Raw genomic sequence first — 42,196 nt, 5'->3', positions numbered from 1 at the left:
CCAGTCCCCAGTCACCAGTCACCAGTCACCAGTCACCAGTCCCCAGTCCCCAGTCCCCTATCCTCACGAAAAGACTTTTTCCGTAAGCCCTATGTTGTATATTCGGCGTTAATTTTCACGTAGTCATAACTCAGATCACAACCCCAAGCTGTACCTGTTCCGTGGCCATGTCCAACACTAACGGAAATTAATACTGTGTCTTCTTGGAGATAAGCACCTGCGGACGTTTGTTTCAAATAAGCATTAACAGCAGCTTTATCAAAAGGTAAAGGTTGCCCATTTTCCATGAGTACAAAATCGCCGATTTTAATTTTCAGGTTGTCTTGTTCAAAGGGTACTCCTGCACGGCCAGCAGCACCGGCGATCCTTCCCCAGTTGGGATCTCGTCCAAAGATTGCAGATTTAACTAAGGACGATCCAGCAATGGTTTTCGCTATTTGTCGCGCTGCGGTTTCGTCGTTTGCACCAGTGACTTGCACTTCTACCAAACAAGTTGCACCTTCTCCATCACGGGCGATCGCCTTGGCTAAATGTTGACAGACTGCGGTTAACATTGCTTCTAATTTTTCCGCTTCTGGTCCGGTTTCGGTAATAGCAGGGGTACGAGATGCACCGTTAGCTAAGGCTATTAAACTATCATTGGTGCTAGTATCACCATCAACTGTAATCGAATTAAAACTTCTATCAGCAGCCCGTGTTAACATTTGTTGCCATAATGTAGATGATACTGCCGCATCACAGGTAACAAAAGCCAACATGGTGGCCATATTAGGATGTATCATTCCTGAACCTTTAGCAATACCACCAATTCGCACCGGGCGATCGCCTATAGTGGTTTCTAAAGCAATGGATTTTGTTACCAAATCTGTGGTTATAATAGCTCCTGCGGCAGCATCCGATCCAGTTTCGGAAAGTTCTGCAACTAACTTGGGTATCCCATTTCGCAAAGCATCCATTTTTATTCTTTGACCTATTACCCCAGTGGAAGCGAGTAAAATTGATTCTGGGGAAATGTTCAACTCTTTCGCTAACAAGTCTGCACTTTCTAACGCATCCTTCACCCCTTGACTACCTGTAGCGGCGTTAGCTTGACCAGCATTACACAGTATAGCTCTAGTGGTATGCTTGCTTTGTAAACGTTGACGACAATAATCTACACAAGCGGCTTTCACATGACTCGTGGTAAATACACCAGCAGCGATCGCATCTACATCTGATAATATTAACGCTAAATCCGGCAATCCCGAAGGTTTCAACCCAGCTTTAATACCTGCTGCTTTATATCCCCTGGGTGCTGTCACACCACCTGTAATTTCTTTCCAGTCTGTCATAATTTTGGATTTTATATCATGTCCGTTTGAATTGTTATCATATCTGTTTGGCTAGGGAACAGGGAACAGGGAATAGGGAACAGGGAACAGGGAATAGGGAATAGGGAATAGGGAATAGGAAAAAAGCTATTTTCAGGTAAATGAACCACATCTTGATTCAAGTTTCGCGCAAAGACACAAAGGAGCAAAGGCGCAAAGTCAGAAAGAAATTAATTTAGAGTCTGGTCTAAACAGTTTTATGATTAATTGATGTCCTAACTACTCTGTCTACGACTATATAAAGCCTGGGAGCGTTTATTTCCTTATATCAACATAAATTTACACATTAGACTTCTCCAAAATAGAATCTATTAATTTGTAATAAGTTGTAGGGGCGAAGCATTTGGGTAATAATTTGACGGAAAAATCAGACATCTAGATATCCCAAATGCTTCGCCCTGCCCCCATAAATAGGTTCCATAATTTCTTTTCTGGAAAAGTCTAATTGGGATGCTCCCTTATCCTTTCTTGCTGATGGCTGAATACTGATGGCTAAATACTTGCAATCAAACTAAAAAAGAGAGCCATTGAATAGCTCTCCAAATCATCAGGGTGCATCTACTCATCACAGTATAACATTTTTACAGTGAGGGGTAAAACCCCTTTTTGAGATTTTTTTGAGGAAATTTCACAAAAAGGGGACTGGTGACTGGGGACTGGTGACTGGTGACTGGGGACTGGTGACTGGTGACTGGGGACTGGGGACTGGGAACAGGGAACAGGGAACAGGGAAGAAATTTATTCTTATTATCCTGACTCCTGACTCCTGACTCCTGACTCCTGACTCCTGACTCCTGACTCCTGACTCCTTGATCTCCTGACTCCTGACTCCTGACTCCTGACTCCTGACTCCTGACTCCTGACTCCTGACTCCTGACTCCTGACTCCTGACTCCTGACTCCTGACTCCTATGCCCTCACGGAAAGACTTTCTCAGCAACCCCTAAGATATTGTCCCAGTCCCCAGTCACATCGAAACTATTGCCTAAATGGCTACTACCTGATCCTTGATTCCGCTATCTTCAGAGGAAGTCTGTAGATTTGGGGTTTTCTGTGTCTAAAATTTAGTATAAAATTTAACAAAATTTACTTACGTTTGCTGAATAAACGTAAAACCCAGAGAAATCAAGGGATTGAGGATGATTCAAATTAAAATTGTGCAAGGTTTTAGGTACTGTGAGCCTCAGAAAGCTTGCACTTTGTTAATCAATAGTAGATGAAGCATAAATTCACCAAAATAGAGATGGGAAGAAAAAGGCAAAAACTTACGCTAGAGTTAAGAAATACTGCTAATTCGATTAAACACTACTTATAAAGGTGTAATATGCAACTGTTACCGGGTTGACTAGCAGGAGATTTGAGTTAGGCTAAAGGCTGATTGCTGACTAAACTCAGGAGACTAGTGCTAAACATATAAAGACAATGTTAACTTTGCTAGTTTTATCTGAGATTTATATATTGCAAACTGAATTGTTTGATACGACATACAGAATAGTTATCCACTACCCTAAGCAGGGTAACTAATTACAGACTTAACTATCTGTTAGGCATTGTATAGTATACAATACCAAAGGATGGGAAAATCTAAAGAAAATATAAAAGATACTCAAATGACTGTGGTGTCTGGAGGAAAAAAGTGTTTCTGAGACTGGCACATCAACATAGGGAATTTGTCCAAGACTTGGTAATGAACTTGCAAGCCTTGGCAATAGTTTTAGAGCGTAATGGCTACCCAGCTTCTTGCTACACCTGTGGCGACCAAATGAACAGTGCTTCGTTCATGGTAAGTTTAGGAGATAATCATCTTATTCGCTTTTTAGTATCAGATTACGGAATTACTTGGACTGAAATGCGGGATGACCGCGAATTGATGAAGTTAGAAGGCGCAGAAGCAATTAGCCAATTGCAGGAACTAGCTAATCTTGTCAAGCAATCTATACAAACTTATACAAGTCATAAAACTCTTGTTAAGAAGTGATAAATTGCCTCATAAGATAGAGCAAGTCCTAAGTTGACAATTTCATAGACAAAACTATACTTATATTGACAAAAATCAATATATTTTTAGGAAAAAATCAACTTTGTTCCTCATTTACCTGCAATATGCTGTGGTAAAGAGGAAATTGTTTTTTGGTAATTGGTAATTGGTGATAGCGGCTTTGTTTTTTCAACGCCTACCACCTTTTCACCATTACCGACAATGAACCTTGTTTTTGCGGTTTTGTCAAGTATTTTGCAGGGTCTGTTAAAATCTGATGGGTAAGAAAACCAATTATTCAGAAGATTGAAAATGACTCAAGAAACACCAAGTCAACCAAAATTACCACCTACCAGTGCGATCGAGAAGTTAACAAAAACTGAATTTGATACTTGGTTTGAATATCCGATCAGAGTGCAGCCTCATCATACAGATTATGCTGGCATTACTTGGCATGGTACATATTTAACTTGGATGGAAGCAGCGCGGGTAGAATGTTTGCGCTCTATAGGTATTGATTTTGCTGATTTGGTAGCTTTAGGTTGTGATTTACCAGTGGTAGAATTATCAGTACGCTATCATCGCGCACTGCAATTAGGAATGATGGCGGTTGTGAAAACCCGGATGTTGGAAGTAACAGGTGTCCGCATTAACTGGGATTATAAAATTGTTTCTGCTGATGAGCAAGAATTATATGTTTCTGCTCAGGTGACATTGGTAGCATTAGACAGAGAAAGAGGTAAAATTATGCGTCAGTTACCTCCAGCAATGAAGGATGCACTGGCGAAAATTACTGCTTCATACAAGTAATACAATCAAGTAATACGATTTTGGATTTGGGATTGGGAATCTTTTGAAATGTTACTTAACAGTATCAGCAATTAAAAATTTATTTTTCGCAAAGTTAAGTTTAATTACGCACAAGTATTTGGGAGATATTTTGAGTAATTTCAGAGATTTTCTGCCAAATATCTTGAGGTGTGATCCCAAAACCGAAGTATAATAAAACCACTATCGCTGCACAAGTTACGGCAGTTTTGATGGTGGTTTTGACTAATTTCCACAGGATGACAAATATTATCCAAGCGACTATTAAGGTAATGATCATGATATCCAAAACTGAAAAATCAGGGTTATTAAATAGGCTATCTACTATATTGCAAAATGGCAAGATCCTTGATTGTGTTCATCATGTTTAATGAGAACATTAAAATTATTTAACATCAACATAAATATCCTTTCCATACTTTTTATATTCATCATCTAAATGGTATTGAATATTACGAATGTACTGACGAATTTCTCTAGCAGGTTCTAAACAATCTCGTTGATAATCTTGTAAAGTTAATTGCAGATGGGGATAAAGAATCTTTAATAAACCAGATGCAGTTTTCAAAATGGCTGTTTCATCTCTACCTGTAACAGTTTGATGATCAAAATCAGTATGTTCTTGTGCATATTGATAAAAACGATTATCCCTTCTTAAAGATAATAATGCTTCTCCAAAAAAGTCCATTTTTAAACCTACTTGATCAGCAATCATATCTCGTTGAAACTTAGGAATTTCCCACCCTGGTAAAATACCCATAAATCGATCTAAAAAAGCAGTTTCTGAGAAAAATTTAGGTAAATTTTTCATCAAATTATATCTATGTTTAGGACGTTGATTTTCATCTAATTCAATATTCCCTAATAAAACCAAAGAACAATCACTAGAAATGGGATTTTCAGAAAAACCAGAACGGTTATAACGTCCATTTGCAAGATAGGTTTTCAAGGGTCCAATAACTTCATCAGGGTTATCAAAAGTTAAACTTTGAATTTCATCTAACACTACTATATCATAACGTCCTAACAAACCCACTAATTTAGTTTGACCATCAATAAATAATTTTGCAGGTGTTATTTTACCTCCACTGACTACAGAAACTTTATTATTAATATTTTCATAAACAAAACTTTTTCCTGTTCCTTTGGGTGCTAATTCCATGAGATGATAATTAGATTCAACCAAAGGAATTAACCGGGTTAACATCCGTGTTTTTGCAAGATGATTATAATTTGGATGTTCGGGATTATAACCCATAGAACAAAACATTAAATCTCGCCATTGTTCTGTGGTAAAATGAGAACGACATTGAGCATATTCTTGTAGATCAACTTCCGATGATTGGAAAGGATCAAAATCAATAACTGATACGTTAAAATTACCATTCACATTGCTGTTTAAGCGTAAGGTAATTTTCCCCCATACTCCTTGTCTAAGTAACCTTTGATATTTGTCTACAATATCTGTGGAAATTTCACAATTTGATAAATTTAAGATGGGGATATTTGCTAAAGGTTCAGGTATTTGTTTAGAATTAGCTTCTAATTTTACTCTCACCTGCATTAAAGCGATTATTTTATGAATTTCTCCTTTAGCAATGTTATAATTAATAACTTGTGGATCATCTTTTCTAGGAAATGCTTTTTGGACAAAATCATTAACTTTTTTTAATTCCAAATCATTTAACTTACCCATTCCCGGAACAAGTTTATCTAGTAACCATTCAGCAACAAAACTAGGAATACCTGAATTAGTTAGTCCACTAGAAGGTAAGCGTTTTTTGTCAATACTTAATGATTGGAAAACGCTAGTAACTAAATCATTATCATAATTAGAAATCATCTAAATCTCCTTGAAAACCACTATTGTAGATTTGTTTAATAGTCAAATATGAATCATAACCCAGTTTTGATTCTCCTAAATGATCATCATTAAAACCAAATGATATTTTACCAGATAACGGAATAGTTATTGTATTTTTATCTGGTGGTAATTGAGGATATTCACTAATGGTTATTTGATGAATTATTTGATCCTGGGGTGGAATTATAAACTCTGAAAGTTTTACATTTTGAAAATTGGGTAACTCATTAATAGTTAAATACAGATTACTCAAAGTTATTTGATCATAATTATGAATTGAGATTGTTAATTCTCCAGGTTTTAAACCTTCACATTTTACAACACAATTAACTATTACTGTTTCACTAAAATCTTGTTTGTTAGTGTCAATAATCAAATCTAATTTATTCCATACTCTTAACCATTCTTTTGTCCAGTTACAAAGTGCTTTACCTTGAATCAAATAATATTCATGGTTCAGGGTAAAATGTTTTAACCATTCTACTTCTGTAGAAATGACAGTATAGTGATTTTTTCTTGGATATGAACCAGTAGGATCTAAAATGATTTTACTCATTAATTTTCCTCCTGGTTATTCAAGAAAGCTGCTAATTTTTGATATACTTCTTGTCTTATAGAAACAGGAAGTTGTTTAAATAAAGCAATGATTTGGTTTTCTTGATTTGTATAGTCTTGAGTTTGACTTTGGATTTCCTGCAATTTATTATTAATGTCTTCTAATGTTAAATTAGTATCATCCTGTTTTTTGGTGGTAGGTTGTTCCTGCTGAGTATTTTTGATAATATTTTCTAAGTTTTCTAATATCTGGTTGACTTTTTGTGAACATTGTGGCTGAGTAAAACGTTTTTGTTGTTGACTAACTTCTAAAGATAATTTCCATGCTTGATCTTTAGTAATATCTATCATTCTTTCTTCCCAAAGGTTAATTTTTTCGGATAAATGTTGAGATTTATTTTGAATGTCTTTAATTATTTCCTGATACCGTGATTCTTTTTTTACAACCTCATTGGTTAATTTCTCAACATCATTAATAGCGTCAATATAATCCTGTTGAGTTGCATTATTACTGAGAGAATTATAACGAATTTGGATTTTATCTAAACAGTCTTTAATTTGTGACTGATATTGAACTTCACTAAGTTTTCTATTAGCAACTTGCAAAGAGTAATTTAAGGTATCCAGTAAATGTAGAGGTAAGTCAATTTGTGTAATTTTCTCTATTGCTGTTTGAACTTGAACTTTATAACCACCCAGTTCTTGTTCTGTTTTCAGAAATTTAGCTTTTTCACCTAATTTTACAACTACTTCGTTAATTTTATCTTGAACAATTTTTAAAGCATCAGTGTGACTTTGCTTTTGTTGTGCAGTAGGATAAACAACAATAGTATCTGATGAATTGGATGATACTGATGATTTTGAGTGATTTGCTAAATTAGAAACTAAATTATTAGCAGCTAAATTAAAAGTTTTGGGTTTTTCCAGTGGTATTTCCAACAAAGGATAAAGATTTATCAACGTTTCCAGGTTGACATCATCGGGTAAATTTTCTGCTTCTTCTATTGGTTTTAACCAATGGTCAATTTTTCTTATTCCTGCTAAAATTTGTTCTTTTTTAGGTTTGATTTCTTGTAATTGTATTTGATCAGGATCAGCAGAACTAATAAATAGATCAATTTGTGAAATCAATTGTTTTGCTTGGTTATAAGCGCATCTTTCTGGTATTTCAGGACATATCACAGGTTGACTACGAATTAACTGAGGTTTTTTTCCTGATGTTAAAATCCATTCATTGACAAACTCTTTAGGTTTATCAAAGACGTTAGTTGTTACCCAGTCTTTGATCGGTTTTTCTTCATTTGTTACTTGTTCTTTCTTAGTTTTGGGAATACCAAAATTACCTTTTAATGTGATTTCGCTACGATGATCACATATCCATGCTGTAAATAGCATTGTAAAGGTATATTCATTGTAACCAAAGGGAGGTTGAGATAATTCTTGCCAAATTCTATCTATATAAATAGATGTTCTTTGTTTATTGTTTAAAGCTGTGAGTTCATCTATTTTATTCCATGCAGCTATAATATTTTGATTGGTGGGAGTTTGTACAGAATATTTTTGAGAAGTTGTTTTAAATAATCCCCAACTATTAACAAATACTTGAGTTACTAACGTATGGTATGATTGGTTAGGAAATTTAGTAGGATTGAGATCGTTTTCTAATAACCGTTTAACTGCATAACTAATGATAGTACCTCCAGTAGAACTTTTTAACGCTATTTTATCATTTTTAGCAACAGATGGTACAAATGGATAAAGTTGCTGTAACAGATGACTAACTATAGTTTCTCGATCTTGTTTTTCAGTATTATTTAGTTTCTCAAAATTCAGACAATAATAAGTTGCTGAAACAATTACTTCTTTTATTTCTCGATTTATTTTTTCTTGCAATTGCTTATTTAATTGTTGTAAAGCTGTACCTGATGCTTGTTTTTCAGCAGTATTTTTTCTTGTGATAATTGCTATTTTTAGTAAATCAATACAAATCTCTTTTACTGGTTTATTAGGAATAGCTACTGCAATACTTTTTTGATGTTTAGATTTAGAAATTAGCTGATTTACTTTATTACGAATATATTGTATTTCTTCCATAGTTTCTGCTAAAACATAAGCAAAAATTCCTTTTCCTGCTATGTTTTCTATGGTCTTATAACCAGATAAAGCTTGTTCAAAATCGGTGATACTGTAAAATTTGTATTCAAAAAACCATTCATCATCCCGAATAAGTTGATTTTTTTCAATAAAATCTGTTCCTGGAATTTGGGAAGATTTCAGGTAATTTGTCAGTTTTTTTGTACAATGATCTACCGCTAACTTAACTGTTATTCTGTCAGCTTGTTTACTTGCTTCTTCTGCTATTTCTTGGCTAATTTCTAGTAAATTGCTACCCGAATAAAATCGGTAGGTATTATCTCCAGTATTGAAATAAATAACTTTTCTATCATCAGTTAGTTTATCTAATGTTTCTTTGGTTTGTGTTACTGATAAACCTGTTAATTCACTGAGGATCAATTCATGTTTTTCTGATTCTGGTTTATGTAGTTTATTTTGACTAACATAAAATAGAAAAATAGCCTTTAAAACTGCAATTTCTTTTTCTGTAGCTGAGGAAGCTATATCACCCTTAGCTTTTTCATATTCTGAATAATAACGATAAAATTCTGGTTGGGAAAAGTTATTTTCAAAAGCATCAACTAAAGAAATTGCAGGAAGATAGTTTAATTTACCATTTTTCTCCACTGGTTGAGAATTAATAAATTTTCTCACATCTTCTTTGATATATTGAATTGCTGTTCTACCTTGAGTAAAATCTAAGTTACAAAGCAAATAACTGTTCAAAGAGTGGAGGGGAAAACAACCAATAGTTAGGATGTTATTAAATTGCTCTAAACTCCAATTTCTTTCTCTATAAATGTTAATTCGGTGTTCATGAGATTTTCTACTATCAGCTAACAGAGTACCATTCCAATTTTGAAAAAATTGCCTCCACAAATCAGTATTAACTTGTTGTTCCAATAAACCTTGAATCACTAATTCCAAACTAGAAACTGGTTCATAGGTGCTTTCGGCAATTTCTAAACGAGAAGCAAGTTTTTTATAATCTTCTGATGATTGACTGGTAATTTGATTGGGAACTGATTTTAAAGGTCTAATTTGGGTAAAACAAACTAAAGCAATTTTACTTTGATGATTTTCACAAGCTTTAGTAATACTTTGTAAAAAAGCACCACCAGCACTGACTGAATCTGCTGACCAAGATTTAAGATAATAATTAAGTTCATCAAATAAAATCAAAATTCCTGCATATTTGGCATTTTGTCCACTGCATAATTCATTGATTAATTGTGGTAAAATTTCTTCGATTTTTAAGTCTGTTTCAAAATCAATAGCAAATCCTTTATTTAGTTTTCTACTAATTTCTTTAACTGTAGTAATTACCCGATAATTATCTTTTTTTAATAAATCAATTAGACTGTCAAAATTTCCAAATTGATTTTCTACACTTTCTAGATATTGATTAGCTGTTTCAATCTCGTCTTCCGTTAAGCTGTTTAAATATTCCAGGGGTTTTTGACAAAGTTGCTGTGCTAGAGTATCTGTGATTCCTTCATTTTCTAAGGTTTGACGCAGGGATTTTAAAAATATCTGTCTTAAATCTATTCCTTCATCTCCACTAATACAGATTACTAAATGTTTGGGATTACGTTTTTTATAAGCTGTTAATTCTTCTAATATTCCTTGATTATTTCCTGCTGTAATTTTAATTTGGTTTAAAATACCTTGATTTTCAGGACTATTTAATATTTTTTGAAAATAGTTTGCTGCAACTAAGGCAAAATGAGATTTACCTTTACCGTAATCTTGTACAAATAAATGAATGTTTGGTTGGTTAAGACTATGATAACTTTTTTGAATTGCAATTAGTACATCTAAAGTAGAATGATTAAATACAAATCCTTGACATAACAGTAAGTTTTTATCAGCATCAGCCATCATACCAAAGTTAACGGCATTAGCTATCATTCCTGATTCATTGATTTGTACTATTTGATTGAGTTGCATAATGGTAAATCTCCCTGGTATCAGTTTTAGACTATGGTGATAATTCGTTTTTTGTTCCAGTTAATAGGATGTATTTGAGTAGGAAGTAAAATCCATAAAATGCTTTCTAAATGTCTCATATCTCCCAATTTTTGCCAAAGTAGACTGATAGGAGATGACGGTTTGCTATAAAGATAGGTGATTAAAATATCTAAGTCTTTTAATAGTAAGACTCTTTGATTGTTATATTTACTACTATTATTAGTATTAGCACAAATTTGTCGTATTGCATCTATTTCTTGATCTAAATTTTGATGAAGAATCAGGAATTTTTGTTGCAAATTCACACGATTCAATAAGTCATCACGATAACTTATGATTTCAGCATTATTGTTAAATGTCAGCTTATGAATCGAGGCATCATGGGGATTATCCCACAATAATAAATGAGGGGAATCTGTGGGTTTTGCATCTGCAAGTGATAAGTTAAATAGTGAATTACTTATTGTTACCATAGGATTTTTCTAATAAGTTTAAGGGGTTATTCCAACGACGAATAATTTGATAGGGCGCAACCGTGCGTCTTTGTTCGATAATTCCTAAAGATTCTAAATTATTAAGATGTGGTTGCAATGCTTCTTTTTCTATACCTAATACTGGCACAATTCCCATTTTTTGATTAATGATATCATCTGTTAAAACAGAAGTTTCTTTACTAAAATCTCGTTCCCACAGTTTAGCTAGGAAATACCCGATTAAATAAGGGTTAGGAAGTTGCGCTTTTCCTGTTTGATAGGTGTCGGTTTTAGTTTCTTGGAGAAAATGACAATTAGCTAATGCTTGTTGTTCGGTGTAAGTTCTTAAAATATATTTGAATCTTTCAGGAACTGCTTTAGCAGGTTCTTCAAATATAGGAATACTATTTTGAAATAAATTATCTTTGGTAAAGGTGGGATTTTCTGGTAAAAATGTATAAATAAAATATGTCCATCCTCCCCAGTCGGCAGGATTTTCAGGAGTTTTATTTAAACCGTAATTGCCAAAACTTAAATAAAAGTGCATGAACCAATCAGTTACAATAGATTGTAAATAAGGGTCATGTTTTAATACTATTTTTCCTTCTGGACTTAAATAATTATCTTTAACTAAACCGGATCTCATTGCCCAACTTTTAATTTTACCAACTTTAGCATTTCCTAAACCTGTTTTCGCCATCAGGTTTTCTAAGGTATCTTTTAAACCTATCTCTGTTGATGCTGCTTCTAGTATGCTTTTAATTTCGGTTTTTTTGAGGGGGAAAGTACCGTTAAAGTGGAGTTGCATTTTAGTCATAGTCTGTCAAGTATTGAATAATATGAATTTTTCAGGGGTATTACTGAATAAAAGTCAATTGCACTTACAAAAAAAACACAAATAAAAGACTGGTAAGCTGTTACATAGCTAAATTGTATAATACTAATATTCTGAACTCTTGTGGAACAAGCCTCTTGTCTGTTCCACTTATACAAATTAAATGCACAACAGCTTATTTGGTTAAATGCGGTGGCAATATTTTTAGTCTTGTTTAAGTGCTGATTTTATTATAGTGTATATAATGACGTTTGAAAAGTCAAATATTCCTAGTTTATAAGTAGCTGGTTGTAATTAAACCCACATTCCGCACCCCAAACTGTCACAGAGGTAAATTACGTAGAGAGAAAGTAAAATCAGTATAAAAACAGACGCATAAGACGCATAAAGTGAAAAAAGGCATTTGAGAAACACTAAATCACCAAAAATGTCATCAAAATGTATTCTCAATAAGGGTTCATCAGTACATAGTATGCTAGATTGCGTTCACAAAAACCATAAAACCCTTATGATAAATAAATACGGGCATTATTTATTAACACTTCGACAAGCTCAGTACATCGCATTTTAGATATTTTTCATGGGATATGGCTTTTTGCCTTTATTTTTAAACACATTTTTGATGTTTAATTAATAGTTTGGCATACTAGGCACTGAAGAACCGAGTTTTTTGAATGGAGTGTATTTTATGAAATGTGAAATAATGCTCAACAACATATTAAAATTAATAACTAATTAATAACTAAACTAAATTAATAACAATCTAAATAATAGAACTACAAGATTATATTAATACAGTAAAAATTAAGTTAGCAACTAGCCACATTATTATTAAAATCTCCATTGTTGAATAAAAAATTTTATTTGATAGGGGATATTTTCGGATTAACTTTAGTAAATAATGATTTTTTAGAAATAGCAGAATCATTTACTATGATTGAAGGACATTTTGTAACCCTTGGTTATCGTTATCAGTGGATGGATGAACAAAAGAAAATTTTAAGAAAACGTTGGGATAATGTACCGCATTTTCCCAATTTATCTAATTTTCCCCATCATGTCCATATAATTGAAGAGTCTAATGTAGAACCTAGTAAATCTCGTAATATTCTGGAATTAATAAAACTGATTGAAAAAGAATTAGGGTTGTAGCGATCGCACTTTAGTTTAAGATATTACCATTAAAATGGTAGTAAACTTCTCAATTCGCTTTTTTATATTTTTAGAAAAACTTTACCATTGCATAGGAGAGAATTACTTTATCTTCTGTCATAATGATGAAATCATGCTCTAAAGATTGACAGAGTAAAAGACGATCAAAGGGATCATTATGTAACGGTGGTAATTTAGCTAATTGAGTAATTGTAGTTTCAGTAATAGATAAACTGGAAATTAAATGTTTTTCACGCTGTTGGGGAAGGTAAATTTCAGGAGATGCTGGTAATGGTAATTTTCCTAATTGATATTTAATTGTTGCTTCCCAAACTGAAACTACACTGAGATAAATCTCGTTATCTTGATTACTAATAGCATCATAATATTGGTCTGCTAGTCGTTTATTATTAGTAATAAACCACAAAAAGATATGAGTATCTAAGATAATTTTCATGGATTTGTAAATAGGTTAATAATTTCTTCAGGAAGGGGATCATTAAAATTATCAGGTACAACAAATTCACCTTCACATAAACCAATAGGACGGCGTTCTTTTTGAGTTGGTTTTGTTGGTATGGGTTTAATTTCAGCAATAGGTTTATCTGCTTGAGTAATGATCAAGCTATTACCTTCTTGAATCAATTTGATAAATTCTGATAAATTGTTTTGAATCTCATCTATATTTAGGGTAATCATGGCATTTATCTCCATGGCTTCAATTGCAGCAATATTATTTTTATTAGTTCTAATTATATCATGAAAGAGTAGCGATCGCAGAAGATCCCCGACTTCTTGAAGAAATCGGGAATCTAGAACTTAACCCACAGAAACTATCTGAGGTTTATTTGCTAACTTTTCAGTAGCAGTAAAAACTTCCTGTCTAGCCCATTGATCTGCTGCTAAAATGTCATCTAAAGAAGGATTTTGTTTGTTATCATTTTGATGGCGATCGCACACCCATTCAATACACCGCGCAATATCCAAATAACCAATTTTCTCTTCTAAAAATAGCGCCACAGCTTGTTCATTTGCCGCATTTAAAACCGCAGTCATCGAACCGCCGGCTCTACCAGCAGCATAAGCTAAATTCATGCAAGGATATTTTTGATGATCCGGTTCACGGAAAGTTAAATTACCGCATTTTACTAAATTCAATCTTTCCCAATTTGTGTAAATTCTTTCTGGCCAAGACATCGCATAAAGCAACGGTAAACGCATATCTGGCCAACCCAGTTGAGCCAAAACAGAAGTATCTTGTAACTCAATTAAAGAGTGAATAATACTTTGGGGATGAATGACAATTTCAATATCATCATAATCCATTCCAAACAAATAATGGGCTTCAATTACTTCTAACCCCTTATTCATCAAAGTTGCTGAGTCAACAGTAATTTTTTTACCCATTGACCAGTTAGGATGTTTAAGAGCATCCGCAACTTTAACCGTCGGTAACTTTTCCACAGGCCAATCTCGAAAAGCACCACCAGAAGCAGTCAATAATATCTTTTTTAACCCATCTTTAGGTACACCTTGCAAACATTGAAAAATTGCCGAATGTTCCGAATCTGCGGGTAATAGTTTCACTCCGTGTTTTTCCACCAAAGGTAAAACCACAGGACCACCAGCGATGAGAGTTTCTTTGTTTGCTAAAGCAATATCCTTACCCGCTTCAATCGCTGCGATAGTAGGGAGTAAACCCGCGCAACCAACGATACCAGTAACAACACTTTGGGAATCGCCATAACGGGCAACTTCAATCACTCCCGCTTCCCCAGCGAGTAAAATAGGTTGGGGATCAAGGTCCTTAATTGCTTCCTGAAGTTCTGGTAACTTATCAGCAGCGGAAATGGCGGCTATTTGGGGGCGAAACTGGCGAATTTGCGCTGCGAATAACTCCACATTGCGCCCAGCAGCTAAACCAACTATACGAAACTTGTCTGGATGTTCAGAAACGATGTCTAGTGTCTGAGTACCAATAGAACCGGTAGAACCAAGAAGGGTAATAGCTTTCACAATGATTTAACAATTTACGGATACTCTTAACTATAAATTGTTAAGGACTCACTTTTAACACTCACCACCGTCTAATTTGCACTTATGTCAAGATTGAATTTATTATATTGTTATTGCGTTGGATATATAGCCGAACCAAAGTATAGTATACTGCTAAATTTGACGAGATTTAACTATTATTTTCTGATTCAGATTCCACAACTCCAAACTTTACTTTATTATATAAATTCTGTAAAGAAATTTTAAAAGGTACAGTTACAAGAGATATGTTTTCATCTTCTTCATCGTACTCATATAAATTCCATCTTTTCTTGCCAGTTTTAGAAAATTGTTCTACATGAATGCGGGTTTGATCAATTAATACATATTCTTGAAAACTGGGAATTGTTCTATAAGCTGCAAATTTATCTTCTCTATCGTAACCTTTGGTTGATTTAGATAAAACCTCAATAATTACCTGGGGGTTGGTAATTGTATCTTTGCGATTATTGAAAAATTCTGGTTCATCTGCAATAATCATCACATCTGGATAGGTGTAGATTAATTTTTGGGGTATCCATAGACGCATATCACTGTTAAAAACTTCATATTTGTCTTGTTGTCTAAAGGCAAAATTTAGCTCGGCGTAAAAATTACCTGTAATGCGGTTATGATTTATAGATGCACCAGCCATCGGAATGATTTGTCCTTCAATATATTCGCTTTTGTAGTCCGCAGTTGCTTCTAATTTTAGATATTCCTCTGGGGTGTAATATTGCTTTTGGGTGAGTTGCATATTTTTGATTAGTTTGATTAGAAAGCTATGTATATCAGTTTAACATATATAGCGTTTCTCAGTCTAATGAAGTACGCACCAATTTATTCAATTTACTAATATTAATTAATGCCATGTTAGCATTTGTTATTACTTTGTGATTTTCTGTATGTTTAAATCATCAAAAATTTGGTAGATATCTGTTTAAGAAAGGATACATAAACCCAGATAATAAAACTACAAAATAAACTTAATTTTCTTGGCAGCATATAAACACATACCTAACAAAATCAACCCCTCACGAAAATGAGAAATATTAGATTTACCATAAGTCCTTTCCTGATATCTAACAGGTACTTCCACAATATGTAAATTTAACTTTGCTGCACCAAATAATAAATCAAAATCTCCAAAGGGATCAAAATCGCCAAAATAACTGCGATTATTAGCTATTTTCTCATAATCTTCTCGCCATAAAACCTTAGTTCCACACAGAGTATCTTTAATGTTACAATCCAACAAAAAAGATATTAACAAAGCAAAAAATTTATTAGCAACAGAATTTAACCAAGGCATTGCTTGATGAGAATAAGGATACACTAAACGCGAACCATTAATAAATTCACCGTGATTTGTAGCTATAACTTCTACAAATTTTTGTAAATCTTCAGGTTGTACAGTTAAATCAGCATCAAGAATAATTAAAATATCTCCTGTTGCTTTTGCAAATCCTAATCTTACCGCATCTGCTTTACCTTTACCTGTTTGTTGAAATGCTTGAAGAGTAAAATTTCCTTCATAGTTATTAACCACTTCTTGAATTGTATCCCAAGTTTCATCCTGGGAATGTCCTTCAATAAATATTACCTCTGTACTTTTACCTAAATCTGGTAAACGTTCTACCGCAGCAGCAATATTTCCCGCTTCATTTCTCGCAGGAATAATTACACTAACATTATATTTTTTGACATCATTAATATTTTCATACCAAGCGGGACGTGCTACTACATAATTAGTTAAACACAGATGATTAATTATTGGTAATTGACTGATATAATGATTTATCAAATTAGCAATTATTGGTATTTGTTTAGGTATTAAAAATCTTCTGCCAATTTTTACTGGTTGATAACCTGTAATAGCTAAAAAATTCATCATATCATTCATTGATAACCAGTTTTGTGGAGGTTGGGGACGACGTTGATTAATTTTTTCCGCAAACCGCAGCAACGGTTCCCAAAGAAAATTATGAAATACTAAAATAATTCTCGTTCTGGGATGACAAAACATTTTTAGCCGTTCCATGACTACTTGAATATCTGTCAAATAACCAAGCACACCAGATAAAATAATAAAGTCAAATTTACAAGATGAAATAGGAGTATTACTAAAAACATCTAGATTCATATTCTCAGCATCAAGACAATAAAAATCTAAATCAGGATATTTATCCTTAGCAATAGAAACCACTGTTTCTGAAAAATCAATACCTACACCTAATTTGGGGTTAGTTGCTGCTAATAAATCTCCCGTACCGCATCCTATTTCTAAAACCTTACTACCAGATGGGATAATAAAATTATGTAATTTTTGGATATCTTGATAATAATATTTATTGCGACGATTCCACCAATCTAAGTCAAAGGCGATTTTATCGAAATATTGTTTGACTTCTGCTTTGAATGAGTTATTTTCCATGATGATAAAGATTGATGTTTGTTTAATTTTTGTAAATGAGTTTCCAACCTTTGACTGTACCCATAATCTCATATTGATTTAAAGTATTTGTGGGTATCTTAGGAGTTATCCAGGCATAGCTATTAGTTTGTAAATCTTGTATTTTTGTTATTTTACCTAATTGTGGTGTATAGAAACTTAGCAACATGAAAGTTTTTGAAATTTCTACTTCTGAATAATTAACAACTTCAGCATCTGATTTATTATTGACTGGGTTATCTATAACAAAGTTAATGGGTTCAACAGCAAGAATTTGATGAATTTGCGGTTGTTGGAGTTCGGTTCTGAAAACTGGATTTCTATCACCTAAAACACTTATAAATCCCAGGGTAGTTATTGTTAAATAAGGAGATATAACCCAACTAGCAAGCCAATATTTATTAGGCAAGAATTTACGATTTTTCCAAGTAGTATTAATAGTTGCCCAGCTTGCGCCTAAAATAATTCCTAATATACCATATTGCTGGATTTCTGGAGTGAGAGAGATTACAGGTAAGTGAATATTTAAAGTTATTAATGAACCTAAGACTAATAATAAGATGCCCAAGGTTGTAAAGGCAGACAATAAATAAGATATGATTTGATTTACTCGTTTTTTACGAAGTTGGTAAATATCTTCAATTCTTATTAGTGCTACAGATGCAAACAAAGCCATAAATGGTAATATTTGCAAAGGATAATAAGGTGTACGAGTTCTAAAACTACAGAGGAGAATAAACAAGATAATTGGATAACCTAGCAACAGAGATATATGATTATTTCGGTAAAACAAAATACACACAATCCCTATAACGCTAAATAATGCCCAAGGAAACGTATTTAAAGGTATATTCCAAAAATAATAAAATGTGCCTGGGTTGTATGTGTCATCAGCAGATAAATAAAGCAATTTTCCAAATAAATCTGTTACAGGAAAGAAACTATTATATTTCAGGCAACTCAAAGTTAACCAAATGATTACAGGAATAAAACCAATGATTAAACCTAAATAAATGCCAATATTTTCTAAATACCGATGTTGTTTATTCCTGAATATTAAATAAGGAATAATTGCTACTCCTGGTAAAATAATCATAAAACCTTTAATCAGGAATCCTAAACCAAAAGTAGCACCTGCTAAAATTCCCCAGAGGATTTTTTGCTTTTGCTGTTTATTGCCTAATTCTTCACCACGTAATAAAGCCCAAATTCCCAGTAGTTCAACACAAACTAGTGGAGTATTTTGAGTTGCAGAACGTCCTTCAAATATCCATATTGGCATTAAACATAGAATTATTGCTGCTAAAAAAGCAACTTGGCGATTTAGTATAATTGTACCAATTTGATATGTCAGGATAACGCTAATAATACAGCTAATAATGCTAGGTAAACGGGCGCTAAATTCGTTGATGCCAAATATTTGATAAGTTAAAGCTATTAACCATTGGATACCAACCGTGCGATCATATATAGGTGTACCCCACCATTGGGGTGTTAACCAGTCTTGTGTTTCTAACATCCAACGGGCTTGTATAGCATAATATGCTTCATCATAGGCCAATAAACTATTATTGCCATTGTTCGCAAATAACAATAATGCACTTAATAGTAGTAAGATAAACTGTGGATGTTTATGGATAACACTGGATAACCTTAGTTGCACCATTGCCGCATACCCCTGTAACTGGTAATATAGTAAATTTTAATACGTTAGTTAAGAAACAAGGCAAATTATACCACGGTTCGCTGCTGTTGCTATCCAATTGTCAAATATAAGTATTTAAAGTTCAATGTGATGTGATATGGAAAACAGATTCATTAAACCTAGTCCGTAGCAGTAAGATGATATTTTATTATTTGTTAAAAATTAATCAAATGTTTTCACCTAAATAAAATGATCCCAAAACAAAAAAACATTAACTGGATATTACCCTTGATTATTTGTGGTGCATTTATTTTTTGTGCTGCTGTGGGAATGTTGATAGATCCAGATGCTTTTCATAAATTCTTCTCAGCAACGCAAATAAATCGAGAAATTCCTCCTCAATTACCTCATAAAAGCTACTATTGGGATGTTTTACATTATGCAGAAATGGCTGTTAATCCCAGTTGTAAAGCATTTTATCCCCTGTGGACTTTTATTATTCGTAACCTCTTTCATCCTCAAACTATAGAACAAGCAGCACATTATTTTTTAATTGTTGGTAGTGGTATATTTTTAATTACTAATTTTTTACTATTTTGGGTGATAAAAACTGCGTTAAATCGCACAACTTTAGCTTTCTCAATAATGTTAGCCTATACTGTTAACCCAATGGCAATATTTAGAGTTATTGGTTACACAGAAAGTATGTTTTCCTTGTTTAGTACGTTATTTATCTGGCTGTGTTTACCCAATAATAAAATTAATCAAAACCTCAAACTTGGTTTTTTATTCATCATTACATTCTTGATGAGTTTAACCAGACCTATATTAATTCAAGTATTTTTTGCAACCATATTAACTTTAATAACTATTATTGGTTTGGAAATGTTGAAAACCAAGATATATTCTTGGAAAAATTTATTAATTCATCTGCAAAAATATCATCGAGAAATTAAAACAACTGTCACTATTTGGGTTGCCTCTTTATCAGGTTATGCTGTTTATGGTAACTATTGTCTCCAAACTAGAGGTAATTTTTTTGCACCTTTTGAAGATCAACGTCTTTGGGGCAAGAAATTAGGTATTCATTTAGAACTTCTACTATTTCCAAAATCACCTTTAGTTGATATTATAGGTTTTTACCTGCCTTTGATAATTTTGTTATTGTCTCTAATTTTGACATATTATAAATATACACAAAAACAGAATATTATATTAGTACCAAGATATAGAATTTGGTGGAGTATTCTTTATTTATATCCACCTCTTTTAATTTTAATATATGGGTTTAATTTTTTCAAAGCAATGAAGAATAAAATCACTTTCACTCAAGTAAAAATTCATGATTATACTAATAATTTAGCAGTTAACTATATATTTTGGTTTTGTGTGTATTTTACAACTGCTCATTCATTAATTCAATTTTTTACATTTGATCGGTTAATGAGTTTAGCCAGATATATATTTGCGACCCCTTTCTTTTTCCTTCCTTTAGGATATTTGTATCGTTGTATTCCTGGTAAAATAAAATATCAAACTTTGCTATTTATGAGTTTAATTTCTGCGGTGATGTTAGTAGAACAATGGATTAAATATGGTCAAGATAAATGGTTAGGTTAATAAATAAACTTAATAAGTAATATAATAAATCAGCCCATCTACTCCCTAGTTATCCCCATATACAACGAAGAAGCAAACATTAAGCATGGGTATCAAGTAATACTTTCATTCTCAATGTCTAGGGGATTAAGAAAATCTTTTAAAATATCTTCTGGTAAAGGTGAATTAAAGTCAGAAGCAATCACCACCTTACCACGATCTAAACCCGGTATTCGCGGTAATGGCTGCTGGGAAAAAGGTAAAATACAAGCCACAGGAGTACCACCTTGAGAAAGAATAACTTCTTCTCCTGAAAAAACTCTACGGAGTAATTCTCCAAAATCACCTAAGTTATCTGGGAGTTCTGCGTTATACATTGTTAAGTTAATTAGTGGTAAAATTCATGTTAATTCTTTAGCTCATACTCCAATTTTACTATACTTTAAACTTATTTTCTTGATTTTCTGCAAACTATCTTTGTACTCTTAACTTCTCAACTTAACCAACCGTAATTATAAATTATCCATCAAATCAATTATCACCGTGAATCAGCCCATCTACTCCCTAGTCATCCCCATCTACAACGAAGAAGAAAACATCACAGAAATGTATCGCCGTCTCACTCATGTCATGGAACAATTAAACGGTGAAGTTGAACTGATTTTAATTGATGACGGTAGCCGCGATCGCTCGTTGAGTATGATCCGCGAATTACACCATCATGATAGTCGAATCCGTTACCTAAGTCTAGCCAGAAATTTTGGTCATCAAGTCGCAGTCACAGCAGGTCTAAATTTTGTCCAAGGTAAAAGCATTATCGTCATGGATGCTGACTTACAAGACCCACCAGAATTAATTTTAACCATGATTGACAAATGGCATGAAGGATATCAAGTAGTTTATGCCCAGCGCAAGTCCCGTCAAAAAGAAAATTGGTTCAAACGCTTAACAGCATATCTTTTTTATCGCATTCTCAAACGTTTGGCGAAAGTTGACATCCCTGTAGATACAGGCGACTTTTGTTTAATGGATAGACAAGTAGTAGATATTCTCAATGCTATGCCAGAACGTAACCGATACATTCGTGGTTTACGTGCTTGGGTAGGTTTTCGTCAAACATCCGTACTTTTTGAAAGAAGCCCTCGTTATGCTGGAGATGTAAAATATACTTTCGGTAAATCTTTATCCTTAGCAATTGATGGTATTATCTCATTTTCCACAGTTCCTTTAAGACTGGCAACCTATTTAGGTATCATATCAGCTACTATTGCCTTAATTATGATCTTGTTAGTTCTTTATTGGCGAATATTTGCACCAGTATCTCCCCTAATAGGCTACACATTAATTACTATTGCCATGTTTTTCCTAGGTTCAGTGCAGTTAATTTGTATTGGTATTTTAGGTGAATATATTGGTCGAATTTATGAAGAAGTCAAAGGTCGTCCTCTTTATACAGTAAAGGAAATGGGAGGTTTGACAAAAACTTAATTAGCTCAAATAATCTAATTATTTAATTCCCTAATTTGTCTATCTTTTTGTTTAATAAAAAATCACCATTAAAATACTCAGGAAATACCAGTGTCACCCCAAGAATTTACTTTACTCCTCTTCTCAGTCCTCATCAGCGTTGCTGGACAATTTTTCCTCAAAACAGGAGCCATGAAACTAGGAAAAGTTCATGCAGGTAACATTATTAATCTCATCCTCAACATGATCACCATACCAGAACTATTATTAGGACTAACCTGTTATGGTATTGGTGCGATCGCATACATATTACTACTAACAAGAGTTAACCTTAGCGTTGCTGCTCCTGCAGTATCCGTTGGTTATATATTTTCCGTCTTATTGGGTTTCTTTATTTTAAGAGAACCTATTTCTGTGATGCGTCTTGTAGGATTAGGTTTTATTGTTACAGGAGTAATCTTAGTAATTTGGCGCAAATAAAATCCAATTCAGAATTATTTATACAGCAGTATCTATATTAACAAATAATTCAGACTCAATCATGGGAAACTATGATTAGTTGTTTTTTTGTCTATCTATTCGATAGATTTCTAAAAACAACAAAATCAAGTGAAAAATTTTATTTTTTCTGTTACAGGCAGGAAGGAACTTCAAGGTTAAAATATACATCTCTAGTAATGTTAATGATAGTATGTGTCCTTATTTTGGGTTAGATACTCTATTCCTCAAAGCTGGTTATGTGGAATAATTATTAATTTATTACCCGTAGTTATGGATAAAAGTAAACAAGTCATAGATTCCATACTTAAGGAAGTAACTGAATGGTAAATTTCACCGTTTGAGGCAACCAAATTCCAGTAAGTATAAATTGTCTACTTAAATTTCAGAATTTCTGTAATTTACCATTGCAGTTTTGATGATTACCAGCACCTAACTGAGTATCTAAACATCTAGAAAAAATGTGTTATGACCTACCGTCAGAAACCTAATTGACGGTTCAACCCTTGAAGGAGCTATGCAGTGGAAAATAATAAGTCATTTTTTTGGCCGCAGGGAATTTTGATTGTATTGCTATGTTTAACTGGTACTTTGGGTATTGGGTTAATGATGCTGGTAACGGCAAATACCTCTGAATCTCAAAATAACCAGCGTATCAACATCAATGAGATTGCGGCTAATACAGGCACTCAGCAGCGAATTGAGAAATTCAAAGCTGCTATGCTTACTACTTGGCAAAAGGAAGCACAAGCAAAAGGTATTATCACTGATGTACCATCACGCTTTCAAGGAGCAACAATTAAATTTGCAACCCTACCTCCAAACCAGAAAGTTATTGCCCTCACCTTTGATGATGGTCCATGGCCAAAAAGCACTGCCCAGGTTCTAGATATTCTCAAAAAAAATAATATTCCAGGTACATTTTTTGTTGTTGGGCAAAATGTAAAAAATTATCCTGATTTAACTAGACGTATAGTTGCTGAAGGCCATTCTATTGCTAATCATACCTGGCATCATTGGTATCATCACATGAACGCCCAAGCCGCAGCTTATGAAGTTGCCAATACCACAGATATTATTTTTAAAACTACAGGGGTGAAATCCGGTTTATTTCGTCCACCTGGTGGAATTATGACTAATGGTGTCGTATCCTACGCCAGAAATAATAAGTATGCAATTATTATGTGGTCATCTGACTCTATAGACTATTCCCGTCCTGCTGTACCTAGACTTATTAACAATATATTCAAATCGGCAAAACCAGGGGGTATTGTTTTAATGCACGACGGTGGAGGCGATCGCACTCACACAGTCCAAGCCTTACCAGAAATTATCAGTAGATTCCGTAAGCAAGGCTATAAATTTGTTACTGTTCCCGAACTCTTGGAAATGCAAGATCAACAGCAACAGTTAGCTGCTATTAAATAATGGACAATTGACAATGAACAATTGACAATTACCTCTCCCTAGAAGGGAGAGGATTGAAAAAACGGAATTTTTTGATTTTTTCCCCTTGAAAGAGGAGGTTTTAAACCTTGAATGAAACAATTGTCAATTATCAATTGTCAATTATCAATTGATAAGAAGTTGCCCCTTGAGGCAGGAGAAAGGAGGCAGGAGGTAAATATTTCTCGTTTTCTCGTTCCCATACTCTGTATGGGAATGAATTTTAGAAGGCTCTGCCTTCAGCCCCACTGAGTCATAAAAGAGGCAGAGCCTCTTTGATCACATTCCCAGTTGGAAACTGGGAACGAGATAAACGAGATAAATGCCCAATGCCCAGTCACCTAACTAAACAGAACTCAACTGTTTACCAGCCTTTTCAGCTTCCACATTAGCTTCTGGACTATCAGCTTCTGAAGGTGGTACAACTTGCCAGAACTTAAGTAAATACTCTGACCAGTTTTGTAAAATTAACTGCGCTTTTGGTGAACTAGTGCGATCGCTATGAGCTTTAATCAAATCATAGAGTTGTTTTGCACCAGCTTCCGTTGCTACACGCTGGATTTTCACAATGGTTTTATTCACCAACTCAGGGAAAGAACCATCTTCATCCAAGAAGTAACCTAACCCCCCAGTCATCCCAGCGCCGACGTTGCGGCCGACTTTACCCAGAACAACAACTACACCACCTGTCATATACTCGCAGCAGTGATCCCCAGCCCCTTCAATAACCGCCGTACCTTTAGAATTACGCACTGCAAAGCGTTCACCCGCTAAACCTCTAGCGAACAACACCCCACCAGTCGCACCATACAGACAGGTATTACCCACAATCACATTTTCGGCTGAGTTGTAAGTCGCATCTGCTGGGGGTTTAATAATAATCTCCCCACCGTGCATCCCCTTACCTACATAGTCGTTAGCTTCCCCATGTAAAGTTAAGGTTAAACCAGGTAAGACAAACGCCCCAAAGCTTTGACCTACACTACCTTGGAAGTTCAAGTTAATTTGACCTTCAAAACCACTATCACCGTATTGAGAAGCAATAGCACCCGCTAACCTTGATCCTACGGTTCTATCAGTATTCACAACTTTGTAAGTCTTGGTGATAGTAGATTGATTTTTGATGGTTGCTTGAATTTCTGCATCCGCTAAAATCTGATCATCTAAAACTGGCCCATTACTGTGAACTTCTTCATGTTCTAACCAGCTACGGTTAGATTTAGCATCTGGTAACTTAGTTAAACAATCTAAATTCACAGATTGGGTTTTTGTTAGCTTGACATCAGAACGCACAGTGAACAGATCCGCCCTACCAGTCAATTCGCTTAAAGAACGATATCCCAGTTTTGCTAACAGACTCCGCACTTCTTCCGCGATGAAGTAGAAGAAGTTCACAACGTGATCAGGAATACCTGTAAAGCGCAGACGCAGTTCTTCTTTCTGAGTCGCTACACCCTTGGGACAGGTGTTTAAATGACACACCCGCGCCATAATACAACCTTCAGCGATCATGGCGATAGAACCGAAACCGAACTCCTCAGCGCCCATTAAAGCAGCGATCAGGACATCCCAGCCACTCTTTAAACCACCATCAACTCTTAAAATTACGCGATCGCGTAACCCATTATCCATCAACACCCGATGCACTTCTGATAATCCAAATTCCCACGGACTACCAGCGTGTTTAATGGAACTCAAAGGAGATGCACCAGTACCGCCATCATGGCCAGAAATCTGGATAATATCAGCGTTAGCTTTTGCTACACCAGCAGCAATCGTACCAATACCGATTTCCGCCACTAACTTCACAGAAACTTGGGCTTTGGGGTTAATTTGATGCAGGTCAAAAATTAACTGCGCTAAATCTTCAATTGAGTAAATATCATGATGGGGAGGGGGTGAAATCAAAGTTACACCAGGTTTAGAACGGCGCAACATGGCAATATAAGGGCTAACCTTGGGACCAGGTAACTGTCCACCTTCACCGGGTTTTGCACCTTGGGCAATTTTGATTTCGATTTGTTTAGCACTGGCTAAATATCCCGGTGTCACACCAAAACGACCAGAAGCGACTTGTTTGATGGCACTGGAAGCAGTATCACCATTTCTCAAACCGTTGAGATGGGGGAGAGTGGGTGAATGTCCGTTTTCGTCAACATCATTTAACACATTGTAACGAACTGGATCTTCCCCACCTTCACCAGAGTTAGATTTCCCACCGATGCGGTTCATGGCGATCGCTAAAGTTTCGTGTGCTTCCCGTGATAAAGCACCCAAAGACATCCCACCAGTACAGAAGCGTTGAGCGATTTCGCTGACAGACTCTACTTCTTCTAAAGGAATAGATGGGCGATCGCTCGCAAAATCCAATAAATCTCTTAAAGCGGTTGCAGGTCTGCTTTTGAGATGCTGTTTATAAACTTCATAATGGTTATACTGCTTACCATCTACAGCCTTATGCAGCGCCTTCACCAGTTCCGGGCTATTACTGTGATATTCACCACCGGGACGATACTGAACAAATCCCAAATTTTCCAACTTCTTAGCGGACAACTCAGGGAAAGCCTTACTATGGAAAGAAAGCACTTCTTGAGCCAGTTCAGCACAACTTAAACCACCGATACGGGAAGTAGTACCCCGGAAAGCTAAATTTAACAAATCGCCACCAATACCGATCGCCTCAAAGATTTGCGCCGCTTGATAGCTAGAAAGCAGGGAAATTCCCATTTTTGAGAGAATTTTCAACAAACCTGATTCTACAGCTTGACGATAATTAGCGATCGCCTGATCCAGAGTAATATTATTCAGCTTACCCCGTTCCCTAAACTGTTGAGTCTTAGGATCAGCCCACCAGTCACGCACCGTATCCAAAGCCATATAAGGACAAACCGCACCCGCACCATAGCCCAACAAACAAGCAAAATGGTGTGTACTCCAACATTGGGCGGTATGCACCACCAAAGAAGTCTTCATCCGCACACCTTCGCGGATCAAATAATGGTGAACTGCACCTACAGCCAACAAAGGCGGAATATAAGTCAAATCAGCACTGATACCCTTTTCACCACTTGGGGCAATCTTATCACTCAAGATCAAAATCTTCGCACCAGCTCGCACCGACTCCGCAGCTTGTTTTTGCAAAGATTCTACCGCCGCCTTCAAACCATCAGGACCTGCATCAATAGAAAACAGAGTTGATAAATCAGCAGTGCCAAAACCAGATAATTTAATCGCTTCTAACTCAGCATCAGTCAAAACAGGCGAATCTAACTTTAATCTTCTCGCGTGTTCTGGTTGCGGATCTAATAAATTACCTCTTTCTCCCAGTTCCACCGTCAAGGACATTACCAATTTTTCTCTTAACGGATCAATAGGTGGGTTTGTTACTTGGGCAAAACGCTGTTTAAAGTAGTTGTACAGCAGATGGGGTTTTTCTGATAAAACCGCCAAAGGAATATCATCACCCATAGAGAAAGTCGGTTCAGCACCAGTATTCGCCATCGGCTGAATAATCATTTCTGCATCTTCGCTAGTGTAACCAAAAGCGATCTGTTGTTGCAGTAAAGTTTGTTTATCGGGTATTTCAGAACTTTCAGTTACATAATGACCATTACCGTTACCATTGCCATTAGCTGATGGTTTTACCAAATCTGACAACTCTTGACGGTATTTTTGCAACCAATCGCCGTAAGGATGTAACTTAGCAATACGTTGTTTAATTTCCCAGTTCTTCAAAATTTCATTGCTGTTTAAATCTACAGCAATCATTTGTCCAGGTCCTAATCTACCTTTTTCGATAATACTGGTTTCTGGGAAATCAACTACACCCGCTTCCGAAGCAACTACGATATAGTCATCATTAGTAATCACGTAACGAGCAGGTCTTAAACCATTTCTATCTAAAGTCGCACCAACTCTTTTACCATCACTAAATACCAACAGCGCCGGACCATCCCAAGCTTCCTGTAAACCACTGTAATATTCATAGAAATCAACAATTTCAGGATGATCTTTTAAAGAAGGTTGATTTTTGTAAGCCTCTGGAACCATCATCATTAAAGCTTCCAAAGGGCTACGTCCTGAACGTACCAATAACTCTAGCACGTTATCAAGAGTCGCAGAATCACTACTTTCAGTATTTACCAAAGGTTTAAATTCTTCAGCGCGTCCTTTCCAAATCCGATGATCTAAAGTAGCTTCCCGCGCCATCATCCAGTTAATGTTACCCAACAGAGTGTTAATTTCCCCATTGTGACCTAGTAACCGCATGGGTTGAGCTAGAGGCCACTTGGGCATGGTGTTGGTACTAAAACGACGATGATAAACAGCAAAGGCACATTTAAAAGCTGGATTTTTTAAATCTTGGTAAAAATCTCCCAATACTGCCGATCGCACCATACCTTTATAAACAATGGTACGGCTGGAAAGGGAGCAGACATAAAATTCTTCAGAAATATTTTTCGCTGCTTTCACCACACGACGACGGGTAAGATACATTTCCCGTTCTAGTTCATCACCGCTTTTATCAGCCGAAGAAAGAAAAACTTGTTCTATGTGGGGTTGGTTTTCTCTTGCTTGTATCCCCAAAACTTCTGGACGTACAGGAACTTTACGCCAACCCAGTACAGTTAAATTTTCTTCTTTTGCTACTTGCTCAAAGATTTCTTTAGCTTTTTTGGCTGATTCCCCATCTTGGGGTAAGAAGATCATTCCTACAGCCATGTTACCAGTATTAGCAACTTTAAATCCTTCTTGTTGCAACAATTCCCAAGGAATCGCCGTCAAAATACCCGCCCCATCTCCAGAGTCTTGATCCGCACTACATCCACCCCGATGTTCTAAACAAGTCAGCGCATCTAAAGCTTTAGCCAAAATTTCATGGTTGGCAATATTGCAGCGATGGGCAATAAAGCCCACACCACAAGCATCCCGTTCTTCAACTAACCATCTTTGACCTTGATAAGTTGACCTATTTTCCATATTTGTCATTGTGATGTTTTGACCCTGATTCAATGATTGATGATTCATATTTTATTCCTGAAAGAATCGTGAAATTGTTGAGTTATGAATGTGACAAATGTTGCTACCGCAAAGAAAAAAATCTAAGATTTAGCGGTCGGGAAATACATAATCACTAAAAATTAAGGGAAAATTAGGGAAAAAAAATTTTAACTTGAGGTTTACATTTCTGCTCACCCCTGTTAAAATAGCCGCGTTATTTTTTTAAGTGTTTATGCACCGCACTTTTAGAAGAAGTACCTTGATCTAGATAATTTGCTTTCCCTGACATTACGTTTATTACGTTTATTTAGATAGTGAAGCTTGGTGTTTTTTAATCCCCTTTTAGCCAGATATAGGCCATTTGTTCAGGATCACCATTTGGGATTTACCTGAGATTTAATTGCAAAAGAACATACCGCTATCTTTTGTCCAGCAATTTTCCTATTGCAGCAACAAGCACAGCGTATTACAAAATATAACACTATATGCCGTTATGTAAACCGCTATATAAAACCTACTCAAATATACTTTGAGGTTAGTTTACTTCTTGCTTCATCTTGGTAATGTCGGCACTACCCCATTCACAGGCAAACACTGCCTAACTGATAGTTTTTAAGAGAATAATAACTGCGTTTAAATTCCTGTCAAATTCAAATCCACAGTTATCACACTTAAACACCCTTTCACTTAAAGAGAGAGTTTCTTTTTTTACAACACTATTTCTCTGTTTGAGAACTAGGAAACTATCTAGGGGTTGCTGAGAAAGTCTTTCCGTGAGGGCATAGGAGTCAGGAGTCAGGAGTCAGGAGTCAGGAGGAGATTTGAAAATTTCTTTGCCATCTCTTGAAATCCCAAAAAATGCACACTTTTTCCGGTATACCCTTCAAAACCCTTGCACTAATTTCTGTGTTTATCAGCCTCTAACCTTTGATATATCAAGGTTTTAGGTTTATTCAGCAAACCCTATCTATCAATAATCAATGTCACATTGGTAGGGTGCATCAGATATCAACAATTTATTGATTTACTGGATTTATGCAGTTTAAAGCACCATAAGACATATTTTTGGTGTGACACTTGCGTAAGGTCTAAATCAGTTAGAACCCCTATTATAAACCGTTTCTCTAAAAGTGTGATTGAGATGTGTTATTGAGAACTGTGAGTGTTGGTAGTTTTAGCGGGATGATTGGTGAATGGTTTTTCAATAGATAAATAGGGAACATACATATTATCACCTTTATTGACTAAAAAAATTACAATTTTTTAAGATTCCCTGATAATTGGGGACTGGTGACTGGTGACTGGGGACTGGTGACTGGTGACTGGTGACTGGTGACTGGTGAATTTTAATCAGTTCTGTGTCTTGACTGTCCATCTGGGTTTGTCAACTCTCCTAGTGGACAATTTTAGTTTGTCCAGTCACTCGGTGGACAAAAATTTTGTCAGGTTGTCCAGTAGACAAATAAAGCGACTTAACCAAGATTAGCGATCGCCTGGAGTGGTAGAATACAGATAACTTTTTCAGCAAACCTTAAATAATTTAGCTTGTTCTAACACCAATTCTGTAGCCAAAGCTTGCATATCAGGAGGATAACCATACTCCCTTAATAACCTTTTTACAATGACTTTCATTCTCGCTCTGACATTTTCTTTAATATTCCAGTCAATGCTGGCGTTTTTTTGGATTCTTTGCACTAAAACAATAGCTAATTCTCGCAGTTTATCTACTCCCATGACATCCCTAGCACTGTCATTTTCAGCTAAAGCATCATAAAAAGCCAGTTCATAATTAGATAAACCTAATTCTTCCCCCCGTTGGTCGGCTTTGGTAACTTCCTTAGCTATATTAATCAGTTCTTCAATTACTTCTGCTGCACTGATAACCCGGTTTTGATATTTTCTCAGGGTATTTTCTAATAATTCTTTTAAACTCCGACTTTGCACTAAATTAGTTTTTTGACGGGTGCTAATTTCATCATTGAGGAGTTTTTTCAAGAGTTCCACAGCCAGGTTTTTATGTTCTAAACCTCTAATTTCTGCCATGAAGCTATCAGAAAGAATAGAAATATCTGGTTTTTTAATTCCCGCCGCATCAAAAATATCTATTACTCCTGCTGATACTAATGCCTGGTCTACTACTTGTTTAATAGCTGTGGAAATATCATGATAAGAAAGTCCATTACTGTTACTATCAAATTTTTGTAATCTGGCTTTTACAGCTTGAAAAAATGATACCTGTGCAGCTACATTCATCGCTGCTGCTGAGGGAACAGCTAAAGCAAAGGCTTGAGACAGTGCAGTAACTTCTTGATTAAATCTGTCCTTACCATTTTCTAAACTTAATATATGTTCCTCAGCTTCTAAAATAATTTGCAGTTTCCGTCCAGTGTCACTACTAAAATATTCACTATAAGCACAACCAGCCATTAATTGTTCTACTATTTCTAATTTAGTCAACATTAAATTAATAGCCGCTTCTTGGTCTAATGTAGGTTCTCCCTTGCCACCGCTTTCTGCATAAAAAGCTAGGGCTTCTCTCAAGTCATTTCCTATTCCTAAATAGTCAACTATTAACCCCCCTGGTTTATCTAAATAAACACGGTTTACCCTGGCTATGGCTTGCATGAGGTTATGGCCTTTCATGGGTTTGTCAATGTACAGAGTATGCAAACAGGGGGCATCAAACCCGGTTAACCACATATCACAAACTATTACTAGCTGTAGTGAGTCCTGGGGGTCTTTGAGTCTGCCAGCTAAAATACTCCGTTCTCGTTTGCTGGTGTGGTGTTTAGCCATTTCTGCACCATCACTAGCACTAGCAGTCATGACTACTTTTATTGTTCCCTGGTCCAGTTGGTTACTGTGCCACTCAGGACGTAGGTTAATTATTTCTTGGTAAAGTTGCACAGCAATAGCACGGCTAAAGGTAACTATCATACCTTTACCAAAAAATACCTGTTGCCTGGTTTCAAAGTGTTGGATGATATCTTGGGCAATGGTTTCTAGTCTTTGGGTTGCACCGATGACGGCTTCTAATTTGGTGCGTTGGGCTTTGGCTTGTTGGACGTTTTCACCTTCTCCTAGTCCTTCTAAGTCTTCATCTAGTTCTGCTAATAATTGTTTTCCGGTTTCGTCTAGGTCTATTTTTACCAGTCGGCTTTCGTAGTAAATAGGAACTGTTGCCCCGTCTGTGACGGCTTGGGCAATATCATAAATGTCTATGTAGTCTCCAAAGACGGCGGGGGTATTTTGATCTGTTTTTTCTACTGGTGTTCCCGTAAAACCGACAAAGGTAGCATTAGGTAAGGCATCACGAATATATTTAGCGAAACCATAGCGGGTTTGTTTACCAATAATTACGCCGTTTTCATCTTTGATATCAATTTCTCTGGCTTTGAAACCGTACTGGCTACGGTGTGCCTCATCTGCTAAAACAACGATGTTAGCACGGGGGGAAATGAGGGGATAAATAGTTTCTCCCTCTTGGGGTGAGAATTTCTGGACTGTGGTAAAGACGATACCACCGGAGGCGACGTTTAAAAGTTCTTGTACCTGTGGGCGGTTTTCTGCTTGTTGGGGTTCTTGTCTCAGGAGTTGACGGGATGCTGCAAAGGTATCAAATAATTGGTCGTCTAGGTCGTTACGGTCGGTTAATACGACGATGGTAGGGTTATCTAGGGTTAATACCAGTTTTCCGGTTAAGAATACCATTGATAAGGATTTACCACTGCCTTGGGTATGCCACAGTACGCCACCTTTTCTAGTTTGATGATAATTATTTTCTGGGGTTAATTCCTGATTTATTTCTACGGGTTGGTTTACAGCTTGAATATCTTTTTTTTGTGTGGGTAATTCCTGAGTTATTTCTACGGGTTGGTTTACAGCTTGAATGACTCTATCAACGGCTTTGTTTACGGCGTAATATTGATGATATGCTGCTATTTTTTTAATGGTTTTGATGGTGGTAATTTTGGTTTGGGGGTGTTCTTGTTTGGTTTTTTCAAATACGGTAAAGTGACGAATAAAATCTAATAATGTGGTTTTATTACATAGTCCTTTAATTACGGTTTCTATTTCAATTTCTTTTCCGGCTGGGGGTTCGTTTTTTTCAGAAAGTTTCCATTTCAAGAACCGGGAGAAGTCAGCAGATAATGAACCTACACGGGCTTCTAAACCGTCGGCAATTATTAAGAAGGCGTTATAGGTAAATAAGCTGGGGATTTCGGCTTTATATGTTCCTAGTTGATTAAATGCTTTTTCTATGGTGGCTTTTTCGTCTGTGGGGTTTTTTAGTTCTATGACTACTAAGGGTAAGCCGTTAATAAATAAGATGATATCTGGACGGCGGTTATGGTTATTTTCAATGATGGTAAATTGATTAACTGCTAAAAATTCGTTATTTTCTGGGTTTTGAAAATCAATTAACCAGACTTTATCACCTCTGGTAATTCCGTCTAATTGATATTCTATATCTATTCCTTCTGTCAGGTATTTATGGAAGGTTTCGTTATTATTAATTAAGTCGGGACTGCTAATGGTGGTAATGATGCGTTGTGCTTGTTCTCTGGCTTCTAGGGGGATGTGGGGGTTAATGGTGTTAATGGCATGGGTGAGGCGGTTTTTGAGGATAACATCATCATATTTTTGGCGTTCTAACTGGCGTTCTGGTTTGTCGCTGTCAGGGGCAATAGTAGCAGCGTTTATATGTTCATATCCTAAGTTAGTTAGGAAGCTAATAACAAAGTTTTCGATTTTTTCTTCAGTTAGTTTCATTTTGACTACCTAGATATTCTTGATATTTAGTTTGATAAGCTATTTTATCTATTAAAAATAGAGTTTCACTGGTTGCGTAAAAAAGTCCTGCAATATTGGCATTTCCGTATTCTGTATCAAGATAAAGATTAAAGTCTTCAAAATCTGTAAACAATATTTCTTTTTCTTGTTGTTTCCGTGGGTGTTCAATCTCATAATATTTGATTAAAAAACAAGCAATTAATTCTACAGAACTAATTAAAAAATAAGCAGTTAATTCTTCAATTTGATTATCCTTACTCGTTAAAAGGCTTTGCCCATGAGATGATGTATCTATTCTATTTCTTAATTCCCCAAGATTTTGTGACGCTGTTATCAGTCCACTGCCAAATGTTGCCACTCCATTAGTGAGATTAATATTTAATGTTTTAATAGTTTCTGTTACTAACTTATTTACACTATCATTTGTTTTATATTCATAAGTTTTCTGTTCATCAAGAATCGTTTTACATATACTTTCTATCAGTGCTTTTGCATTTCCTATAGCTGAGGGAAAATCAAAGGTTTTAAAATACTCGATTTTTTCGACATAATCTTTTAAACCTTGCCACCTGTGGTATTGCTGTATTAACTCTTTTAATTTTTCCATTATTCTTTAATCCTGATTTGTCCACTCATTAATTTTGGTAGAAGTGTATCACGGGTTTTTGCTAAAATTTGGATTTGTTCTCCATTTACTTCTTTTTTTAATAAAACTTGGCTAAAAACTCCTGATGCTCTTTCCATTATCTCTTGTTTAGGAATTAATACTTCACATTTATATAATTCTGATTGTTTAATTCCTTGAACAGTTGAACCAGTACCCCTACGTTTTATTAATGATTGACCTAAAGGACTGGCTAACCAATAGTTAAAATAAGAAGGTGAAATAATTTCTGGATTTGCTCTTAAAGCAAATACTCTTTGGGCTGGATAATAATTAGTATTTTTAGCAATATAAAATAATTCTCCTAAAGGGGCTTCAGATGTCATAATAATATCGCCAACTTCTAATTTTTCTGAGGAATCAAATAATTCCAAGGCAACATAATTAAAACTATCTTGATTAATTAAAAAACCTCCTTTCACAAACTTTGCGCTTAATGCCGGAATTCCACTTTCAAAAAATTGGGGAGTTTTACCCCTATTGTCTATTAAATGTTTTAAACATTCTTGAAAAATTAAAACCTTCCAACCTGCGGGAATATCGCCTAATTCAGAAGGAGACATTGCACCCCCAGAGGACTTGTAAGGTTTACCCTCTTCATTGGGAAATTCAAAATCAATAAACCAATGCTTAAATAGGGTTTGTGCTATCTTTTCTATGGTTTCGTTTTGTCGTCTGAGGTTGTCTATTTTGGCATCTAAACAAGATAAAACAGCCGCTATTCTTTTTTGTTCTTCGGGAGATTTAGGAATACTTACTTCAAGTGTATGAATATGATTTCTGTTAAGAGTTGGATTTGCTGAACCACAATCATATTGTTCAAATTTAAGGGTCTTTAGAAAATAATACGCAAACTTTGGATGGTTTTTATGAAAATCTTTCACCCATAAAGTTGTATCTGTTGGACAAAAATCAGTATCACAATAAAAAACAGAACCTAATGTTCCTTTTCGGACTATTATTACACCTGGTGCTTTAACTTTAAACTGGTCATGCTTTCCTCCAAAACCTGATGAAAAGATAACATCATATAATCCATCTTCTTCCATATCTCGTTTTACAATATCAAAACCACGCTGAAATGTTATAAACTTTTCTAATTCTATTTTTTGCCACTCACTCATAAATCACCCTACCTTAACTAAATCAACAAAACCAATTTTATATTATTTATAGTCTAATAAAATAAAAAATTATCTGCGTTTATCTGCGTCCATCAGCGTTCAAACTTCCAAAAGTATCATCATCAATACTTTCTAAATCCACCCTTTGTCTAAAGTCTTGTAAAGCTGACCAAAAATCATTAACCTCTTGAGTCTCTGTGAAAACTTCTTGATTCCCAGATATAGCAACTGGTATTTTAGCTGATAATTTATACTTGAGAAATTGAATAAAATCTAAAACCTCCTGTTGTTTATCTGTGGGTAATTCTCGAAAGTTTTCTAAAACTGCTTGTTCCAGAGTCATAATTTTACCTCTACTACTTTGCATAACTTGAACCTCTGATATGAATAATTAAATTAAGGGTTTAGCACTGCTAAACCCCTACAATAAATCAATTAATCTTGCAATTGACTTAACCAAATCTGTACATCTTGTAAACTGGTAAAATCTAACAACGCTTCACCCAGATTTTCTAAATTAGTCAAAGATAACTTAGCAATATTATTTATTACTTCCTCCGGTAATTCTCCAAACCGTTTAGTTAACAGTCGAATGACTAAATTTAAAGCAGTTTCCTGTCTTCCTTCTTGTCTTCCTTCTTCTCGTCCTTCTTGCTTAATTTCTTGGTAAGCGCGACTTCTTTCTAATGATATTCCCAACATGACTTGAACCTCCCGTAAAGTCAGATTTTCAAACCTATACATCATTGTTGTAGTAATCATTTCTAAAATCATCTCATTTGATGAATTTTCTTGATTACTTCTTGTTAATAAATACCTAGCTGCTGCTGGTGCTTGACTTTCTTTTAAAGTCGTCAGTACCATTAACCCTACCCATACAGGTAATTGTTGAATATCTCCCAATTCATCTAAATATATTCTATGAATTTGTTCGCTATTTAGCAATCCACGATGGGGGTAAATATCACTTTGTTCTATATTGCGAGATGGATATATGATAACTGCTTGCCAGTCACTAAATCTAGAACGGTTACGGTAGAAATATAAATGAGATTCTGCAAATACTCTCTCATAAAGTTGTTCATCTCTTTGAAACTGCACCTCACAGAAATAAACAGTACCAGGACTTTGATTTTCTGGAGGTAAAAACACCCCGTCAATTTCAAATTTAGGTTCTTTAACTGCGACGGAATCAAATCTATAAGCATCTGCATTTTTTGGTGGTTTGTCTAATAGTTGAAATAATACAGATGGATATTGTTGAAAAAGTTTATAAAAAATAGAGTCTCTACGCATTCATAACATCCCTGATTATTTTATTAATTAATTGAATTAGAGGTTGTTTCAGAAGTTTCAAAATTTACTGAAATACCTCTCTCCAAACCTCTATCCTACGAGGAGAGAGGCTTTGAAACCCCCATTCCCTTGTAGGAAAGGGGTAAAAGGGGGGTTAGGTCTATCTTATATTTTTTAATCAATTCTAAACCCCACCTTGGCTAACTGTTCCTTAATCTCCTTATCTAAATCTTCCCCCTCTCGCATTTGTTCCCCCAACTCCAGGGTTAACTTCTCCATCAATTCCTGAAATGATTCTCCATCATCTTCCACATCAGGTATACCCACATACCGCCCCGGTGTTAAGACAAAATTATGTTTTTTAATATCCTCAATAGTTGCTGACTTACAAAAACCTTTGATATCTTGATAATTCCCCTTCTCTAGTTTCCATTGATGGTAAGTATCAGCAATTTTATTAATATCATTATCAGTTAAAATCCGATTCCGGCGATTTATCATTTCTCCCATTTCGGAAGCATCAATAAATAACACCTCACCCTTACGACTGCGGTTTTTATTCCCATTCTGTTTAACATTTTTATAACGACTAATAAACCACAAACAAGCCGGAATCCCAGTATTATAAAATAACTGAGTTGGTAACATGACAATACAATCTACTAAGTCAGCTTCTACTAATTTCTGTCTAATATCTCCCTCTCCTCCAGTATTGGAAGATAACGAACCGTTAGACAAGACAAAACCAGCACTTCCTGTAGGTGCTAAATGATAAATAAAATGCTGTACCCAAGCAAAGTTAGCATTACCTACGGGGGGTTTACCATATACCCAGCGTCCATCATTTTGTAATAATTCCCCTCCCCAGTCACTATCATTAAAGGGAGGGTTAGCTAAGATAAAATCGGCTTTTAAATCTGGGTGTCCATTATTTAAAAATGACCCCTCATTATTCCATCTAATTTGAGAAGTATCTATCCCCCGAATTGCCAAATTCATCTTACATAAACGCCAGGTGGTTTCGTTGCTTTCTTGTCCATAAATAGAAATGTTGTCAACCTTTCCCTGGTGTGCTTCGATAAACTTCTCACTCCAAACAAACATTCCCCCCGAACCACAGCAAGGGTCAAATACTCTCCCAGAATAGGGTTCTATCATTATTACTAATAATTTAACAATACTTTCTGGGGTGTAAAATTGTCCTCCTTTGCGTCCTTCTAATAAGGCAAATTCTCCTAAGAAATATTCATAAACTTGTCCTAAAACATCACCTTTTAGTTTTACTGCATTCTGTTCTAAGTCTAAATCTAGTTGTTCAACATTGCTTTTTTCATCTTTAACTAATTTACAACTACCAATTAAATCTATTAAACTTCCTAATGAGGCTTTATCTAATTTCTGTTGAGCGTAAACTTTCGGTAAAATTCCTTTTAATTGGGTGTTTTCTGTCTCAATAATAATCATTGCCTCATCTACAAACTTACCAATTTCTGGCTGTTTAGCTTTGGCTTGTAAATAAGACCATCTAGCATTTTCTGGGACAAAAAACACATTTTCGGCTATATATTCATCTTTATCTTCTGGGTCTGCACCTGCATAAATTCCTTCACCCTCTATTAATTTTTGGTGTAATTCCTCAAAGGAATCGGAAATATATTTTAAGAAGATTAACCCTAAAACAACGTGCTTATATTCGGCTGCGTCCATGTTTTTGCGTAGCTTGTCCGCCGACTTCCACAGCTTTTGTTCTAAGGTTTCGTTATCGGTTTTAGTGGTTTTTACTTTAGCCATGAGTGAATAAATATAAAATTAAAGGTAGATTAATCTGTAATACTCGTAAAAGTGCTTATTTGGGACAATGGACTAATTTAAACTGGTTTGTATAAATATATCAAGGAAAATAGCAAAACTTTTGCTGATATTTGGATCGTTCCCTGTTCCCTATTCCCCATTCCCCAAAACTGACGAATAGTAAAAATGCTCATGATCGAAATGAACAAACTGCGATTTTTCCTCTACTCTGTGTCTTCAATGCTAGTAACAGCACTTAGTTTACTTATTGCTGATACTACTAACGCTCAACTATCTCCCATCCGTTCTCAATCTCTCCCCCTGATGATTTCTCAACTACCAACACTATTATCAGGTAATCAAATTTTTCTCAATGGTAAAACTTTACCAGGTGCTTGGATACAACAACCAGGAACGTCGGGAACTGTAAGCACTTATGTTAGTGATGCTGCACTCAGGCAATTAATAGGCATAGATTTATTAAATACCACTAATCCTGAACTGCAACCAATAGACTGGTTTTCTGCATCATCTTCCACCCTCAAAGCTAAATTTTCTCCTGGATATCGTTATTTAGATATTTCTAATTTTGCCCAAACCAACGGCTGGCAAATCCAAGTTAACGGAAATCAGTTAGTAATTTCTACCCCTCCTGCGAAAATCAATAATATTCGTCAGGGGAAAAGACCTACAGGCGATCGCCTAGTCTTTGATTTAGATCGTCCCACACCTTGGAAAGCTGCACCAGGTCAAATTATTAGAAAATCAGCAGATCCCAAAAATCTCAGTTCTACACCTCCAGCACCACCCAACCGAGAATGGATCATCACCCTAGATAGTACGGCTGATAATGGCTTAATTCAACGTTATCCACCCCAAGCCCCAACTACACCACCAGACCAAACAAAACAACTACCAACCACACCAGACCCAGACGCACTGATTCAAAAAGTGGAAATGGTAAATAATCAAACTAGGATTACTCTCAGTGTTCCCTTTGGGTCATCTCCCCAAATTACTACACTGCCTAACCCTAATCGTTTAGTCGTTGACATTATCCCAGATGCTTTAGTAGCAAGAGATATAACCTGGAATCAGGGATTACGCTGGCAACAAAGATTTATAAATGTAGGTCAGGATAGGTTTCCCGTCGTTTGGCTAGAAATTAACCCCCGTCAAGCTGGGTTAACTTTAAAACCAATATCTTCTAGTCTGGACAGTCAAACAGGTATAGCACCCTTAATCCAAACAGCACAACGGGATTTAGCAGTAGCAGGAATTAATGGTGGTTATTTTAACCGCAATAATAAATTACCACTAGGGGCAGTTAAAAGAGACAATCAATGGTTATCAGGACCCATACTTAATAGGGGTGCGATCGCCTGGAATAACAACGGAGAATTTTATTTTGGTCGTCTCACTTTAAACGAAACTTTAAACACCAGTAATAACCAAACCCTACCCATACTCTTCCTGAACAGTGCCTACGTACAAAACGGCATCGCTCGTTATACACCCACCTGGGGACAAACTTACACACCCCTACTAGATAACGAAATTATCCTCACAGTTCAAAATAACCAAATCACCAACCAAACACCAGGAGGTAAAGCAGGTGTCACATCTGTTACCATCCCCAGAGACGGCTACCTCCTCACTTTACGGGGTACTGCTACCAGCAACGCCGCAAAATTATCTATTGGCACAAAAGTTAACATTACCAGTTCCACTAACTCTGCTAACTTTAACCGTTACCCCCATATTATCGGCGCAGGTCCGCTTTTAATCCAAAACCGCCAAATAGTCCTCGATGCTCAAAGTGAGAAATTTAGCAATGCCTTTATCATCGAAAGAGCCGCCCGCAGTGCCATTTGTACCACCAGTACAGGTAATTTAATCATAGCAGCAGTCCACAACCGCGCCGGAGGACTAGGACCCACCTTAGCAGAACACGCCCAATTAATGCAGGTCATGGGATGTGTTAACGCCCTCAACCTCGACGGTGGTAGTTCCACAAGTTTATACTTGGGAGGGCAATTACTCGACCGTTCACCAAATACAGCCGCCCGTGTTCATAACGGTATAGGTATCTTTATTAACCATAGATAAACGGTCAATCCCACGTAAAAAATGCAAAATTTTCAATAATATTTCTGAATAGATATTATTAAGTTTTGCATTTACATATTGTCGCAGGATAATAAACTTGTTCATATTTAGGGCTTACTGAATAAAGATGAAAAGATTACAGGTAAAGGGTCTTAGCCTGCTGGAACTTAAAAAAGTGCGAGCTTTTACGAGGTAGAAACTTAAAAACCTTGCATTTAATTCTTACTCAAAGGAAAAATCGTTCCCATCCAACTCTTGAAACTGTCACCTGTCATCACGACAAGACTTTTTCAGCAAACCCTATTTAAAGTTGAGAATAAGTTAATATTTCATTCATGAAGAATTAATGTAGAAAGCTGATTTTGAATAATTAAGGGGTACTTGATCGGAGTTATCTTTGCTATGGTAATAACAGTGAAATTAATGGATTAATTTTATTTCTTAAAAAGTTCATTAAATTTTTTCACTAAATCAGGACTTATGCAAAACAGAACCAAAGTAGGGGTAATTCATGAATTACCCCTACGCAAGAATCAGGTTTTTATTCCAATCTTGCGTAAGTCCTATAAATATTAAGAATCTTAAAATTTTGTACATTGTACAACGAGGTCATTATGGCTCAACTTACTGAAAAAGTCACAAATAATACACTATCTTTAAGTGCAAGCATTAGCACAAAAGGAATAGCAGCCAGTGAAATGCGTCCTTGGGGTTCGTTTACAGTTTTAGAAGAAGGTAAAGGTTATAAAATTAAACGTATTGAAGTTAAACCAGGACATCGCCTCAGTTTGCAAATGCACCATCACCGCAGTGAACACTGGATAGTTGTTTCCGGTACTGCTAAAGTCGTGTGTGGTGAGAGTGAAATTTTACTCAGTAACAATCAATCAACCTACGTACCACAATGTACAGTTCATCGTTTAGAAAATCCGGGTGTTATTCCCTTGGTTTTGATAGAAGTTCAAAACGGCGAATATTTAGGAGAAGATGATATTATTCGCTACCAAGATGACTACGCTCGTAGTGATAAGTGACTGGTGACTGGTGACTGGTGACTGGTGACTGGTGACTGGTGATTGGTGACTGGTGATTGGTGACTGGGGACTGGGGACTGGGGTAACCTCCCTTTCTTCCCC

The 42,196-nt window shown here is 35.6% G+C and carries 32 protein-coding genes; 9 read left to right on the top strand and 23 right to left on the bottom strand.

All coding sequences use genetic code 11. The features are described from left to right. Window positions 1–89 precede the first annotated feature (89 nt). A complete protein-coding gene (gene argJ / locus H5968_RS15930) occupies window positions 90–1,331 on the bottom strand; it encodes a bifunctional ornithine acetyltransferase/N-acetylglutamate synthase (protein WP_096572626.1) in 1,242 nt (413 codons plus the stop codon). Window positions 1,332–3,005: 1,674 nt separating this feature from the next. Between argJ and H5968_RS15925 the strand changes: the two genes are divergently transcribed. Both H5968_RS15925 and H5968_RS15920 read left to right on the top strand, forming a co-directional pair. After that, entirely contained in the window at window positions 3,006–3,347 is a 342-nt protein-coding gene (locus tag H5968_RS15925) for a DUF1815 family protein (protein WP_096570206.1), read from the top strand. A 312-nt stretch (window positions 3,348–3,659) separates the two neighbouring features. Then, window positions 3,660–4,157, top strand: coding sequence for a thioesterase family protein (locus tag H5968_RS15920; RefSeq protein ID WP_187040732.1), 498 nt, complete (start codon window positions 3,660–3,662; stop codon window positions 4,155–4,157). Window positions 4,158–4,257: 100 nt separating this feature from the next. Here the strand turns inward: H5968_RS15920 and H5968_RS15915 are convergent, their stop codons facing one another. From H5968_RS15915 to H5968_RS15890, 6 genes are all read right to left on the bottom strand, one after another. Continuing rightward, window positions 4,258–4,455: a hypothetical protein gene (locus H5968_RS15915; RefSeq protein WP_096570202.1), complete on the bottom strand. Its 198-nt coding sequence runs from the start codon at window positions 4,453–4,455 to the stop codon at window positions 4,258–4,260. Between the two features lie 105 nt (window positions 4,456–4,560). Continuing rightward, on the bottom strand, window positions 4,561–6,018 hold the full coding sequence (gene brxL, locus H5968_RS15910) for a BREX system Lon protease-like protein BrxL (protein WP_187040731.1): 1,458 nt from the start codon (window positions 6,016–6,018) through the stop codon (window positions 4,561–4,563). Further along, on the bottom strand, window positions 6,008–6,595 hold the full coding sequence (locus H5968_RS15905) for a hypothetical protein (RefSeq protein WP_187040730.1): 588 nt from the start codon (window positions 6,593–6,595) through the stop codon (window positions 6,008–6,010). Before H5968_RS15905 ends, brxL begins: the two co-directional genes overlap by 11 nt. Next, window positions 6,595–10,659, bottom strand: coding sequence for a hypothetical protein (locus tag H5968_RS15900; protein WP_187040729.1), 4,065 nt, complete (start codon window positions 10,657–10,659; stop codon window positions 6,595–6,597). The genes H5968_RS15905 and H5968_RS15900 overlap by 1 nt, the downstream gene beginning before the upstream one ends. A 26-nt stretch (window positions 10,660–10,685) precedes the next feature. Next, window positions 10,686–11,153 carry a hypothetical protein gene (locus H5968_RS15895; RefSeq protein ID WP_187040728.1) on the bottom strand — a complete coding sequence of 156 codons (468 nt, stop codon included), beginning with the start codon at window positions 11,151–11,153 and terminating at the stop codon, window positions 10,686–10,688. After that, window positions 11,137–11,970, bottom strand: coding sequence for a DUF4007 family protein (locus H5968_RS15890; protein WP_187040727.1), 834 nt, complete (start codon window positions 11,968–11,970; stop codon window positions 11,137–11,139). The genes H5968_RS15895 and H5968_RS15890 overlap by 17 nt, the downstream gene beginning before the upstream one ends. Before the next feature lie 882 nt (window positions 11,971–12,852). On the opposite strand from H5968_RS15890, the gene H5968_RS15885 reads away from it, so the two are divergent. Beyond that, entirely contained in the window at window positions 12,853–13,140 is a 288-nt protein-coding gene (locus tag H5968_RS15885) for a DUF6516 family protein (protein ID WP_255427154.1), read from the top strand. Window positions 13,141–13,210: 70 nt separating this feature from the next. Here H5968_RS15885 and H5968_RS15880 read toward each other — a convergent pair whose 3' ends face one another. The 6 genes from H5968_RS15880 to H5968_RS15855 form a co-directional block, all read right to left on the bottom strand. After that, window positions 13,211–13,597: a type II toxin-antitoxin system VapC family toxin gene (locus H5968_RS15880; RefSeq protein ID WP_187040726.1), complete on the bottom strand. Its 387-nt coding sequence runs from the start codon at window positions 13,595–13,597 to the stop codon at window positions 13,211–13,213. Then, window positions 13,594–13,839 carry a type II toxin-antitoxin system Phd/YefM family antitoxin gene (locus H5968_RS15875; RefSeq protein ID WP_187040725.1) on the bottom strand — a complete coding sequence of 82 codons (246 nt, stop codon included), beginning with the start codon at window positions 13,837–13,839 and terminating at the stop codon, window positions 13,594–13,596. The genes H5968_RS15880 and H5968_RS15875 overlap by 4 nt, the downstream gene beginning before the upstream one ends. 120 nt (window positions 13,840–13,959) lie before the next feature. Next, window positions 13,960–15,156 carry a 1-deoxy-D-xylulose-5-phosphate reductoisomerase gene (dxr, locus tag H5968_RS15870; RefSeq protein ID WP_187040724.1) on the bottom strand — a complete coding sequence of 399 codons (1,197 nt, stop codon included), beginning with the start codon at window positions 15,154–15,156 and terminating at the stop codon, window positions 13,960–13,962. A gap of 169 nt (window positions 15,157–15,325) precedes the next feature. Then, the gene (locus H5968_RS15865) at window positions 15,326–15,931 is read right to left on the bottom strand and encodes a Uma2 family endonuclease (protein ID WP_187040723.1); all 606 of its coding nucleotides are present in this window, start codon (window positions 15,929–15,931) and stop codon (window positions 15,326–15,328) included. Between the two features lie 216 nt (window positions 15,932–16,147). Next, on the bottom strand, window positions 16,148–17,608 hold the full coding sequence (locus H5968_RS15860; protein ID WP_187040722.1) for a glycosyltransferase: 1,461 nt from the start codon (window positions 17,606–17,608) through the stop codon (window positions 16,148–16,150). Window positions 17,609–17,630: 22 nt separating this feature from the next. Then, window positions 17,631–19,292, bottom strand: coding sequence for a glycosyltransferase family 39 protein (locus H5968_RS15855; protein WP_187040721.1), 1,662 nt, complete (start codon window positions 19,290–19,292; stop codon window positions 17,631–17,633). Window positions 19,293–19,520: 228 nt separating this feature from the next. Here H5968_RS15855 and H5968_RS15850 point away from each other — a divergent pair, with 228 nt between their 5' ends. After that, window positions 19,521–20,891 (top strand): mannosyltransferase, encoded by a 1,371-nt coding sequence (locus H5968_RS15850; protein WP_187040720.1) that lies wholly within the window; start codon window positions 19,521–19,523, stop codon window positions 20,889–20,891. A gap of 92 nt (window positions 20,892–20,983) precedes the next feature. Here H5968_RS15850 and H5968_RS15845 read toward each other — a convergent pair whose 3' ends face one another. Further along, on the bottom strand, window positions 20,984–21,247 hold the full coding sequence (locus H5968_RS15845) for a type II toxin-antitoxin system Phd/YefM family antitoxin (protein WP_187040719.1): 264 nt from the start codon (window positions 21,245–21,247) through the stop codon (window positions 20,984–20,986). A gap of 166 nt (window positions 21,248–21,413) precedes the next feature. Between H5968_RS15845 and H5968_RS15840 the strand changes: the two genes are divergently transcribed. The 3 genes from H5968_RS15840 (at window position 21,414) to H5968_RS15830 (ending at window position 24,263) form a co-directional block, all read left to right on the top strand. Further along, a complete protein-coding gene (locus H5968_RS15840; RefSeq protein WP_187040718.1) occupies window positions 21,414–22,358 on the top strand; it encodes a glycosyltransferase family 2 protein in 945 nt (314 codons plus the stop codon). 90 nt (window positions 22,359–22,448) lie between these two features. Continuing rightward, window positions 22,449–22,817: an EamA family transporter gene (locus tag H5968_RS15835; RefSeq protein ID WP_096570186.1), complete on the top strand. Its 369-nt coding sequence runs from the start codon at window positions 22,449–22,451 to the stop codon at window positions 22,815–22,817. A 540-nt stretch (window positions 22,818–23,357) separates the two neighbouring features. Further along, complete coding sequence (locus H5968_RS15830) at window positions 23,358–24,263, top strand: polysaccharide deacetylase family protein (RefSeq protein ID WP_187040717.1); 906 nt, start codon at window positions 23,358–23,360, stop codon at window positions 24,261–24,263. Between the two features lie 363 nt (window positions 24,264–24,626). On the opposite strand, the gene H5968_RS15825 is transcribed toward H5968_RS15830, so the two are convergent. The 9 genes from H5968_RS15825 to H5968_RS15785 form a co-directional block, all read right to left on the bottom strand. Continuing rightward, a complete protein-coding gene (locus tag H5968_RS15825; RefSeq protein WP_187040716.1) occupies window positions 24,627–29,309 on the bottom strand; it encodes a glutamate synthase-related protein in 4,683 nt (1,560 codons plus the stop codon). A gap of 571 nt (window positions 29,310–29,880) precedes the next feature. After that, the gene (locus H5968_RS15820) at window positions 29,881–30,081 is read right to left on the bottom strand and encodes a zinc ribbon domain-containing protein (RefSeq protein ID WP_187040734.1); all 201 of its coding nucleotides are present in this window, start codon (window positions 30,079–30,081) and stop codon (window positions 29,881–29,883) included. A gap of 438 nt (window positions 30,082–30,519) precedes the next feature. Beyond that, window positions 30,520–30,657: a hypothetical protein gene (locus H5968_RS15815; RefSeq protein ID WP_187040715.1), complete on the bottom strand. Its 138-nt coding sequence runs from the start codon at window positions 30,655–30,657 to the stop codon at window positions 30,520–30,522. A 146-nt stretch (window positions 30,658–30,803) separates the two neighbouring features. Further along, window positions 30,804–34,055, bottom strand: a complete 3,252-nt coding sequence (locus tag H5968_RS15810; RefSeq protein ID WP_187040714.1) for a type I restriction endonuclease subunit R — start codon at window positions 34,053–34,055, stop codon at window positions 30,804–30,806. Further along, complete coding sequence (locus H5968_RS15805) at window positions 34,042–34,683, bottom strand: abortive infection family protein (RefSeq protein ID WP_137669146.1); 642 nt, start codon at window positions 34,681–34,683, stop codon at window positions 34,042–34,044. Before H5968_RS15805 ends, H5968_RS15810 begins: the two co-directional genes overlap by 14 nt. Then, window positions 34,683–35,864 (bottom strand): restriction endonuclease subunit S, encoded by a 1,182-nt coding sequence (locus tag H5968_RS15800; RefSeq protein ID WP_187040713.1) that lies wholly within the window; start codon window positions 35,862–35,864, stop codon window positions 34,683–34,685. Before H5968_RS15800 ends, H5968_RS15805 begins: the two co-directional genes overlap by 1 nt. A 79-nt stretch (window positions 35,865–35,943) precedes the next feature. After that, window positions 35,944–36,231 (bottom strand): DUF2281 domain-containing protein, encoded by a 288-nt coding sequence (locus H5968_RS15795; protein WP_255427152.1) that lies wholly within the window; start codon window positions 36,229–36,231, stop codon window positions 35,944–35,946. A gap of 68 nt (window positions 36,232–36,299) precedes the next feature. Beyond that, window positions 36,300–37,160, bottom strand: a complete 861-nt coding sequence (locus H5968_RS15790) for an Rpn family recombination-promoting nuclease/putative transposase (protein WP_187040712.1) — start codon at window positions 37,158–37,160, stop codon at window positions 36,300–36,302. 174 nt (window positions 37,161–37,334) lie between these two features. Beyond that, the gene (locus tag H5968_RS15785; protein WP_187040711.1) at window positions 37,335–38,951 is read right to left on the bottom strand and encodes a class I SAM-dependent DNA methyltransferase; all 1,617 of its coding nucleotides are present in this window, start codon (window positions 38,949–38,951) and stop codon (window positions 37,335–37,337) included. Between the two features lie 186 nt (window positions 38,952–39,137). Here H5968_RS15785 and H5968_RS15780 point away from each other — a divergent pair, with 186 nt between their 5' ends. Further along, window positions 39,138–41,060, top strand: coding sequence for a phosphodiester glycosidase family protein (locus H5968_RS15780; protein ID WP_187040710.1), 1,923 nt, complete (start codon window positions 39,138–39,140; stop codon window positions 41,058–41,060). A 614-nt stretch (window positions 41,061–41,674) separates the two neighbouring features. Then, window positions 41,675–42,094, top strand: coding sequence for a cupin domain-containing protein (locus tag H5968_RS15775; RefSeq protein ID WP_096570173.1), 420 nt, complete (start codon window positions 41,675–41,677; stop codon window positions 42,092–42,094). Window positions 42,095–42,196: the final 102 nt, after the last annotated feature.

This window comes from Sphaerospermopsis sp. LEGE 00249 (genome assembly GCF_014299995.1).
GTDB classification, from domain to species: Bacteria; Cyanobacteriota; Cyanobacteriia; order Cyanobacteriales; family Nostocaceae; genus Sphaerospermopsis; species Sphaerospermopsis kisseleviana.
Note: the sequence above shows the minus strand (reverse complement) of the source record. Positions and strands in the feature narration are given on the sequence as shown.

Bases quoted from the DNA above. Each gene is read 5' to 3' on its own strand.
- argJ (WP_096572626.1), bottom strand. From the start codon at position 1,331: ATGACAGACTGGAAAGAAATTACAGGTGGTGTGACAGCACCCAGGGGA.
- H5968_RS15920 (WP_187040732.1), top strand. From the start codon at position 3,660: ATGACTCAAGAAACACCAAGTCAACCAAAATTACCACCTACCAGTGCG.
- H5968_RS15915 (WP_096570202.1), bottom strand. From the start codon at position 4,455: ATGATCATTACCTTAATAGTCGCTTGGATAATATTTGTCATCCTGTGG.
- brxL (WP_187040731.1), bottom strand. From the start codon at position 6,018: ATGATTTCTAATTATGATAATGATTTAGTTACTAGCGTTTTCCAATCA.
- H5968_RS15905 (WP_187040730.1), bottom strand. From the start codon at position 6,595: ATGAGTAAAATCATTTTAGATCCTACTGGTTCATATCCAAGAAAAAAT.
- H5968_RS15900 (WP_187040729.1), bottom strand. From the start codon at position 10,659: ATGCAACTCAATCAAATAGTACAAATCAATGAATCAGGAATGATAGCT.
- H5968_RS15895 (WP_187040728.1), bottom strand. From the start codon at position 11,153: ATGGTAACAATAAGTAATTCACTATTTAACTTATCACTTGCAGATGCA.
- H5968_RS15890 (WP_187040727.1), bottom strand. From the start codon at position 11,970: ATGACTAAAATGCAACTCCACTTTAACGGTACTTTCCCCCTCAAAAAA.
- H5968_RS15880 (WP_187040726.1), bottom strand. From the start codon at position 13,597: ATGAAAATTATCTTAGATACTCATATCTTTTTGTGGTTTATTACTAAT.
- H5968_RS15875 (WP_187040725.1), bottom strand. From the start codon at position 13,839: ATGATTACCCTAAATATAGATGAGATTCAAAACAATTTATCAGAATTT.
- H5968_RS15865 (WP_187040723.1), bottom strand. From the start codon at position 15,931: ATGCAACTCACCCAAAAGCAATATTACACCCCAGAGGAATATCTAAAA.
- H5968_RS15860 (WP_187040722.1), bottom strand. From the start codon at position 17,608: ATGGAAAATAACTCATTCAAAGCAGAAGTCAAACAATATTTCGATAAA.
- H5968_RS15855 (WP_187040721.1), bottom strand. From the start codon at position 19,292: ATGGTGCAACTAAGGTTATCCAGTGTTATCCATAAACATCCACAGTTT.
- H5968_RS15850 (WP_187040720.1), top strand. From the start codon at position 19,521: ATGATCCCAAAACAAAAAAACATTAACTGGATATTACCCTTGATTATT.
- H5968_RS15845 (WP_187040719.1), bottom strand. From the start codon at position 21,247: ATGTATAACGCAGAACTCCCAGATAACTTAGGTGATTTTGGAGAATTA.
- H5968_RS15825 (WP_187040716.1), bottom strand. From the start codon at position 29,309: ATGAATCATCAATCATTGAATCAGGGTCAAAACATCACAATGACAAAT.
- H5968_RS15815 (WP_187040715.1), bottom strand. From the start codon at position 30,657: ATGGACAGTCAAGACACAGAACTGATTAAAATTCACCAGTCACCAGTC.
- H5968_RS15810 (WP_187040714.1), bottom strand. From the start codon at position 34,055: ATGAAACTAACTGAAGAAAAAATCGAAAACTTTGTTATTAGCTTCCTA.
- H5968_RS15805 (WP_137669146.1), bottom strand. From the start codon at position 34,683: ATGGAAAAATTAAAAGAGTTAATACAGCAATACCACAGGTGGCAAGGT.
- H5968_RS15800 (WP_187040713.1), bottom strand. From the start codon at position 35,864: ATGAGTGAGTGGCAAAAAATAGAATTAGAAAAGTTTATAACATTTCAG.
- H5968_RS15795 (WP_255427152.1), bottom strand. From the start codon at position 36,231: ATGCAAAGTAGTAGAGGTAAAATTATGACTCTGGAACAAGCAGTTTTA.
- H5968_RS15790 (WP_187040712.1), bottom strand. From the start codon at position 37,160: ATGCGTAGAGACTCTATTTTTTATAAACTTTTTCAACAATATCCATCT.
- H5968_RS15785 (WP_187040711.1), bottom strand. From the start codon at position 38,951: ATGGCTAAAGTAAAAACCACTAAAACCGATAACGAAACCTTAGAACAA.
- H5968_RS15780 (WP_187040710.1), top strand. From the start codon at position 39,138: ATGCTCATGATCGAAATGAACAAACTGCGATTTTTCCTCTACTCTGTG.
- H5968_RS15775 (WP_096570173.1), top strand. From the start codon at position 41,675: ATGGCTCAACTTACTGAAAAAGTCACAAATAATACACTATCTTTAAGT.